This window comes from Streptomyces capparidis (assembly GCF_054782095.1).
In genome coordinates this window covers 1-55,918 of the sequence record NZ_BAAGTD010000002.1, presented here as the reverse complement: position 1 = coordinate 55,918, position 55,918 = coordinate 1, and the positions used below count along the sequence as shown (strand labels likewise).

General features: G+C 74.1%; 50 protein-coding genes and 1 tRNA gene (1 of these 51 cut by a window edge). 32 read left to right on the top strand and 19 right to left on the bottom strand.

Annotated features, from left to right (window positions below):
* Positions 1-6, top strand: partial view of a cold-shock protein gene (locus ACYVO2_RS02300; RefSeq protein ID WP_311297653.1) — the 3' portion only. Its footprint begins 198 nt before the window's first position; 6 of the gene's 204 nt are visible here — the last part of the coding sequence; its start codon lies beyond the left edge, outside the window; its stop codon occupies positions 4-6.
* Positions 7-342: 336 nt separating this feature from the next.
* Entirely contained in the window at positions 343-1,848 is a 1,506-nt protein-coding gene (locus ACYVO2_RS02295) for a DEAD/DEAH box helicase (RefSeq protein WP_461005826.1), read from the top strand.
* 25 nt (positions 1,849-1,873) lie between these two features.
* Here the strand turns inward: ACYVO2_RS02295 and ACYVO2_RS02290 are convergent, their stop codons facing one another.
* Together ACYVO2_RS02290 and ACYVO2_RS02285 are read right to left on the bottom strand one after the other, a co-directional pair.
* Positions 1,874-3,037 carry a sensor histidine kinase gene (locus ACYVO2_RS02290; protein ID WP_461005825.1) on the bottom strand — a complete coding sequence of 388 codons (1,164 nt, stop codon included), beginning with the start codon at positions 3,035-3,037 and terminating at the stop codon, positions 1,874-1,876.
* Positions 3,030-3,725: a response regulator transcription factor gene (locus tag ACYVO2_RS02285; RefSeq protein ID WP_461005824.1), complete on the bottom strand. Its 696-nt coding sequence runs from the start codon at positions 3,723-3,725 to the stop codon at positions 3,030-3,032. The genes ACYVO2_RS02290 and ACYVO2_RS02285 overlap by 8 nt, the downstream gene beginning before the upstream one ends.
* Before the next feature lie 87 nt (positions 3,726-3,812).
* Between ACYVO2_RS02285 and ACYVO2_RS02280 the strand changes: the two genes are divergently transcribed.
* From ACYVO2_RS02280 to ACYVO2_RS02270, 3 genes are all read left to right on the top strand, one after another.
* Positions 3,813-3,965 (top strand): hypothetical protein, encoded by a 153-nt coding sequence (locus tag ACYVO2_RS02280; protein ID WP_461005823.1) that lies wholly within the window; start codon positions 3,813-3,815, stop codon positions 3,963-3,965.
* A 23-nt stretch (positions 3,966-3,988) separates the two neighbouring features.
* Positions 3,989-5,056 (top strand): endonuclease/exonuclease/phosphatase family protein, encoded by a 1,068-nt coding sequence (locus ACYVO2_RS02275; RefSeq protein WP_461005822.1) that lies wholly within the window; start codon positions 3,989-3,991, stop codon positions 5,054-5,056.
* A gap of 199 nt (positions 5,057-5,255) precedes the next feature.
* A complete protein-coding gene (locus ACYVO2_RS02270; RefSeq protein ID WP_461005821.1) occupies positions 5,256-6,377 on the top strand; it encodes a lipid II:glycine glycyltransferase FemX in 1,122 nt (373 codons plus the stop codon).
* Between the two features lie 86 nt (positions 6,378-6,463).
* Here the strand turns inward: ACYVO2_RS02270 and ACYVO2_RS02265 are convergent, their stop codons facing one another.
* A complete protein-coding gene (locus ACYVO2_RS02265; protein WP_461005820.1) occupies positions 6,464-7,807 on the bottom strand; it encodes a UDP-N-acetylmuramoyl-tripeptide--D-alanyl-D-alanine ligase in 1,344 nt (447 codons plus the stop codon).
* Between the two features lie 300 nt (positions 7,808-8,107).
* Here ACYVO2_RS02265 and vanH point away from each other — a divergent pair, with 300 nt between their 5' ends.
* From vanH to vanX, 3 genes are read left to right on the top strand one after another with little or no spacing between them, the layout of a single operon-like run.
* On the top strand, positions 8,108-9,148 hold the full coding sequence (vanH, locus tag ACYVO2_RS02260; protein WP_461005819.1) for a D-lactate dehydrogenase VanH: 1,041 nt from the start codon (positions 8,108-8,110) through the stop codon (positions 9,146-9,148).
* Positions 9,141-10,181, top strand: a complete 1,041-nt coding sequence (gene vanA-Sc / locus ACYVO2_RS02255) for a D-alanine--(R)-lactate ligase VanA-Sc (RefSeq protein ID WP_461005818.1) — start codon at positions 9,141-9,143, stop codon at positions 10,179-10,181. The genes vanH and vanA-Sc overlap by 8 nt, the downstream gene beginning before the upstream one ends.
* Positions 10,178-10,786, top strand: a complete 609-nt coding sequence (vanX, locus tag ACYVO2_RS02250) for a D-Ala-D-Ala dipeptidase VanX (protein ID WP_461005817.1) — start codon at positions 10,178-10,180, stop codon at positions 10,784-10,786. The genes vanA-Sc and vanX overlap by 4 nt, the downstream gene beginning before the upstream one ends.
* Positions 10,787-10,863: 77 nt before the next feature.
* On the opposite strand, the gene ACYVO2_RS02245 is transcribed toward vanX, so the two are convergent.
* Positions 10,864-13,293 (bottom strand): hypothetical protein, encoded by a 2,430-nt coding sequence (locus tag ACYVO2_RS02245; protein WP_461005816.1) that lies wholly within the window; start codon positions 13,291-13,293, stop codon positions 10,864-10,866.
* A 317-nt stretch (positions 13,294-13,610) separates the two neighbouring features.
* On the opposite strand from ACYVO2_RS02245, the gene ACYVO2_RS02240 reads away from it, so the two are divergent.
* Complete coding sequence (locus tag ACYVO2_RS02240; protein WP_461005815.1) at positions 13,611-14,537, top strand: DMT family transporter; 927 nt, start codon at positions 13,611-13,613, stop codon at positions 14,535-14,537.
* 71 nt (positions 14,538-14,608) lie between these two features.
* Here the strand turns inward: ACYVO2_RS02240 and ACYVO2_RS02235 are convergent, their stop codons facing one another.
* Both ACYVO2_RS02235 and ACYVO2_RS02230 read right to left on the bottom strand, forming a co-directional pair.
* Positions 14,609-16,099, bottom strand: a complete 1,491-nt coding sequence (locus ACYVO2_RS02235; RefSeq protein WP_461005814.1) for a hypothetical protein — start codon at positions 16,097-16,099, stop codon at positions 14,609-14,611.
* A 191-nt stretch (positions 16,100-16,290) separates the two neighbouring features.
* Positions 16,291-16,980, bottom strand: coding sequence for a DUF5324 family protein (locus tag ACYVO2_RS02230; protein WP_461005813.1), 690 nt, complete (start codon positions 16,978-16,980; stop codon positions 16,291-16,293).
* Between the two features lie 188 nt (positions 16,981-17,168).
* On the opposite strand from ACYVO2_RS02230, the gene ACYVO2_RS02225 reads away from it, so the two are divergent.
* Together ACYVO2_RS02225 and ACYVO2_RS02220 are read left to right on the top strand one after the other, a co-directional pair.
* Positions 17,169-17,699 (top strand): peptidylprolyl isomerase, encoded by a 531-nt coding sequence (locus tag ACYVO2_RS02225; protein ID WP_461005812.1) that lies wholly within the window; start codon positions 17,169-17,171, stop codon positions 17,697-17,699.
* Between the two features lie 106 nt (positions 17,700-17,805).
* The gene (locus ACYVO2_RS02220; protein WP_461005811.1) at positions 17,806-18,669 is read left to right on the top strand and encodes a rhomboid family intramembrane serine protease; all 864 of its coding nucleotides are present in this window, start codon (positions 17,806-17,808) and stop codon (positions 18,667-18,669) included.
* Between the two features lie 383 nt (positions 18,670-19,052).
* On the opposite strand, the gene crgA is transcribed toward ACYVO2_RS02220, so the two are convergent.
* Positions 19,053-19,310, bottom strand: coding sequence for a cell division protein CrgA (gene crgA, locus ACYVO2_RS02215; protein ID WP_461005810.1), 258 nt, complete (start codon positions 19,308-19,310; stop codon positions 19,053-19,055).
* Between the two features lie 251 nt (positions 19,311-19,561).
* Here crgA and ACYVO2_RS02210 point away from each other — a divergent pair, with 251 nt between their 5' ends.
* The 6 genes from ACYVO2_RS02210 (at position 19,562) to ACYVO2_RS02185 (ending at position 24,259) form a co-directional block, all read left to right on the top strand.
* Positions 19,562-20,281, top strand: coding sequence for a DUF881 domain-containing protein (locus tag ACYVO2_RS02210; RefSeq protein WP_461006022.1), 720 nt, complete (start codon positions 19,562-19,564; stop codon positions 20,279-20,281).
* 42 nt (positions 20,282-20,323) lie between these two features.
* Positions 20,324-21,100: a class E sortase gene (locus tag ACYVO2_RS02205; RefSeq protein WP_461005809.1), complete on the top strand. Its 777-nt coding sequence runs from the start codon at positions 20,324-20,326 to the stop codon at positions 21,098-21,100.
* A 176-nt stretch (positions 21,101-21,276) separates the two neighbouring features.
* A complete protein-coding gene (locus ACYVO2_RS02200; RefSeq protein WP_461005808.1) occupies positions 21,277-21,486 on the top strand; it encodes a hypothetical protein in 210 nt (69 codons plus the stop codon).
* Entirely contained in the window at positions 21,483-22,142 is a 660-nt protein-coding gene (locus ACYVO2_RS02195; protein ID WP_461005807.1) for an aminodeoxychorismate/anthranilate synthase component II, read from the top strand. The genes ACYVO2_RS02200 and ACYVO2_RS02195 overlap by 4 nt, the downstream gene beginning before the upstream one ends.
* Positions 22,139-23,464 (top strand): class E sortase, encoded by a 1,326-nt coding sequence (locus ACYVO2_RS02190; protein ID WP_461005806.1) that lies wholly within the window; start codon positions 22,139-22,141, stop codon positions 23,462-23,464. The genes ACYVO2_RS02195 and ACYVO2_RS02190 overlap by 4 nt, the downstream gene beginning before the upstream one ends.
* 42 nt (positions 23,465-23,506) lie before the next feature.
* Positions 23,507-24,259, top strand: a complete 753-nt coding sequence (locus ACYVO2_RS02185; RefSeq protein ID WP_461005805.1) for a class E sortase — start codon at positions 23,507-23,509, stop codon at positions 24,257-24,259.
* Positions 24,260-24,359: 100 nt separating this feature from the next.
* On the opposite strand, the gene pknB is transcribed toward ACYVO2_RS02185, so the two are convergent.
* From pknB to ACYVO2_RS02155, 6 genes are all read right to left on the bottom strand, one after another.
* Positions 24,360-26,399 (bottom strand): Stk1 family PASTA domain-containing Ser/Thr kinase, encoded by a 2,040-nt coding sequence (pknB, locus tag ACYVO2_RS02180; protein WP_461005804.1) that lies wholly within the window; start codon positions 26,397-26,399, stop codon positions 24,360-24,362.
* A 169-nt stretch (positions 26,400-26,568) separates the two neighbouring features.
* Positions 26,569-28,029, bottom strand: a complete 1,461-nt coding sequence (locus tag ACYVO2_RS02175; protein ID WP_461005803.1) for a peptidoglycan D,D-transpeptidase FtsI family protein — start codon at positions 28,027-28,029, stop codon at positions 26,569-26,571.
* Between the two features lie 64 nt (positions 28,030-28,093).
* Positions 28,094-29,512: an FtsW/RodA/SpoVE family cell cycle protein gene (locus tag ACYVO2_RS02170; protein ID WP_461005802.1), complete on the bottom strand. Its 1,419-nt coding sequence runs from the start codon at positions 29,510-29,512 to the stop codon at positions 28,094-28,096.
* A 12-nt stretch (positions 29,513-29,524) separates the two neighbouring features.
* Complete coding sequence (locus ACYVO2_RS02165) at positions 29,525-31,153, bottom strand: PP2C family protein-serine/threonine phosphatase (protein ID WP_461005801.1); 1,629 nt, start codon at positions 31,151-31,153, stop codon at positions 29,525-29,527.
* Between the two features lie 84 nt (positions 31,154-31,237).
* Positions 31,238-31,750: an FHA domain-containing protein FhaB/FipA gene (locus tag ACYVO2_RS02160; protein ID WP_461005800.1), complete on the bottom strand. Its 513-nt coding sequence runs from the start codon at positions 31,748-31,750 to the stop codon at positions 31,238-31,240.
* A gap of 10 nt (positions 31,751-31,760) precedes the next feature.
* Positions 31,761-32,585 carry an FhaA domain-containing protein gene (locus tag ACYVO2_RS02155; RefSeq protein ID WP_461005799.1) on the bottom strand — a complete coding sequence of 275 codons (825 nt, stop codon included), beginning with the start codon at positions 32,583-32,585 and terminating at the stop codon, positions 31,761-31,763.
* A gap of 474 nt (positions 32,586-33,059) precedes the next feature.
* Here ACYVO2_RS02155 and ACYVO2_RS02150 point away from each other — a divergent pair.
* Positions 33,060-33,146: transfer RNA gene (locus tag ACYVO2_RS02150), tRNA-Leu, on the top strand.
* Between the two features lie 428 nt (positions 33,147-33,574).
* Here the strand turns inward: ACYVO2_RS02150 and ACYVO2_RS02145 are convergent.
* Positions 33,575-36,172 carry a SpoIIE family protein phosphatase gene (locus ACYVO2_RS02145; protein ID WP_461005798.1) on the bottom strand — a complete coding sequence of 866 codons (2,598 nt, stop codon included), beginning with the start codon at positions 36,170-36,172 and terminating at the stop codon, positions 33,575-33,577.
* Between the two features lie 410 nt (positions 36,173-36,582).
* On the opposite strand from ACYVO2_RS02145, the gene ACYVO2_RS02140 reads away from it, so the two are divergent.
* The 3 genes from ACYVO2_RS02140 to ACYVO2_RS02130 all read left to right on the top strand — a co-directional run bounded on the left by ACYVO2_RS02140 (position 36,583) and on the right by ACYVO2_RS02130 (position 39,550).
* Positions 36,583-38,046 (top strand): DUF2252 domain-containing protein, encoded by a 1,464-nt coding sequence (locus ACYVO2_RS02140; RefSeq protein ID WP_461005797.1) that lies wholly within the window; start codon positions 36,583-36,585, stop codon positions 38,044-38,046.
* Positions 38,047-38,181: 135 nt separating this feature from the next.
* The gene (locus ACYVO2_RS02135; RefSeq protein ID WP_461005796.1) at positions 38,182-39,057 is read left to right on the top strand and encodes a J domain-containing protein; all 876 of its coding nucleotides are present in this window, start codon (positions 38,182-38,184) and stop codon (positions 39,055-39,057) included.
* 160 nt (positions 39,058-39,217) lie between these two features.
* A complete protein-coding gene (locus ACYVO2_RS02130) occupies positions 39,218-39,550 on the top strand; it encodes a rhodanese-like domain-containing protein (RefSeq protein WP_461005795.1) in 333 nt (110 codons plus the stop codon).
* A gap of 32 nt (positions 39,551-39,582) precedes the next feature.
* Here ACYVO2_RS02130 and ACYVO2_RS02125 read toward each other — a convergent pair whose 3' ends face one another.
* Positions 39,583-40,755, bottom strand: a complete 1,173-nt coding sequence (locus tag ACYVO2_RS02125; protein ID WP_461005794.1) for an acyl-CoA dehydrogenase family protein — start codon at positions 40,753-40,755, stop codon at positions 39,583-39,585.
* A gap of 401 nt (positions 40,756-41,156) precedes the next feature.
* Here ACYVO2_RS02125 and ACYVO2_RS02120 point away from each other — a divergent pair, with 401 nt between their 5' ends.
* The 3 genes from ACYVO2_RS02120 to ACYVO2_RS02110 are packed head-to-tail and all read left to right on the top strand — an operon-like array spanning position 41,157 to position 43,977.
* Positions 41,157-41,837, top strand: coding sequence for a DUF5819 family protein (locus ACYVO2_RS02120; protein ID WP_461005793.1), 681 nt, complete (start codon positions 41,157-41,159; stop codon positions 41,835-41,837).
* Positions 41,834-43,201, top strand: coding sequence for an HTTM domain-containing protein (locus ACYVO2_RS02115; RefSeq protein ID WP_461005792.1), 1,368 nt, complete (start codon positions 41,834-41,836; stop codon positions 43,199-43,201). Before ACYVO2_RS02120 ends, ACYVO2_RS02115 begins: the two co-directional genes overlap by 4 nt.
* Positions 43,202-43,230: 29 nt before the next feature.
* Complete coding sequence (locus ACYVO2_RS02110; RefSeq protein ID WP_461005791.1) at positions 43,231-43,977, top strand: TrmH family RNA methyltransferase; 747 nt, start codon at positions 43,231-43,233, stop codon at positions 43,975-43,977.
* Here the strand turns inward: ACYVO2_RS02110 and ACYVO2_RS02105 are convergent.
* A complete protein-coding gene (locus ACYVO2_RS02105; protein WP_461005790.1) occupies positions 43,971-44,828 on the bottom strand; it encodes a pyridoxamine 5'-phosphate oxidase family protein in 858 nt (285 codons plus the stop codon). The two genes, ACYVO2_RS02110 and ACYVO2_RS02105, sit on opposite strands and share 7 nt — an antisense overlap.
* Positions 44,829-44,875: 47 nt before the next feature.
* Entirely contained in the window at positions 44,876-45,313 is a 438-nt protein-coding gene (locus ACYVO2_RS02100; RefSeq protein WP_461005789.1) for a VOC family protein, read from the bottom strand.
* 114 nt (positions 45,314-45,427) lie between these two features.
* Between ACYVO2_RS02100 and ACYVO2_RS02095 the strand changes: the two genes are divergently transcribed.
* The 3 genes from ACYVO2_RS02095 (at position 45,428) to ACYVO2_RS02085 (ending at position 47,810) form a co-directional block, all read left to right on the top strand.
* Complete coding sequence (locus ACYVO2_RS02095) at positions 45,428-45,964, top strand: CGNR zinc finger domain-containing protein (protein WP_461005788.1); 537 nt, start codon at positions 45,428-45,430, stop codon at positions 45,962-45,964.
* Positions 45,965-46,086: 122 nt separating this feature from the next.
* Positions 46,087-46,728, top strand: coding sequence for an RNA polymerase sigma factor (locus ACYVO2_RS02090; protein ID WP_461005787.1), 642 nt, complete (start codon positions 46,087-46,089; stop codon positions 46,726-46,728).
* A complete protein-coding gene (locus ACYVO2_RS02085) occupies positions 46,725-47,810 on the top strand; it encodes a CU044_5270 family protein (protein WP_461005786.1) in 1,086 nt (361 codons plus the stop codon). The genes ACYVO2_RS02090 and ACYVO2_RS02085 overlap by 4 nt, the downstream gene beginning before the upstream one ends.
* Positions 47,811-47,850: 40 nt before the next feature.
* Here ACYVO2_RS02085 and paaN read toward each other — a convergent pair whose 3' ends face one another.
* Positions 47,851-49,539, bottom strand: a complete 1,689-nt coding sequence (gene paaN / locus ACYVO2_RS02080) for a phenylacetic acid degradation protein PaaN (protein ID WP_461005785.1) — start codon at positions 49,537-49,539, stop codon at positions 47,851-47,853.
* 377 nt (positions 49,540-49,916) lie between these two features.
* On the opposite strand from paaN, the gene ACYVO2_RS02075 reads away from it, so the two are divergent.
* Together ACYVO2_RS02075 and ACYVO2_RS02070 are read left to right on the top strand one after the other, a co-directional pair.
* On the top strand, positions 49,917-51,434 hold the full coding sequence (locus ACYVO2_RS02075; RefSeq protein WP_461005784.1) for a 3-hydroxyacyl-CoA dehydrogenase: 1,518 nt from the start codon (positions 49,917-49,919) through the stop codon (positions 51,432-51,434).
* A gap of 157 nt (positions 51,435-51,591) precedes the next feature.
* On the top strand, positions 51,592-52,251 hold the full coding sequence (locus ACYVO2_RS02070) for a TetR/AcrR family transcriptional regulator (protein WP_461005783.1): 660 nt from the start codon (positions 51,592-51,594) through the stop codon (positions 52,249-52,251).
* 93 nt (positions 52,252-52,344) lie between these two features.
* Here ACYVO2_RS02070 and ACYVO2_RS02065 read toward each other — a convergent pair whose 3' ends face one another.
* Entirely contained in the window at positions 52,345-52,881 is a 537-nt protein-coding gene (locus ACYVO2_RS02065) for an Lrp/AsnC family transcriptional regulator (protein WP_461005782.1), read from the bottom strand.
* Between the two features lie 335 nt (positions 52,882-53,216).
* Here ACYVO2_RS02065 and pdhA point away from each other — a divergent pair, with 335 nt between their 5' ends.
* The 3 genes from pdhA to ACYVO2_RS02050 form a co-directional block, all read left to right on the top strand.
* On the top strand, positions 53,217-54,398 hold the full coding sequence (gene pdhA, locus ACYVO2_RS02060; protein WP_461005781.1) for a pyruvate dehydrogenase (acetyl-transferring) E1 component subunit alpha: 1,182 nt from the start codon (positions 53,217-53,219) through the stop codon (positions 54,396-54,398).
* Positions 54,395-55,459, top strand: a complete 1,065-nt coding sequence (locus ACYVO2_RS02055) for an alpha-ketoacid dehydrogenase subunit beta (RefSeq protein WP_461005780.1) — start codon at positions 54,395-54,397, stop codon at positions 55,457-55,459. Before pdhA ends, ACYVO2_RS02055 begins: the two co-directional genes overlap by 4 nt.
* Before the next feature lies 1 nt (position 55,460).
* A partial coding sequence (locus ACYVO2_RS02050; RefSeq protein WP_461005779.1) for a biotin/lipoyl-containing protein occupies positions 55,461-55,918 on the top strand: 458 nt, incomplete at its 3' end.

The window sequence follows — 55,918 nt, the reverse complement described above, 5'->3', positions numbered from 1 at the left end:
GCCTGACGCCGACGCGTATCCAGGCCGGGGCCCGCACCTTGGGGTGCGGGCTCCGGCCTACCGCGTTTTGCGCCACCGGCACCTCCCTCGGGCGCGCCTCGGCGCCGCAACGGCACCGAGGCCGCTCAGCCGCAGAACGCTCCGGCGAGCGTCATCCGCCGCCGGCGATCGGCGTGTCATCGCCCGCATGACCGCGGGCGGATGCCGGTCCCTTTTCCGTGGCGCTCCCGCGCCGCGTCCACGATCTCCGTGTTTCCATTTCCGCCGGTCCGTTCCTGTGATTTTCCGCGCGTGTTCGCCGCCGGGGAACTCCTCGACGTGCCGCATCGAGGAAGGTTCTCTGTGAACCGCGCTTTCCGCGTGAACGACCGCTCTTCTCGCGCCCGCTCCGGCACCTACTCCGGGAAGAGCGGCCGCGACGGCTACCGCGCTTCTGGCAGGTCCGGTGGCCATGGGCACCGGACCGCCACGCCGCAGGGTGAGTTCACCCTGCCCGTCACCGTCACCCCGGCGCTGCCGGCTGTCGGCGCTTTCGCCGAACTCGGCCTGCCCGCCCCGGTGCTGGCGGAGCTCGCCCGCCAGGGCGTCACGGTCCCGTTCCCGATCCAGGCCGCCACGCTGCCGAACTCCCTGGCCGGCCGGGACGTGCTGGGCCGCGGTCGTACCGGGTCGGGCAAGACGCTCGCCTTCGGGCTGGCTCTGCTGGCCCGCACCACCGGGCTGACCGCCGAGCCCCGCCGGCCGCTGGCCCTGGTGCTGGTCCCGACGCGGGAGTTGGCCCAGCAGGTCACCGACGCCCTCACCCCGTACGCGCGCACGCTGCGACTGCGGCTGGCCACGGTGGTCGGCGGTGTGTCGATCGGCCGTCAGGCCAGTGCGCTGCGCAGCGGCGCCGAGGTGGTCGTGGCGACGCCGGGACGCCTCAAGGACCTGATCGACCGAGGCGAGTGCCGTCTGGACCGGGTCGCGATCACCGTGTTGGACGAGGCCGACCAGATGGCCGACATGGGCTTCATGCCGCAGGTCACCGCACTGCTCGACCAGGTCCGCCCGGGGGGTCAGCGGATGCTGTTCTCCGCGACACTGGACCGCAACATCGACCTGCTCGTCCGGCGCTACCTGAACGACCCGGTGGTCCACTCGGTCGACCCCTCGGCCGGCGCGGTCACGGCGATGGAGCACCACGTGCTGCACGTCCGGGAGGCCGACAAGCACGCCGTCACCACGGAGATCGCCGCTCGCGACGGCCGGGTGATCATGTTCCTGGACACCAAGCACGCCGTCGACAGACTCACCAGGCACCTGCTCGGCAACGGGGTGCGCGCGGCGGCTCTGCACGGCGGCAAGTCGCAGCCGCAGCGCACCCGCACCCTCGCCCAGTTCAAGACCGGTCACGTCACGGTGCTGGTGGCCACGAACGTCGCGGCCCGCGGTATCCACGTCGACAACCTCGACCTGGTGGTGAACGTCGATCCGCCCGGCGACCACAAGGACTACCTGCACCGCGGCGGGCGGACCGCCCGCGCCGGTGAGTCCGGCAGCGTCGTCACCCTGGTCCTGCCCAACCAGCGCCGTGAGATGGCCCGGCTGATGGCCACGGCCGGCATCACCCCGAGGATCGCCCAGGTCAGCTCGGGCGAGGCCGAACTGAGTCGGATCACCGGCGCCCAGGCCCCTTCCGGTGTGCCCGTCACGATCGAGGCGCCGGCCGCGGATGTCCCTCAGCGCGGCGCGCCCGCCGGCCGCGGCCGGCGCGGCCGACCCATCGGGGCCCGCCGGTCCGCGGGAGCGTCCCGCGCCCAGGCCGCCGCGTCCGGTGGGCGGTCGCGCTTCAACCGGGCGGCGTGAGGCTCCCGCGCATCCTCGCCGCGGATCACCAGCCGCTCGGGCCGCGCCCGGGGGAAGTGCGCGGCGACCTCCCCGCCGCGCGTCGATTCCCCGGTTCCTGACCTGCCGGCGTGAGGGGATGCGCGGGTAGCCCCACGGTGACGCGGAGCCCGCCGGCGGGGCGCGGGGTGAGGGTGAGGGTTCCGCCGTGGGCCTCGGTGATGGTCTTGACGATGGCCAGGCCGAGGCCGACGCCCGCCTGGTCGGAGTGGACGCGCTCGGTGCCGCGCCGGAAGGGCTCGGTGAGGGTCGGGACGAGCTGCGGGGTGAGCCGCTCGCCGGTGTTCTCGACCGTGAGCACCACCGTCCCGGGGCCGAGGCTGGTGCGCACCCATACGCTGCCGCGTTCCGGCAGGTTGTGGACGATCGCGTTCTGCACGAGGTTCGTGGTCAGTTGCAGCAGCAGCGCCGGCGATCCCGTCGTCGGGGCGATGTCGCCGTCGGTGTCGAGGGTGACGCCCTGCTTCTCCGCCAGGGGGAGGAGTGTCTCGGCGGCCTCCTCCGCGATGAGGGACAGGTCGACGTGTTCCCGGGGGAAGGACCGCTGGTTGGCGCGGCTGAGCAGGAGCAGCGCCTCGGTGAGGTCGATGGCTCGGACGTTGACGGCGTGCAGGCGGTGGACGAGTTCGCCGGTGTCGTGGTTCGGATCGGTGCGGGCCACGTCGAGCAGCGCCTTCGAGATCGCCAGCGGGGTGCGCAGCTCGTGCGAGGCGTTGGCCGCGAACCTCCGCTGCTCGGCGACGTGCGCTTCGAGCTGCGCGAGCATGGCGTCGAAGGCGTCGGAGAGTTCGCGGAACTCGTCGCTGCGGCCCGGCAGCCGGATCCGGTGGGAGAGCGATCCGCGCGCGGCCACGCGGGTGGCGTGGGCGATGCGGGTCAGGGGGGCGAGCATGCGGCCGGCGAGGAGCCATCCGCCCAGGAGGCCGAACACCAGCAGTAACGTCAGCACCGCGGCCGTCGCCGGGGCGTAGGAGCGCAGGATGATCGAGCGTATGGGCACGAATTCGCCGGGGCGGCTGGAGACGACCCGCACGTCGCGCAGGACGAACACCCACACGGTGGCGAGCAGCAGGACACCCGCGACCATGAGGAATCCGGCGTAGCTGAGGGTGAGCTTCAGGCGGACGCTCAGCCCGGGCTGCCTATCCACGGTCCGCGCCGTCCCGGCCGGTGCCGGGTGCTGTGTCGATCCGGTAGCCGACGCCCGGCACGGTGGCGATGATCCAGGGTTCGCCGAGGCGTTTGCGCAGCGCGGAGACCGTGATGCGCACGGCGTTGGTGAACGGGTCGGCGTTCTCGTCCCACGCCCGTTCCAGGAGCTCTTCGGCGCTGACGACACCGCCCTCGGCGGCCACGAGGACTTCCAGCACCGCGAACTGCTTGCGGGTGAGCGCGACATAGCGGCCGTCGCGGTGGACCTCGCGGCGGAACGGATCCAGACGCAGACCCGCGATCTCCCGCACGGGCGGCCTGGTGTGCGCGCGCCTGCGGTCGAGTGCCCTGAGCCTGAGCACGAGCTCCTTCAGCTCGAAGGGCTTCGTGAGGTAGTCGTCGGCGCCCAGACCGAACCCGGAGGCCTTGTCGTCGAGACGGTCGGCGGCGGTGAGCATCAGGATCGGCATGCCGCTGCCGGAGGCCACGATCCGTTTGGCGATCTCGTCGCCGGAGGGTCCGGGGATGTCGCGGTCCAGGACGGCCATGTCGTAGGTGTTGACGCCGAGCATTTCCAGGGCGGTGTCACCGTCACCGGCTATGTCGGCCGCTATCGCCTCCAGGCGCAGACCGTCGCGGATGGCTTCCGCCAGGTAGGGCTCGTCCTCGACAACCAAGACACGCATGTTCTCAAGGCTACGAGTCGGCACATATCGCCGACGTATCGAAAACCGCATACGCGCCGGCAACACCGCGTCGCCTTCACTGGCGGCATGGCTCGGAACCCACCCTCGGCACGGACGACGGCCCGCCGGGTTCGCCGGCTGATCGTCGGCGGCCTGTCGGCCGTCACGGCGGTGATCACCCCGGTCCTCGCCCTTGCCGGGGCCGAGTACGGGCTGCGCCGGACGAGGATGCGGCAGTGAGCGCCACTGATCCAGGACGGACGATGACGCAGGCGGACACGGCGGACACGGCGGACACGGCCGACACGGCGGAGATCGGGCGGGGCGGCCCGGCGGAGTCCCGGGCGGCCCGGGACGGTGGGGCTCTGCGCGCGGGCGTGCGCCGGGCGGTGGGTGGCTGCCTCCGGCCGGGGCCCTGGAAGCGCGGCCCGGTGCTCGCGGCGCTGGCGCTGCTCCTCGGCCTGCTCCTGCTGCTGCACGCGCGGATCCCGAATCGGCCCGGTGGCCTCGGCAGCCTGGTGGAGACCTTCCTGCCGTGGTTCGGCCTGTTCGTCCCGGTGCTGCTGGCCGGGGCGCTGTGGCGCCGCTCCGCCTCCGCGGTGGTCGCGCTGCTGCTCCCGGTCACGGTGTGGCTGAACCTCTTCGGCGGGCTGCTCGGCGACAAGTCCCGACCGGGCGGCGACCTCACCGTGGTGAGCCACAACGTCGGCGCCGGCAACCCCGACCCGGCCGGCACCGCCCGCGACCTGGCCGCCTCCGGCGCGGACCTGCTGGCGCTGGAGGAGATCACCCCGCAGGCCAGGGGCACGTACGAGCGGGAGCTGGCCAAGGCGTACCCGCACCACGCGGTGCAGGGCACGGTCGGAGTGTGGAGCAAGCTGCCGCTGTCCGGCACCCGGCCGGTGGACATCGCGATGCCCTACACCCGGGCGCTGCGCACCACGGTGACCACCGACCACGGGCCGCTGGCGGTGTATGTGGCCCATCTGGGGTCGGTACGGGTCCATCCCGGGGCGGGCTTCCGGACGGACTCGCGGGACGCGGGCGCGCGGGCGCTCGGCAGGGCTGTCGCCGCCGAGCGGAACGAGCGGGTGGTGCTGCTCGGTGATCTGAACGGCACCATGGACGACCGCGCGTTCGCCGGCATCACCTCGCGGCTGCGCTCGGTCCACGACGAGGCCGGGAACGGCTTCGGCTTCAGTTGGCCGGCGGGGTTCCCGGTGGCGCGGATCGACCAGATCCTGGTGCGCGGCGTGGAGCCGAGGAGCTCGTGGCTGCTGCCGGCCACCGGCAGCGACCACCTGCCGGTGGCGGCCGGAATCGACTGGTGACCACCGCGCGGAGCCGGCGGAGGGGACCGGCGTCGCACGGCGCCGGCCCCCGGGACATATCGTCGGCGTATCGAAAACCGCATACGCGCCGGCAACACGGCGCTGCCTTGACTGACGGCATGTCCTACAGCAGCGAACCAGCACGCACGGCAGCCCGGTCCCCGGTGTCCTCGTCCTCCTCGGCCGGCGGGGGGCGGGTGTGCGGCTGACCGTCGTGGCGATCACCGCCGCCGAGCACTTGGCGTTCGTGCGGGCGCAGCGGTCGGTCAGCTTCCTCCAGACCCCGGCCTGGGGCCGCGTCAAGACCGAGTGGCGCAGCGAGTCCCTGGGCTGGTACGACCGCGGGCGGCTGGTCGGTGCCGGGCTCGTCCTGTACCGCCCGGTGCCGCGGCTGGACCGCTTCACGCTGGCCTATCTGCCCGAGGGCCCGGTCATCGACTGGACCGGCGACATCGACGCGTGGCTCGACCCGCTGGCGGCCCACCTCAGGGCGCGCGGCGCGTTCGCGGTCCGGCTCGGCCCGCCGGTGTGCACGAACACCTGGAGCGCCGCCCAGGTCAAGGAGGGCATCGCCGACCCGGCCGTCAAGCGGCTCACCGGGATGACGAGCCAGTGGACCGACCCGGTCGGCGCCCGCGTGACCAGCGGGCTCGAGGCCGCCGGCTGGCTGCCGCAGAGCCCTCAGGACGGCTTCGGGGTCGGGCACCCGCAGTACAGGTACGAGATCACGCTGACCGGCAGGACCGAGGACGACCTGCTCAGGGGCATGAACCAGCAGTGGCGCCGCAACATCAAGAAGGCGGCCAGGGAAGGAGTCGAGGTCACCGTCGGCGAGGTTCCGGAGGACCTGAAGGCCTTCCACGACCTGTACGTCCACACCGCCGAGCGGGACCGCTTCACGCCCCGGCCGCTGCGCTACTTCGAGACCATGTTCGCGGCGCTCAGCGCCGAGGACCCCGAGCGGATCAGGCTCTACCTGGCCCGCCACCGGGGCGACCTGGTCGCCGCCACCGTCATGGTCCGGGTCGGCGCCCACGCGTGGTACTCCTACGGCGCCTCCTCCACCGTCAAGCGCGAGGTGCGCGGCTCCAACGCCTGCCAGTGGGCGATGATCCGCGACTCGCTCGCGGCGGGCTGCGACGTCTACGACCTGCGCGGCATCACCCCGACCCTGGACGCCGACGACCCGCACGTCGGGCTGATCCAGTTCAAGGTCGGCACCGGCGGCCAGGCGGTGAGGTACGTCGGCGAGTGGGACCTGCCGCTGCGGCCGATGGTCTACCGGGCCTTCGACCTCTACATGAGGCGGCGCGGGCGATGAGCCCGGATCCCGTGCCAGCCGGTGGCCGTGTCCCCGGGGACGCGGCCACCGGCCGGGCGCCCGGCCGGTGGCCGTGCACGGGTGGTTCAGGTGAGCGCGGCGGCGACCTCGTCCAGGCGCGCCCCGCGGGAGGCCTTGACCAGCACCACGTCCCCGGCGGTGAGGTGGCCGCGCAGCCAGTCGGCGGCCGCGGCGTTGTCGGCCAGCACCACCGCCCGCCTGCCCGCGCCGTCGGCGATCGGCCGGGCGGCCTCGCCGACCGCGGCCACCACATCGGCCCGGGCGGCGGCGTACTCCCCGACGGCGCGGTGCTCGGCCTCGCTTTCGTCGCCGAGTTCCAGCATCGCGCCGAGGACGGCGATGCGGCGCCCGCCCTCGATCGCCGCCAGCGCGTCCAGGGCGGCGCGGGTCGAGTCGGGGTTGGCGTTGTAGGAGTCGTTGAGCAGCGTCGCGCCGTCGGCGAGGTCGCGCAGCTCCATGCGCCACCCCGACAGCGAAGCGGTGGCCAGGGCCGCCGTGGCCGTGCCGAGGGGCACGCCGGCCACCAGCCCCGCGGTCGTGGCAGCCGCCGCGTTGAGCGCCTGGTGGGCGCCGACGAGGGGCAGCGCGACGACGGCGGAGGCGTCCGCGGTCCGCACCGTGAAGGACGGCCGGCCGAGCCGGTCCAGGGCCAGGTCGAGCACCCGCACGTCGGCGTGCTCCGACCGGCCGAAGGTGAGCACCCGGCCGTCGGTGAGCGAGCGCATCGCGACCACCCGGGGGTCGTCTGCGTTGAGGACGGCGGTGCCGCCGGGCGCCAGCCCCCGCACCAGCTCGCCCTTGCCCTCGGCGATGGCCGCACGGGACCCGAACTCGCCGAGGTGGGCCTGGCCGACGTTGAGCACGACGGCGATGTCGGGCGGGACCAGGCCGGTGAGCTCGGCGATGTCGCCGACGCGGCGGGCTCCCATCTCCAGGACGAGGAACCGGGTGGCCGCGTCGGCGCGCAGCATGGTGAGCGGCACGCCGAGCTCGTTGTTGAGCGAGCCGATCGTGGCGACGGTCGGCGCGGTGCTTGACAGCACGGCCGCCAGTAGGTCCTTGGTGCTGGTCTTGCCCTGGGAGCCGGTCAGCCCGACGACGGTCAGCCCGTCGCGCAGCCGGGCCACGACGTGGGCGGCGAGCGCCTGTAGGGCGGCTTGGGCGTCCTCGACGACGACGGTGGGCAGCGGCGTGGGGCGGGAGCCGAGCACGGCCACCGCGCCGGCCAGGCCGGCCTGGCCGGCGTAGTCGTGGCCGTCGACTCGCTCGCCGGCGAAGGCGACGAAGAGGCCGCCCGGCTCGGCCTTCCGGCCGTCGAGCACGGCCGGCGCGGTCACCGTCACGGCGCTGTCGCCCTCGACCGTCCCGCCGACGACCGAGGCGATCTCGCCGACGCTGAGCGGTATCACGACCGGGCGGCGCGGGGGCCGGGGACCGGGAGCGGGGTGACGAGGCAGAGGGCGACGGAGGCCGGTTCGCTGTGGGTCATTCCTCCAGTCAAGGTGGCGGGGTGTTTCCGGCGCGTATGCGGATTTCGATATGCCGACGATAAGTTACCAGTCGGTAGTAACGAGGGTCGCGCACGACTCGGCGGTCAGACTCGGCGGCCAACTCGGGCGCGCGCCGCGGAGTTACCTGCCGGTAATATATCGTCGGCATATCCGAAACCGCATACGCGCTCGCAACACCGCGCCACCTTGACTGGGGGCATGACCTACAGCGAGCCAGCCCGAACAGCGGCGCGCCGCACCCGTTCTCCGGTGACCTCGTCCCCGTCGGCCGTCCCGACAACGGGAATCACGATTTATGGATGCGGGCAGGACGAGGCCGCCTTGTTCCGGGAGATGGCACCCCGTTTCGGCGTGCTGCCGACCATCACGGAGGCGGCGGTGTCCGAGGCCAATGCCGAGCTGGCCTTCGGGAACCGGTGCGTCAGTGTGGGTCACAAAACCCGGATCACGGAGTCCACTCTCGTCGCGCTCAGCCTGGCCGGGGTCGTGTACATCTCCACGAGGAGCGTCGGCTGCAACCACATCGACGTGGAATGCGCGAAGAGCATCGGCATCACCGTCGAGACCGTCGCCTACTCGCCCGACAGCGTGGCCGACTACACGCTGATGCTGATGCTGATGGCGATACGGAACGCCAAATCCACCGTCCTCCGCGCGGAGGCGCGCGACTACCGGCTGAACGCCGTGCGCGGGAAGGAACTGCGCGACCTGACCGTCGGGGTGGTCGGCACGGGGCGCATCGGCTCGGCGGTCGTGGACCGGCTGCGGGGTTTCGGCTGCCGAATACTGGCCCATGACATCCGCCCCAAGATCACTGCCGACCACGTCGCTCTCGACGAGCTGCTGCGGCTGAGCGACATCGTCACGCTCCACGCACCGCTCAACGCGGCCACGCACCATCTCCTGGACCGCCGGCGAATCGAGCGGATGAAGCACGGCGCATATGTCGTCAACACCGGACGCGGCCCACTGATCGACACCGCGGCCCTCGTTCCGGCGTTGGAGAGCGGCAGATTGGGCGGTGCCGCGCTGGACGTCGTCGAAGGCGAGGAAGGGATCTTCTACGCCGACTGCCGGGGCAGGCCCATCGGAAGCGAACCGCTGTCGCGGCTGCAAAATCTGCCGAACGTGCTCATCAGTCCGCACACCGCCTATTACACGGACCACGCCCTGAGCGACACGGTCGAGAAATCCATCACCAACTGCCTGAAATTCGAGAGCAGGAACCGGCATGGCTAGGTTGAAGACAGGCATCATATTCGGAGGCTGCTCCGAAGAGCATCCCGTCTCCGTCAAGTCCGCGCGGGAGATCGCGCGGAACCTCGATTCCGAGAAGTACGAACCGTTCTACATCGGGATCACGAGGAGCGGTGCCTGGAAGCTCTGCGACGGACCTGACGGGGACTGGGAGAACGGCAGGTGCCGTCCGGCAGTGCTGTCACCGGACAGGAGCGTCCGCGGACTGCTCGTCCTCGAGCAGGGACGATACGAGACGATCGGTCTGGACGTCGTGCTGCCCGTGCTGCACGGCAGGTTCGGCGAGGACGGCGCGATCCAGGGTCTGCTGGAGCTCTCCGGCATCCCCTACGTCGGCTGCGACGTCCAGAGCTCCGCCGTGTGCATGGACAAGTCCCTCGCCTACATCGTCGCCGCGGGCGCGGGAATCGCCACGCCGAACTTCTGGACCGTCACGGCGGACGAGGACATCGATCCCGACCGGCTCACCTATCCCGTCTTCGTGAAGCCGGCCCGCTCCGGGTCGTCCTTCGGCGTCGGCAAGGTGTCCCGGAAGGAGGAACTGCCGAGTGCGGTGGAGGCCGCGAGGCGGTACGACTCGAAGGTGCTGATCGAGGAGGCCGTCGTCGGCAGCGAGATCGGCTGCGCCGTCCTGGGGAACGGCCCGGAACTGGTCACGGGCGAGGTGGACCGGATCGCCCTCTCCCACGGCTTCTTCAGGATCCATCAGGAGGACGAGCCGGAAAGCGGTTCCGAGAACTCGACGGCCATCGTTCCCGCCGACATCCCGGAAGAGTCGCGAACGCTCGTCCAGGAGACGGCGAAGGCCGTGTACCGCGCCCTGGGATGCCGGGGGCTGTCGCGGGTGGACATGTTCCTGAAGGACGACGGAGAAGTGGTCCTCAACGAGGTCAACACCCTGCCCGGAATGACCTCGTACAGCCGTTACCCGAGGATGATGGCGGCCGCGAAGCTGCCGCTCACCGAAGTCATCGACGGCATGGTGTCGCTGGCGTTGCGGGGGGAGAGCCGATGAAGGACGACTTCGTCTTCGTGGACGAGCTCGTGCCGGGAATACGCTGGGACGCCAAGTACGCCACCTGGGACAACTTCACCGGAAAGCCGGTGGACGGATACCTGGCGAATCGCGTCGTCGGCACGAGGGCCCTGTGCGCGGCCCTGAAGAAGGCGCAGAAAGAGGCCGAATCCCTCGGCTTCGGGCTGCTCCTCTGGGACGGCTACCGCCCGCAGCGCGCCGTGGACTGCTTCGTGCGCTGGTCGCGGCAGCCGGAGGACGGCCGGACCAAGCCGCGGCACTACCCGAACATCGACCGGGCGGAGATGTTCGAGCTGGGATACGTGGCCGCCAGGTCGGGGCACAGCCGCGGCAGCACGGTCGACCTGACGCTTTACCACCTTTCCACCGGGGAACTCGCCCCCATGGGCGGTGACCACGACCTGATGGACCCGGTCTCCCACCACGGAGCACAAGGGATCACGCCGACCGAGGCAGAGAACCGGCGCCACCTGTGCTCCGTCATGGACGCCTGCGGTTTCGACTCCTACGCGTGCGAGTGGTGGCACTACACGCTGAGGGACGAACCGTACCCGGACACCTACTTCGATTTCCCCGTCGCATAGCCGAGCCGGCCGGAGGAACCGGGGACCCGCGGCTGTACGCGGCCGGCCGCGTACAGCCGCGGACAGCCGCGGACGGGTCAGCTCATGATGGCGGCCGCCGTGCGGACCAGTTCCGCCACTGTGCCGGTGAAGTCCGGCAGCAGGTGGGTGGCCACCGCCCATGTCTCGGGGTCGGCGCCCAGTTCGGCGCGGGCCAGTCCCCGTGCCGCGTCGAGGACCTCGGGGGTCTCGTCGGCCAGGAGCAGGGCGGTGCGGGCGGGGCGGGCTTCGGTGAGGAGGTCCTCGCAGGACAGGCGGCCGTCGCCGAGGGCCTTGACGATCACGGGCAGCCTGACCCCTTGCAGGGTGGCGGCCCGCACCAGGTCGAGCAGCAGCTCACGGGGCCAGTCCTCCTCGTGGCCCGCCAGGGCGCACAGCACCTCGGGCGGCAGCGGCTGCGCCTTGTGCAGGGCGGCCAGGCCGTCCAGGGGCACGGAGCCCAGCTCCTCCCGGGCCTGCACCAGCCGTGTGCCCACCGAAGTCGCGGGCCGCCTGACGATCCACGCGGCCACCGTCAGCGGGTCGGCCGCGCGGGCCAGTTCGCCGCGCAGCAGCGCGAGCCCCTCGTCGCCGGGCGCGGCCAGGGCCCGTTCGGCGATGCGGCGGGTGGTCGGCGGCAGCGGGTGCTTGGGGGACGGGCGCTGCGGGAACGTGCTCTCGTCCAGCAGCGCCCGCACCTCGTGCGGCCCGTGCCGCTCCCACAGCCGGACCAGCACCCGCAGCCGCGCGGCCAGCGTGTGCAGCTTGACCCGGCCCAGCAGCACCCGGACCACGCGCGGATCGCCGGAGGAGACGGCGGGCATGAGCCACTGGCGCGTGTCCACGCCGTCGTACCCGGCCACCGCGGCGGCCAGGTCGTCGCTCATGGGTGTGGTCCCGGTGCGGCCGGGGCGGTGCGGCACCCCGGCGAGGATGCGCTCCCGCGCGGCCCGGTCGAGGCCGGCGTGCCTGAGCAGCCTGGCGTTGACGTCGGGGTCGTCCATGTCCAGCAGGAAGTCGCGGTGCTCGGCGGGGAGCCTGCTGTGCGCCGCCCAGGCCAGGGCGGCGCTCCTGCCGTGCACGGACAGCAGGTGGTCCCGGACGCGCTCGGTCGGCCGGCCGTACCGGAGGAACTGCTGCACGGCGCGCGGGTCCAGGTGGGGCGCGAGCGCGATCGCGGCCTGCTCCGGAGCGGCGGACAGCAGCGCGACCAGCGCGAGACGGGCGCCCTCGGGTTCCCGGCCGGGGAGCGCCGCCTCCGTGCGCCGCGGCCAGACCGGTTCGGGGGCGCGCCGCGCCCGCTCGGCGGCCTCCGCCATCAGCTCGGCGCAGGAGCCCTTGAACCGCGCCATGTGCGCGTACGCCCACACCCAGGCGGCGGGGTCCGCGCCCAAGGGCTCCACCAGCGCCGCCAGCGCGTCGGCCGCCTCGGGCGGCGGCGCCTGCGCGACGGTCAGCTCGGTGAGGACCTGGAACGCCGGGGTGATCTCCTTGAACACCCGCTCCGCAGGGAACCAGCCGTCGCGCAGACCGGGTTGCAGCAGCGCGGTGCGCGCCGGCGGGCCGGTCAGGAACTCCCACAGCACCGCCCGCTCCTCGGGGGACGGGCCGCCCGCCGCCGCCCAGCCGGCGGCCGCCGTGAGCAGCGCGTGGTCCTGGAACGGCTTCCTGCGGTGCTCGCGCAGCACGGCGTGGCAGTCCAGCGGGGGCAGCCGACGCCCCGCCAGGTACTCGCGGCGCAGCACCGCGAACGGCGCGACCGGGGCACCGGACGGCGGCGGCGCGGCACCGAACCCGCGCCCGGCCTCGTCCAGTACGGCGCCGGGGTCGGGCGCCGCGGCGGCAGCGCGCAGGGTGCGGGCCAGTTCGGCGCCGAAGGCCGCCTCCGGGGGTGTGTGCGGGGCGTCGGCCCGCTCGGCCGGGCCGGCGAGGCGGGCGAGCCACTCGGGGCCGCCGTGCCGCAGTACGGTGCGGCACGCCTCCAGCCAGGCCCCCGCGTCCAGGTCGGAGCCCAGGTGGCGCAGCGCGTGCTCCACCACCTCGGGGAACGGTGCGCCCAGCAGGGGGACGAGCCGCCCGTGGGTGTCGTAGGCGCCGGACAGCAGCGACTCGACCAGGCCGCCCGGCGCCCGCCACCCGGGGTCCGCGGGGTCGGCGGCGGCGCAGATCGCCGCGAGGACGCGCCCGGGACCGCACCGGCGCAGCAGATGCCCGCCGACGACGGGGTCGCCCAGCGCGGTGAGCCACTCCAGCAGCTCGGCCTCCCCCTCGGGCCACGCCCGGCTGCACTCGGCGAGCGCGAGCACCGCGGCGCGGTCGCCGCGGGTCCGCAGCCAGTCCGCGAACGGCCCCGGCAGCGGGCCGCGGGCGCCGTGCTCCTCGCGCAGCCACTGGAGGGTCTCGCCGCGCATCCGCTCGTACAGCGCGTCGTACAGGGCCGGGTCGGCGAGCCGGTACACCAGCTCGGCGGGCGTCGGGGACGGGGTCACGGCGGCGGGTCCTCCACGGGCCGGGAGCGGGGAAAGGGGATGCGCCTCCGCGGCCGGGGCGGCGGCCGCGCGCCAGCCCAAGCTAGAGCACCCCGCCGACAGCCCGACCGGCCGCCTCGCGGCTCCGCCCCGGCACCGTCTCGCGGACCGCCTCGCGGCACCGTCTCGCGCCTCCGCCGCAGGGCCCGGCGGGTGGCGTCCGCACCCCGGGGACGGTGGAGCCAGCCCTACCCCTGATGCGGGAGGGCGCCCCATCGGAATTGTCAGTGGTGGAAGGGATCCTGGAGGAAGTACACCCCGCCTCGACCCGATCCCTGATGGGAGAGCCCGAGATGAACCTCACGGCCGCTGTGGCACTGGCGCTCGCCTCTGTCGCCGCCTACGCCGGCGCGGCCGCGATGCAGCACCGGGTCGCCTCCTCCGGATCCGCCCGCGGCGGCCTGCGCGCCCTGCTGACCAGCGGGGGCTGGTGGGTGTCCACGGGCCTGAACGCCACGGGCGCCGGCCTGCACGTCGCCGCCCTCAAGTACGGCACGCTGACCCTCGTGCAGTGCCTCGGCGCGCTCACCGTCGTCGCCGCCGTGCCGCTCGGCGCCCGGATCGCCGGACGGCGCGTCAGCCGCGCGGAGTGGCGGGGCGTCGGCCTCACCCTCGCCGGCTTCGGCGCCCTGCTCCCGCTCACCGCGACCGGCTCCGCGTCCGGCGCCGCCCTCGGCACCCCGGCCGTGCTCGCCGTGGCGCTCACCGCCGCCCTGTTCATCCCGCTGGCCCTGTCCGCCAGGCCCGGCTCCCCGCGCACCCTCGCCGTGGCCGCCGCCTCCGGCATCGCCTCGGGCACCGGCTCCGCCCTCACCCAGACCGTGCTGCACACCGACCAACTGCTCACCTGGACGACCGCGCTGGTGGTCCTGCCCACGGTGGGCCTGGCCGTGGCCGGTCTGCTGCTGTCGCAGTCCGCCTACACCGGCGGCCTGGGCGCCCCCCTCGCCACCCTCACCCTCGCCAACCCCCTCACGGCCACGGCCATCGGCCTGACCCTGCTCGGCGAGCAGATCCACGGCGGCCTCCCGGGCGCCGCCCTGGCGCTCACCGGCGCCGCCCTGGCGGCCCGCGGCATCCTCCTGCTCGCCCGCCCGGCCACCCCCGCCCCCGCCCCCGCCGTGGAGGCGCCGGTCCGCCTCCGCCCGGCTCCCCCGCAGGAGACCCGCATTCCCGGCACCGCCGCCATCGCCGCCGCGGCCTAGGGACGGCGTCCCCGCGCCCTGCCGGCCCGGCCCCGCGGCCGGAGCGGCGACCCCGGCCGGCGGGGCCGGGGTCAGCCCTGCTCTGCTTCCTTCTCCTCGTCCTCCAACTGCTCCCGGTACACGCCCTCGACGGCCTTCACCCCGTCCCGGGCGCGGTCGGCCAGGAAGCGGGGGCAGGACCACAGCTCGGGCCCGAACGACCGCTCGGGGGCCGGGAACTCCGCGGGGGCGTACAGGTGCCTCAGGTGCTCGGCGAGGCGGCGGTCCGGCTCGGGGTGCTCCGGGTGCGGGCAGGGCTCCCGCGGGCCGGTGTCCTCCACCGCCGTGAGCACCTGCCGGATCCCGCGGGCCACCCCGTACGGCACGTCCCCGCCGGCCACGGCGTGCGAGGCCACCAGCACCAGCACCGCCCGCTCCACCGGATCCCGCGAACCGGCGGCGAGCCGGCGGGCCGCCCACAGCCCCGCCTCCGCCGCCCTCTCCTCCGTGTCGGTGGACACCGGCGGCAGCAGCGCGGTGAGCCGGGCGATGTCGAGCCGCCCGTCCGGCCGCAGGAGCTCCGCGTCGAGGTGCGCGGTGTCCCGCTCACCGAACAGCCGCTGCCGGCCCGCGCGCACGCAGTCCAGCGCCTCCTGGCCGATCGTCCGCAGGAACACCGGGCACACCCACGGTCCGAGGTCCTCCTCGTACTCCTCCCACAGGTAGGCCCGCCCTCCGGGGGTCTCCAGGTGCATGGCGTACTCCACCAGGAACCCGGAGTCGAATTCCTCCAGCTCGGGGTGCTCGGCGTCCGGGTGGGCGCACTCCCCGTCCGCGAGCTGCGGCAGCAGCCCCTCCAGCGTCTCGATCATCTCGTCGAGCACGGACCTGCGCCTGATCCGCCCCGAGGCGGCGTGCCAGCAGGAGGCGTACAGCAGGACGATCTTCGCGGCGCAACTGGCCCGCGTCGGGTTCCCGAGGTGGGCGGCGACGATGGACAGCTCCCACTCCGGGTCCACTCCGGCCGCGGGGTAGTCCCACAGCACGGAGGAGAGGTCCTGCACCGACGACTCGACGTGCTCCGGCACCCGGACGGGCACGCCGGTCACGGTGCCGGGGGCGATGACATCGGCGGCGAGCCGCGCGAACCCGGCGACGTTGCGCGGGCACAGGTGGGCCCCCCGGGCGGCCGCCGCCTCCGTTTCTCCCCCGCCCGCCACGAGGGTGACCGGGTCCGGCGCATGGTCCCAGACGTCGTCGTCCACCATGTCGTCCAGCGCCTGCTCGAACGGGTGCTCCTCGTGGTCGCACTGCCGGTCGGCGAGCGCCCGGTCGGCGGACAGCAGCGCCTCCAGGGCCGCCTGCCGCACGTCCGGTGTCGGCCGCCACGCCAGGTAGGGCGTCATCCTCACCAGCCCGTACACCCACACGAAGGCGCCCGTGCCCCCGGGTTCTGCGGTGAGCCGCTGCGCGCAGGTGCGCACCAGCGGGTCCGCGTGGTCCGGGTCGGTGCCGCCGCGCACACCCGACCACTCCTGCACGAGTCGGGGCAGGGGCGAAGGAAGATCGAGAGCAAGGTCCATGCCCCCCTGACGCGGAAGCGGGCCCCCCGGGTTCCCGCCGCCCCCGGCCGGGCCGGCGCCGCGCCCTGGGTTTCACGTGAAACCGAGAGGCTCCCTGCCGAGGAGGCGGGAGGCCGGGGCGGGCCGGGTGGAAGGCTCAGGGCGGGAGACCCGTCACGGTCTCCCGCCCTGCCGGAAGGGGGCGTGGTCGCTCAATTGGAGGACTCGCCCTTCGGCTTGCCGGAGCGCTCCGCCTCCTCGGCCTCCGCCTGCTTGGCCTCGACCTCCGGGTCGACGAGCGGCTCGCTGCCGTCCACCGACTCCAGGGAGCCGCGGCCGCGGTCGGAGAGCTCGGTGGGCTCGGGGGCCTCGACCAGCCAGTCGGGGTTGGTCTGGCGGTTCCACCACGTCCACGCCGCGTAGCCGCCGGCGGCCAGCGCGCCCACGAGCAGCAGGCGCCCGGCGGTGCGGCGGGCGCGGGCGCGGCGCGTCCTGCGGCGGACGACGTGTTCGACGTCGGCGGGCGTGACCTGCCCGCGCAGGGCCGCGACCGCCGCGGCGCCGCGGGCCACGGCCTCCTCGCGGACCGGCTCCGCGGCGGTGCGGGCCGTCTCCACGGCCTGCTCGACGCGGGGCAGGGTGTAGTCCGCGGCGGTGCGGACCGACTCCCGGGTGCGCTGGACGGGCGTGGACTGGCCGAGCGCGGAGACCGTGGGGGCCAGGCGGTGCCGGGCGTCGTCCGCGGCGCGCGCCGCGGAGTGCCTGGCGCCTTCCGCGTAGGGCGCCACCGCGTCCGCGGCCTGCCGGACGCGCTCCTTGGCCTTGGGCGCGATCCGTTGGTACGTGTCCCCGGCGGCGGCGCGCAAGCCCGCGCTGTCCCGTTGAGTAGCGAAGCGGGTCACGAGAACCTCCTCCTCGGTGGCGTTCGGTCTATCGCCTTTCCACCCAGTAAAAGACCATGCCTTTCCCGGGCCTTCCCGGCACGCGGGACTGGGCCGTACGCGCGCGGCCGAGCGCCACCGGCGAGGGCGTGTCGCGGGCGTGCGAGGATTTGTCGTTGTTCACCGAAGACTCCAGGGAAGGTGCCACCGTGGCCGAGCAGCTCTACGCCACCATCAAGACCAACCAGGGCGACATCGACATCCGGCTGCTGCCGAACCATGCGCCGAAGACGGTGAAGAACTTCGTCGAGCTCGCCGAGGGCACCCGGGAGTGGACCGACCCCGCCACCGGCAAGCCCACCAACGCCCGCCTGTACGACGGCACGGTCTTCCACCGGGTGATCTCCGGCTTCATGATCCAGGGCGGCGACCCGCTGGGCAACGGCACCGGCGGCCCCGGCTACCAGTTCGCCGACGAGTTCCACCCGGACCTGGCGTTCAACCGCCCCTACCTGCTGGCCATGGCCAACGCCGGCCCGGGCACCAACGGCTCGCAGTTCTTCATCACCGTCGGCGCCACCACCTGGCTGACGGGCAAGCACACCATCTTCGGCGAGGTCGTGGACCCCCAGAGCCAGAAGGTCGTCGACAAGATCGCCGGCACCGAGACCAACCCGCGCACCGACCGCCCGGTGCAGGACGTGGTCATCGAGACGGTGGCCATCCGCCGCGAGGGCTGACCCGGCGCGGGCCCGCGCCCGCGCCCGCGGGAACATCCCCCGCTTCCCGTCCGTCCCCTATACGGAGGGGGCGGGCGGGGATGACGCCGCCACGGAAGGGACGGACATGGACGGCGCACCGGCCACCCAGCAGACCTGCTACCGGCACCCGGATCGCGAGGCGAACGTGCGCTGCACGCGCTGCGACCGGCCGGTCTGCCCCGAGTGCATGGTCAGCGCCTCCGTCGGCTTCCAGTGCCCGGAGTGCGTCCACCAGGGGCACCGGGGCACCCGGGAGCCGAGGACGCCCTTCGGCGGCAGGGCGGTCTCCGGGGCCGCGGTCGTCACCAAGAGCCTGATAGCCGTGAACGTGCTGGTGTGGCTGCTGGCGGTCAGCCTCGGCAACACCTTCGTCGAGGAGCTCCAGCTCGTCGGCCGGGCGCGGGACGGCGACTACGACATCGTGGGCGTGGCCGAGGGGCCCGACCAGTGGTACCGGCTGCTCACGGCCGTCTTCCTGCACCAGTCGGTGGGCCACATCGCGCTGAACATGCTGTCGCTGTGGTGGCTGGGGCCGACGCTGGAGTCGGCGCTGGGGCGGGCGAGGTTCCTGACCCTGTACCTGCTGGCGGGCCTGGGCGGCTCCGCGGCGTCGTTCCTGTTCGCCGAGGCGCCCAACGACGCCTCGCTCGGCGCCTCCGGCGCGATCTTCGGCCTGCTGGGCGCGATAGGGGTGCTGATCCGGCGGCTCGGCGGCGACATGCGGCCGTTCGGGGTGCTGCTGACCCTGAATCTGATCTTCACCTTCGCCATACCGGACATCGACTGGCGGGCCCATCTGGGCGGTCTGGTCTTCGGCGCGCTCATCGCCTTTGGTATGGTTCACGCCCCCCGGCGGCAGCGCACGCTGGTGCAGGTGCTCACCTGCGCCGCCGCCCTGGTGGCCATCGCGGTGATGGTGGGGATCGGCACGTCCCGCATCACCGGGTGACCCCTCGTCCGGCCCTCTGTGCACAGAGTTATCCACAGAGGCTGTGGGCTTGTCCCCGGCTGTACCGCCAAGGTGTGCACAACCGCTCGGCTGTGCGTTTTCCCAGCATGATCGGGGTGTGACGGGCGCGGGCCGGGCCTGGCGCGGGCCCGGTGCGGTCGTACCGCCGTCAACGGAGCGGGAAGTTATCCACAGATCTTCCGACCTTTTCAACACTGTGGATAACCATGTGGACAAACGATCGGACGCGTTGTCCACAGCCTGTGGACGGGCATGCCTCACCGGGCCCTCGGCATCGCCGGAGGCCCTCGGGACGACCATGTGCGGGACGGCAGGCGGGCGGGGACGGAGCGGGCCGTCCCGCCGGGTTCAGCGGCCCGGCGCTACTTCCACTGGGTGGAGACCACGAAGCCGCCGGCGATGAAGCCGAAGCCCGCCAGGATGTTCCAGTCCTCCCACGCCTGGACCGGGTACTTCGTCTCGGTGACGTAGTACACCACGATCCAGGCGAGACCGATCGCGAACAGCGCCAGCATCAGCGGGGCCACCCAGACACGCCCGCCGCCGCTCAGCTTGATCGTGGTCTGCTTCTCCGGCGGCGGAGTGAAGTCGGCCTTCTTGCGAATCCGTGACTTCGGCACGAGAGGGTCTCCTGTCGATGCGTGCGTTACCGCTCGGTCTGTTCTGTGGTCTGCTCGGTGGGGCTGTGGTCTGCTCGGTGGGGCTGGTGGGTCGGGCCGCCCGGCCGGGCCGTGCGGGCCGCTCGGGGTGCCGGACGCGCGGCCGCGGACCTCGGCGGCGTCCGTTAGCGTAGTGCCTTCTTGAGTCGTGAGGAGATAAGGGTACGGTGCGCTTCCCCCGAGTGAGTCCCTCCCGCCGCTCCCTTTCCACCATGGTGCCGCGGCTGCTCACCGGTGCCGTCTTCGCGCTCGCCGGACTGCTCTTCTGGGTCAGCTTCGACACCGCGCAGGGCACCAACCTGCGCACCGACAACTCCCTGCTGCGCCTGTCCGACCTGATCAGGGACCGCAGCGAGCGCAACGCCGAACTGGACGAGGACCTGTCCGCCCTGCACAAGCAGGTGGACGGCCGCGCCCACGAGGAGGCCGGCGACACCGGAGCGGGCCGCAGGCTTCAGGCGCTGCGCGACACCGCGGGCATCCGGCCCGTCACCGGCTCCGCCGTCACCGTCACCCTCACCGACGCCCCACCGGACGCGCGCGCCCTCATCCCCGGCGTCCCCGACCCCTCCCCCAACGACCTGGTCATCCACCAGCAGGACCTCCAGGCCGTGGTCAACGCGCTGTGGCGCGGCGGCGCCGAGGGCATCCGGGTCATGGACCAGCGGCTGATCTCCACCAGCGCCGTCCGCTGTGTCGGCAACACCCTCATCCTCCAGGGCCGCGTCTACTCCCCGCCGTACAAGGTCACCGCCGTGGGCGACCCGGACCGGCTGCGGGACGCGCTCGACACCGACCCGGCGATCGATTACTACCTCCAGTACGTGGAGGCGTACGGCCTCGGCTGGAAAGTCGAGGAGGACCGACGGGTGACTCTTCCCGGTTACTCGGGCACAGTGGATCTCCGGTACGCGCAGCCCGTGAGCCCCTGAGGCCCTCCCGCGCCGGCGGGGGGCACCCGCCCGGGAGGAACCGTGACCGCCCGCGTCGTCGTCCGCACCCTCAGCGAGCTGTGCGTCACCGCCGGGACGCTGATCCTGCTGTTCGTCGTCTACCTCCTGTACTGGACCGGCCTCGAGGCCGAGCGGGCGATGGACAGGGAGGTCGACCGGCTCCAGGACAACTGGTCCCAGGCGCGGGACCCCGGGACGGGGGGCGGTGGGGACGGCGCCCGGGGCGCGGAGGGCGCGGGCGGAGCGGCCGGCGGCGACCGCGACGGGGGCGCGCGGGAGGACCGGACCGGCGTGAGCCAGGCGCCGCGCCCCCGCGACGGCCGGGCGTTCGCCGTCATGCACATCCCCCGGTTCGGCGACGACTGGCGCAAGCCCGTGCTGGAGGGCACCTCCGCCGGGGTGCTGGGCCGCGGCCTCGGCCACTACCCGGGCACCGCGCGGCTCGGCGACAGGGGGAACTTCGCCGTCGCCGGACACCGCAGGACCCACGGCGACCCGTTCAAGGACTTCCCCCGGCTCCGCCCCGGCGACGCCGTCGTGATCAGCGACGGCACCACCTGGTACACCTACCGGATCGACCGGCGCCCCCACCGCACCCTGCCCCACGACACCGGCGTCATCGCCCCCGTCCCCGCCCCCCTGGACACCGCCGCCACCCCCTATCCCCGCCCCGGCCGCTACCTCACCCTCACCACCTGCGACCCGGAGTGGGGCAGCAGCCACCGGCTGATCGCCTGGGCCCACCTGGACTCCACCCACCCGGTGGCGGCCGGGGAGCCGGAGGCACTGAAGGGGTGACCCCACGGGGCACGCCACCCCCTCCTTGTCCAGCCGATCCGGAGAAGACCAACCGATGGGGTGGCGGGCGGGGCGACGGGTGGGCCGTGGGCGGGGAGACCGGCGGGAGTGAGGGCGGGGGGCGCCGCGGGCCCTTACTCTTGTGCCGACAGGGTGAGGAAGGGAACGGGAACGGGATGTACGGCTGGATCTGGCGGCATCTTCCGGGGAACGTGTGGGTGCGGGCGCTGATCTCGCTGGCGCTGATACTCGGGATCGTCTACGTCCTGTTCCAGCACGTCTTCCCATGGGCCGAGCCGCTGCTGCCGTTCGGCGACGTCACCGTCGACAGCGGGCACGGGGCCACCGGCGGCGCCGGTGCGAGCGGGGCGGGGGCGGCCCGATGAGCGCGGCCCGGATCCTCGTCGTCGACAACTACGACAGCTTCGTCTTCAACATCGTCCAGTACCTGTACCAGCTCGGCGCCGAGTGCGAGGTGCTGCGCAACGACGAGGTGACCACGGCGCACGCCACCGCCGGGGCCGCCGACGGCGGGGGGTTCGACGGCGTGCTGCTCTCGCCCGGGCCCGGCACCCCCGAGGAGGCCGGGGTGTGCGTGGACATGGTGCGCCACTGCGCCGCGTCGGGGCTGCCGGTGTTCGGGGTGTGCCTGGGGCTCCAGTCGATGGCCGTGGCGTACGGCGGCGTGGTCGGCCGGGCGCCCGAGCTGCTGCACGGCAAGACGTCACGGGTCTCCCACCACGGCACCGGGGTCTTCACCGGCCTGCCCTCGCCGTTCACCGCCACCCGCTACCACTCCCTCGCGGTCGAGCCCGGCACCGTTCCCCCCCAGCTCGAGGTCACCGCGTGGACGGGGGAGGGCGAGCACCTGGTGATCCAGGGCCTGCGCCACCGGGAGCTGCCCGTGGAGGGCGTCCAGTTCCACCCCGAGTCGGTGCTCACCGAGTGGGGGCACCGGATGCTGGCCAACTGGCTGGCGGTGTGCGGGGACGCCGGGGCGGTCGAGCGGTCGGCCGGCCTGGCGCCGGTGATCGGGAAGTGACAGCGGTCCCTCCGGAGCGGGAGGGCGAGGGGCTGCTCGACGACACCGGGCAGTTCGCGGCGGCGGTGGGACGGCTGGCCGACCCGCTGAACGACCCGCTCCCGGGCCGGCGCCCGCCGGCGCCCGGGTCCGAGGCGGGGAGCGGCTCGCCGTGGTTCCGCCCGCGCGGCACGCCGGGCCCGGCGCCCGCCACCCCGGCCGCCGGGCCCTGGACCGGGCCGGTCACCGTTCCTGCGTCCGCCGTGGACCCCGGCCCGGCCGCCGCCGCCGGACCCTTCCCCGGTCCCGGCCCCGTCGCCGGTCCCGGGTCGGCGCCCGCCCCGGAGCCCGTCACGCTACCGGTTCCCGGCCCGGAGCCCGCCCCGGCGGAGGAACCCGCCCCGGACCCCGTCCGGCCCCCGCAGGACCCGGGCGGGGGCCGCGCCGCACGCCGCAGGGCCGCCCAGGAGAAGGGCCGCAGGGGCCGGCGCCCTGCCCCCCACGGACGGCGCGCCAGACGGGCCGCCACGGCCTCCCCCGCCGCCGCGGCGCCCGCCGCCCCCGCCGCGGGCCCGCCGGCCCCCTCCGGCCCGGCGGGCACCCGCCCCGGCAGCCGCCTGGAGGCGCGCCGCGCGGCCCGCGCCGCCAAGGACAGCCCGCTGGTGGTGCTCAGCCGGGTGCTGGGCGAGCTGTTCATCACCTTCGGCGTGCTGATGCTGCTGTTCGTCGTCTACCAGTTGTGGTGGACGAACGTCCTCGCGCACAAGGCGGCCAACGGCACCGCGCGGGCGCTGGAGGAGAAGTGGAAGGACTCCGGCGGCGGCGAGGACGAGCGCGCCCCCGGCGCGTTCGAGCCCGGTGAGGGCTTCGCGATCCTGTACATCCCCAAGCTCGACGTGAAGACGCCCGTCGCCGAGGGCATCGACAAGCACAAGGTCCTCGACAAGGGCCTGGTCGGGCACTACGCGGGCCCGCAGCCCGCGCTGAAGACCGCCATGCCGTGGGACAAGCGGGGCAACTTCGCGGTCGCGGGCCACCGCAACACCCACGGCGAGCCGTTCCGCTACATCAACAAGCTCAAGCCCGGCGACCCGATCGTGGTCGAGACCCAGAACACCTACTACGTGTACGAGATGGCGAGCCTGCTGCCGCAGACGTCGCCGTCGAACATCGGGGTGATCGGCCCCGTGCCCCCGGAGTCGGGGTTCACCGAGCCGGGCCGCTACATCACACTCACCACCTGCACCCCGGAGTTCACCTCCAGGTACCGGATGATCGTCTGGGGGAAGCTGGTGGAGGAACGCCCGCGCGACGAGGGCAAGCCCGACGCGCTGCTCGACTAGGAGGCGGCGCGGGGCACGGTACGGCAAGGGGATGGGACAGCGGTGACGACGCGACAGGACTCCGGCGAGCGGGCGGCGGACACGGACGAGGGCGGGGCGCCGCCGGGCCGCCGCCGCAGAGGTCTGGTCGCGTCGGTCGTGGGCGTCTTCGGGGAGCTGCTGATCACCGGCGGCCTGGTGCTGGCGCTGTTCGTCGTCTACTCCCTGTGGTGGACGAACGTCGTCGCCAACCGGGAGGCGGCGAAGAAGGCCGACAAGGTGCGCGACCACTGGTCGCGGGAGGCCGGGCCCGAGGCGGCGGCGCCGTGGGACCCGAAGGACGGCATCGGGTTCCTGCACGCGCCGACGATGAGCGACGACGACGTGCTGATCGTCAAGGGCACGGCGACGAAGGAGCTCAACAAGGGCGTCGCCGGGTACTACACCGACCCGGTGAAGGCGGCGATGCCGTGGGACGAGAAGGGCAACTTCACGCTCGCGGCGCACCGGGACGGGCACGGGGCGAAGTTCCACGACCTGGACAAGGTGGACGAGGGTGACCCGCTGGTCGTGGAGACCAAGGACCACTGGTACGTCTACCGGGTGTTCGACACGCTCCCCTCGACGTCGAAGTACAACGTGGGCGTCATCCAGCCGGTCCCCGAGGGGACGGGGAAGAAGAAGCCCGGCCGGTACATCACCCTGACGACGTGCACCCCGAAGTACACCTCCCGGCACCGGCTGGTGGTGTGGGGCGAGCTGGTGCGGACGGAGAAGGTGGACGACCGGCGGTCGGTGCCGGAGGAGCTGCGGTGAGCCCCCGCGCCTGAGGGGCCCGGAGGAGCGCGAAGGGGGCCGCGGACATCAGTCCGCGGCCCCCTTCGCGTGGCGCCGTGTGGGCGAGGGCCCCGCCGCGCTAGCCGTCGCCGAAGCCGCCCGGCAGGCCGAAGTTCCCGCCGTCGCCGCCGTTGCCGCCGTTCTGGCCGCCGTTCTGTCCCCCGCCGTTCGGGCTGCCGGTGCCGCCGCCGATCTGGATGGTGTTGACGGTGACGGTGGTGCCCTTGTCCACCGGGGAGTTCTCGGTCGGGTTCTGGCTGGTGATGACGGCGTTGGGGTCCTGCGAGTTGCCCGGGGCGACGGCCAGGGTCAGGCCGAGGGCCTGGAGCTCCTGCGTGGCCTGCTGGACGTTCTTGCCGAACAGCCGGGGCACGGTGACCTGCTCCTTCTGCTTGGCCTTCGCCACCGTCAGCGTGATCTCCTCGCCCGGAGGCACCCGGCTGCCCGCCGACGGGTTCTGCTTGAGGACCGTGCCCTCGGGCTGGTCGGACTCCTCCTGCTCCTCCCGCACGTTCAGGCCGAGGTTCTGGAGGGACTGCTTGGCCGTCTCGAAGCTCTGCCCCTCGACATCGGGCACGTCCACCAGTTGCACGTCCGGCTCCGACGCGACGACCAGCGTCACCTCCGTGCCTGGCTTCGCCGAGGTGCCGCCGTTCGGGGTCTGGTCCAGGACGGTGCCCACGGGCTGGTCGCTGCTGTCATCGGTCTCCCGCTTGACCTCGAAGCCGGCGTCCTCCAGCTCCTGCTGGGCGTCGTCGTCCGACTTGCCGACGACGTTGGGGATCTCCACCTCGGAGGGTCCCGAGGAGAGCGTGACGGTGACGGTCTCGCCCTTGTCGATGGACTCGCCGACGGCCGGGGTGGTCTCGCAGACCTTGCCCTTCTCCTGGTCGCAGGTCTTCTCCGGGCCCTCCTTGTAGGTCAGGCCCAGGTTCTCGATCTGCTGCTGCGCCTGCTCCGCCGTCTGCCCCACGACATTGGGCACCTTGGTGCCGTCGTTGGGGTCGCTGGCGAACAGGGACTTGCCGATGAAGAACGCGCCCGCGAGCACCAGGATCGCCGCGACCACCAGCAGCACCGTGGAGGTGCTGCTGCGCCGGGGCTGCTGGCGGCGGCTGGCCCGCCCGCCGTACTCGTCGTCGTCGCCGCCCACCGGCGGCATCATGGAGGTGCGCGGGCCCTCCTGCTGCGGCATCGCCGTGGTCGCCGCGCCGTCGCCGTAACCGGGCCCGTAGTCGCCGTAGCCGGCCGCGCCCATCACCGCGGGGGCGGCCACCGGCACGCCGTCCAGGGCGCGCTCGATGTCGGCCCGCATCTCGTCCGCGGACTGGTACCGGTCGTCGGGGCTCTTGGCGAGGGCCTTCAGCACGATCGCGTCCATCGCCGGAGAGACCTCCGGGTCGAACACGGACGGCGGCTGCGGCTCCTCCCGCACATGCTGGTAGGCGACCGCGACGGGGGAGTCCCCGATGAAGGGCGGGCGCACGGTCAGCAGCTCGTACAGCAGGCAGCCGGTGGAGTACAGGTCGGAGCGGGCGTCCACCTGCTCGCCCTTGGCCTGCTCGGGGGAGAGGTACTGGGCGGTGCCGATGACGGCGGCGGTCTGCGTCATCGTCATGCCGGAGTCGGCCATCGCGCGGGCGATGCCGAAGTCCATGACCTTGACCTGGCCGGTGCGGGTCAGCATGACGTTGGCGGGCTTGATGTCGCGGTGCACGATGCCGTTGCGGTGGCTGTACTCCAGCGCCTGGAGGATGCCCGCGGTCATCTCCAGGGCCCGCTCGGGCAGCAGCTTGCGGCCGGAGTGCAGCAGCTCCCGCAGGGTCGAGCCGTCGACGTACTCCATCACGATGTACGGGATGGAGACCCCGTCCACGTAGTCCTCGCCGGTGTCGTACACGGCGACGATGGCCGGGTGGTTCAGCGACGCCGCGGACTGCGCCTCGCGGCGGAACCTGGCCTGGAACGACGGGTCGCGTGCGAGGTCGGCCCGGAGCGTTTTGACGGCGACGGTGCGGCCGAGCCGGGTGTCGTGGGCGAGGTAGACCTCGGCCATCCCGCCGCGGCCCAGAACCGCGCCCAGTTCGTACCGGCCGCCGAGGCGACGCGGCTCTTCCATAGCTCCAGCCCTCTCCCTCACCGAATCATCGGCTGTGTGCTGTTCGCGCATACGGTACCGGTCCCCGCACGCCCCGCCCGGCCCGGACCGCGAGCCGATATCCGACCGGTACCGGGGGTTCCACCGTCCAGGGCCGGGCCCGGGCGGGGCCCTGGACGCAGCCGCGGGCTCACTTGTCGAGGACGGCCTGCATGACGGCCTTGGCGACGGGGGCGGCGAGCCGGCCGCCCGCGATGTCGGTCCTGGCGGTGCCGGTGGCGTCCTCCACCACGACGGCCACGGCGACGGGGGAGCCGTCGTCGGTCTTGGCGTAGGAGATGAACCAGGCGTAGGGCTTGTCGCTGTTCTCGACGCCGCGCTGGGCGGTGCCGGTCTTGCCGCCCACGGTGACGCCGGAGATCTTGGCGTTCCTGCCCGTGCCCTTGTCGACGACGTTCTCCATCATCTGCTGGAGCTTCTGCGAGGTCTCCGGCGAGACGGCCCGGGACATCTCCGAGGGGCTGGTCTGCTCTATGACGTTGAGGTTCGGGGCGCGCAGCTCGGAGACCAGGTACGGCTTCATCAGCTTGCCGTCGTTGGCGATCGCGGCGGCGACCATGGCCATCTGGAGCGGGGTGGCCCGGTTGCTGCCCTGGCCGATGCCGTCCAGCGCGTTCTGCGGGCGGTTGTCCTCGGGGTAGACGCTGGCCTCGGTCCGCACCGGCATGAACAACTGCTCGCCGAAGCCGAACCGCTCCGCCTGCTGCTGCATCTTCTCGTTGCCGACCTTGTCCGCCATCGCCGCGAACACGGTGTTGCAGGACACCTCGAGCGCCTTCATCATCGTGGCGTCCTCGCAGGGCAGCGGGCCGTCGTTGCGCAGCGGGGTGGTGGTCTGCGGCAGGTTGTAGGGCAGCGGGGAGTCGGTCTTCTCGTTCGGGTCGGTGTAGACGCCGTTCTCCATGGCGGCGGCGGCGGTGACGACCTTGAACGTGGAGCCGGGCGGGTAGGTCTGGCGGATGGCCCGGTTGAGCATCGGGTCCTCCGCGTTGTTCTCCTTCTGGAGGGACTTCCAGGCCTCGCCGTCCTTCGCGGTGCCGCCCGCGATGGTGGACGGGTCGTAGGACGGCTTGGACACCAGGGCGAGGATGGCGCCGGTCTCGGGGTCGATCGCGGCGACGGCGCCCTTGTTGTCGCCGAGCCCGTCCCAGGCGGCCTTCTGCGCCTTGGGGTTGATGGTGGTGACGACGTCCCCGCCCTGCTTGGGCTTGCCGGTCAGGATGTCCAGGGTGCGGTTGAAGAACAGCCGGTCGTCGTCGCCGGTGAGGATGGAGTCCTCGACGCCCTCCAGCAGCGTGGTGCCGTACACCTGGGAGGCGAAGCCGGTGACGGGGGCGTACATCGGGCCGTTGGTGTAGGTCCGCTTGTACTTCAGGTCGCCGTTCTCGGCCTCGACGGAGCCGGTGATGGGCTTGCCGCCGACGATGATGTCGCCGCGCGGCTGGGCGTAGCGCTCGATCAGCACCCGGCGGTTGTTCTTGTCGTCGGCGAGCTCTTGGGCCTGCACGAACTGCACGTAGTTGCTGCGGATCAGCAGGGCGAGGATGAGCAGCCCGCAGAAGATCGCCACGCGGCGCAGTGGCTTGTTCATGTGGGGGCTCCTCCCTGGTTCTCGCGGTCGGCGTGCGGCGGCATCGACTCGGCTCTCACACAGGTCACAGTCGCACCACCTGTGTCGGTTCCGCGTCAGTGCTCGCGGCCGGCGCCGGGGCGGGCCTGCGGGCGGTGTCGCTGATCTTGAGCAGGATGGCGACCAGCGCCCAGTTGGTGATGACGGAGCTGCCGCCCTGCGCCAGGAACGGCATCGTCATACCGGTGAGCGGGATCAGGTTGAGCACACCGCCCGCCACGATGAACACCTGGAGGGCGAACGCGGCGGACAGGCCGACCGCGAGCAGCTTGCCGAACGGGTCGCGGGCGGCCAGCGCGGTGCGCATGCCCCGCTCCACCAGCAGCGCGTACAGCAGCAGGACGGCCATCATCCCGGCCAGGCCCAGCTCCTCGCCGATGGTGGCGAGGATGAAGTCGCTCTTGGCCGCGAACCCGATCAGGTCCGAGTGGCCCTGGCCGAGCCCGGTGCCGAACACCCCGCCGGAGCCGAAGGCGAACAGCGCCTGCGCGGACTGGTCCGAGATCAGTCCGGCGGGCCGCTCGGCCTCGGGCAGGAAGATGTCCATCGGGTGCAGCCACGCGGTGATGCGCTGCTGCACGTGGGACTCGAAGGAGGCCACGAACGCGGCGCCGGCCGCCGACATCAGCAGGCCGAAGACGATCCAGCTCGTGCGCTCGGTGGCGACGTAGAGCATCACCACGAACAGGCCGAAGAACAGCAGCGAGGTGCCGAGGTCGGTCTCGAAGACGAGGATGAGGATGCTGAGCACCCACACCGCGAAGATCGGGCCGAGGTCGCGGCCGCGCGGCAGGTACAGGCCCATGAAGCGGCGGCTGGCCAGCGCCAGCGCGTCCCGCTTGACCATGAGGTAGCCGGCGAAGAAGATCGCGATGATGATCTTGACGAACTCGCCGGGCTGGATGGAGAACGGCCCGATGTAGATCCAGATCTTGGCGCCGAAGTTCTCCTGCCGGGCGGGGAAGAACGCGGGGGCCGCGAGCAGCACCAGCGCCACCACCATGGAGATGTAGGTGTAGCGCTGGAGGATGCGGTGGTCCTTCAGGAAGATCAGCACACCGACGAAGAACACTATGCCCAGGCAGGACCACATGAGCTGGTTGGAGGCGGCCGGGGCCTGGCCCAGGTTCTCCAGGTGCTCGGACTTGTCCAGCCGCCAGATCAGCACCAGCCCGAGCCCGTTGAGCAGCGCCGCGATGGGCAGCAGCAGCGGGTCGGCGTACGGCGCGAACTTGCGGACCACCAGGTGGGCGACCAGCGCCATGGCGCCGAGGCCGAGCCCGTAGGCCAGCATGCCCGGCGGCAGCGAGCCGTCGATGGCCAGGCCGACGTTGGCGTAGGCGAAGACGGGGATGAGCACGGCGAACGCCAGCAGGATCAGCTCGGTGTTGCGCCGGTTGGGCGCCCCCTGCGGCGTGATGGTGGTCGTGTTGCTGCTACTCAAGACAGGTCGCCCTCACTGCTGCCCGCACTGCTGGGCGAGCTTCTGTTCCTCGGGCGTGAACGAGCTCGTCGGGGAGGGCTCCTCGGTGGCGCTCCCGCTGGGGTTCGGCGAGGGCGCGGCCGGGGACGTGAAGGCGGCCTGCTGCACACCGCCCGCGGTGAGGCCCTGGCCCTGGGTCGCGCCGGGCGGCGGGACCATGTCCTGGTCGCCCGCGCCGCCGTCCGCCGCTCCGCCGGACTGCGACGGGTCGGTCTGCTTGTCCTCGCCCTTGTCGGCCTCGGCCTCGGCCTTCTGCTTCTCCTTCTCCTTGGCGGCCTGCTCCGCCGCGGCGGCGACGGCCTTGCACACCTCGGCCTGCTGGCGCAGCGCGGTGACCCGGTCCTCCGCCTGGCCGAGCCCGCTGACCTCGATGTGGTCGCGGACCTGCTTGCGCTGGTAGCCCGGCAGGTCCTTCAACTGGATCTCCGGGTGCTCGCGGTGGACGTCCGACAGGTCGAACCCCGCCAGGTGCTGGTCGATGCCGCGGTAGACGGCGACGTGGTCGTCCACCACGCCCACGTAGTACTGGGTCTGCGTCCACCGGTACCCGGCATAGAGACCGCCCCCGACCAGGCCGAGGGCGACGACGATGACCAGGGACCGCTTCAGCCAGGGGTTGCGGCGGCGGCGCCTGCCCTTGGTGAACTCGCCGTCGCCGTCGAGGCCGCCGAAGCTGCCGGACGGGGACACCGCGGACGGGTCGGCGGGGCCGAAGGCGCCGTCGGGCGCGGCCTGCGCCGGGTTGGGGCGGCCCAGGCCGGCGGCGCGGCCCGCCGGGGTGTCGAGCGTCCTGTGGTCGGTGAGCGCGGGCGGGCTGTCGGCCACGGCGCCCACCACGACGGGGGTGTCGTTGAGCTGGCCGGAGAGGGTGTCGTTGTCGTCCACGTCCAGGACGTCGGCGACGATGCAGGTGATGTTGTCCGGGCCGCCGCCGCGCAGCGCGAGCTGGATCAGCTCCTGCACCGTCTCGTGCGGCGGGTGGTACCCGGCGAGGGTCTCCTCCAGCGTCTGGTGGCTGACCGGTCCGGACAGGCCGTCGGAGCAGATCAGGTAGCGGTCGCCCGCCCGCACCTCGCGGATGGACAGGTCCGGCTCGACCTGGCCCCGCCCGTCGAGGGCGCGCATCAGCAGCGAGCGCTGCGGATGCGTCTCCTTCTCCTCCTCGGTGATCCGGCCCTCGTCGACCAGCCGCTGCACCCAGGTGTGGTCCTGGGTGATCTGGGTGAGCACGCCGTCGCGCAGCAGGTACGCGCGCGAGTCGCCGACGTGCACCATGCCCAGGCGCTGGCCGGTCCACAGCAGGGCGGTGAGCGTGGTGCCCATGCCCTCGAGCTGCGGGTCCTCCTCGACCATCTGCCGCAACTGCTCGTTGGCCTGCTGCACGGCGCGGCCGAGCGCGGTGAGCAGGTCCGAGCCCGGGATGTCGTCGTCGAGCTGCACCAGGGTGGAGATGACCTCGGAGCTGGCCACCTCGCCCGCGGCCTGGCCGCCCATGCCGTCCGCGATGGCGAGCAGCCGGGGGCCGGCGTAGCCGGAGTCCTCGTTGCCCTCCCGGATCATGCCCTTGTGGGAACCGGCGGCGAAACGCAGGGACAGGGTCATGCGCACCTCCCCCGTCGGTTCCGGGTACATCCGCACGGTGCCCACCCTCCGTGTTTGAGCTCGCCTCGTTCGCTCATTGTGCGACTACTTCCGCAGCTCGATGACGGTCTTGCCGATGCGGATCGGAACGCCGAGTGGAATCGGCGTCGGAGCGGTGAGCCGCGACCGGTCCATGAAGGTGCCGTTCGTGGAGCCCAGGTCCTCGACGATCCACTGGCCGTCGTGGTCCGGGTAGATCCTGGCATGCCGGGAGGACGCGTAGTCGTCGTCGAGCACGATCGTCGAGTCGTGCGCCCGGCCGAGCGTGATCGTCTGTCCCTGGAGGGTGACGGTCGTGCCGGCGAGCGAGCCCTCGGTGACGATGAGCTTGGTCGGCGCGCCGCGGCGCTGCCGACCGGAGGAGCGGTTCTGCTGGCGCGGGGGCTGGGCCGGCTGCCTGGCCGGCGGGCGGTCCTGGCCGGCCCCGCGGCGGGCGGCCCGCTGGGTCACCCGCGTCCCGAACAGGTCACTGCGGATGACCTGCACCGCGACGATGACGAACAGCCACAGCACGGCGAGGAAACCCAACCGCATGACCGTCAGGGTCAGCTCTGACATTGCCCCCGCTTCACCCTTCGGCTTGCCGGTACACGATGGTGGTGCTCCCCACGACGATCCGGGAGCCGTCGCGGAGCGTAGCGCGCTGGGTGTGCTGCCCGTCCACCACGATGCCGTTGGTCGATCCCAGGTCCTGGATGGTCGAGGGCGAACCGGCCCGGATCTCCGCGTGCTTGCGGGAGACCCCGGGGTCGTCGATCCGCACGTCCGCCTCGGTGCTGCGCCCGAGGACCAGGACGGGGCGGGTGATCTGGTGGCGCACCCCGTTGATCTCCACCCACCTGCGCACCGGGGCGGCGGGGCCCGCGGGGCCCGGGAACCGGCTGACCTGGCCGGGTCCCGCCGGGCGCGGGCCGGGGGGCGGCCCGGCGGGCATCGGCGGCGGCGAGGCCGGCGGCATCGGGTAGTTCCCGGCCCGCGACGGGCCCTGCGGGCGCGGCGGAGCGGGGGCGCGGGACTCGCTGGCGGCCAGGGTCCTGCTGCGGACCCGGTACAGGCCCGTGTCGAGGTCCTCGGCGCGCTCCAGGTGGACCTTCACCGGACCCATGAAGGTGTACCGCTGCTGGCCCGCGTAGTCGGTCACCATCCCGGCGAGCTCCTCGCCGAGCGCCACCGAGTACGGGCTGAGCCGCTCGTAGTCGCCGGTGCTCAGCTCGACGACGAAGTCGTTGGGGACGACGGTGCGCTCGCGGTTCCAGATCGTCGCGTTGTTGTCGCACTCGCGCTGGAGGGCACCAGCGATCTCGACCGGCTGCACCTCGGACTTGAACACCTTGGCGAAGGTGCCGTTGACAATGCCCTCCAACCGCTGTTCGAAGCGTTTCAGGACTCCCATGGGGCACCTCCCTCCTCGTGTCCGTACCGGCTGCCTGCCCGTACTTGCCCTGTACTTGCCTGTACTGCCCTGGTGTACTGCCTGATACTGCTTACTGATCGTATCCACGCTCGGGGTAATCCGGTGGTTCCCCGTCCGGGCCCGGTCGGCGAGTGTCGCTCGCCACTCATCCGCCCTGCCCGCGTCCAAGTCCGCCACACGCATCGCGTCGGTGCCCCGGTGCCCTCGCCTGTGATGGTAGAGCGGCCCCGCTCCAGTGTCCCGCAGCCCCTGGTGAATCGGCCCCTCACGGGGAGCGCGCGGGCGGCGCCGGGGGCGGGGGTTTATCGATGTGATTCGGGGGGTGGCGACGTGCTAATGTCGTGGACGTCGGGAGGCGCTCCCGCGGGGAGCCGGAAGGGGCTCGGATCCACCGGTCAGGTGGGGTCCGGACCACCCGGTGACCTGTGAGAGAATCGAACGGCAACACCCAATGCGCGGGTGGCGGAATAGGCAGACGCGCTGGATTCAGGTTCCAGTGCCCGAAAGGGCGTGGGGGTTCAACTCCCCCCTCGCGCACCACACGGCAGGTGCCCCTCGCCGGTGACGAAAGTCGCTGGTGAGGGGCACCTTTCGTATATCCGCACAGATGACTGCGTACAGATGACTGCGTACCTGCGTACAGATGACCGCACGGATGACCGCGCGGGTGTCCGTTCGAGGCTGTGACGGGGGTCACCGTGCGCTTGGCCGGTTTCCGTCCTCGGTGGCCGGAAGGGCGCCGGGTGCGCTCCGGCGCGGACGGCGCCCGGGCCGCGGCTCCGCGCGCCCGGGCGGTGGCGCTCCGTGCGCGGGCGCGGACCGGGAGGGAGCACGGGCGCCACGGGCGGCTCCCGCCTCCGTCGCGCGTACCCGTCGCGCGTACCCGTCGGCCCGCCCCGCTCGGCCCGCCCCGCTCGGCCCGTCCGGGGCGGGGCCGGACGGGCCGAGCGGGGGGCCGGGGGCGGCGTCTAGTCGCGGTCGGCGCCGTGCGGCAGTGCGAGCTCGAACCAGACGACCTTCCCCACCGCCTGACGGCTCGTGCCCCAGCGGCGGGAGAGGTTGCTGACCAGGGCCAGCCCTCTGCCGTCCTCGTCGTCGGACTCGGCGCGGCGCAGCAGCGGCAGGTTGTGGTCGTCGTCGCTGACCTCCACCAGCAGCTTGCCCACCCGCATCAGGCGCAGCTCCACGTCACGGGTCGCCGCCTTCACCGCGTTGGTGACCAGCTCGCTGACCAGCAGCTCGGTCAGGTCGGCCAGGGCGTTCAGGCCCCAGTCGGCGAGCTGTTTGCGGGTGAGCGCGCGGGCCACCCGGACCTGGGAGAAGTCCAGCTCCAGCGGCCACTGGGCGACGTCCCTGGACGGGATGCCCTCGAACTTGGCGACCAGCAGCGCCACGTCGTCGCTGCGGTCCTCGGTGTGCAGCCGCCCCAGGATCGCGTCGCACACCTCCTCCGGGGTCTGGTCGGGCTCGATGACGTTCTCGCACAGGGCGGCGAGCCCGGCGCCTATTCCGCCCTCCTCCCTGACCTCCACCAGTCCGTCCGTGCACAGCACCAGCCAACTGCCGTCCGGCACCGGGATCTCCACCGTCTCGAACGGCACCCCGCCCACCCCGATCGGCGCGCCCTCGGGGACCTGGAGCAGCTCGCTCGGTCCGTCGGCGCGGTACAGCACGGGCGGCACATGCCCGGCGTTCGCCAGGGTGAGGGTGCGCTGCACCGGGTCGTAGACCGCGTACACGCAGGTGGCGAGGTGGTCCTCGCCGAGGCGGTGGGCGAGGTTGTCCAGGTGGCGCAGCAGTTGCGCGGGGGGCAGGTCGAGCGCGGCCATGGTCTGCACGGCGGTGCGGAGCTGGCCCATGACGGCGGCGGAGTGCAGCCCGTGGCCCATGACGTCGCCGACGATCAGCGCGACCCGGCCGCCGGGCAACTGCACCGCGTCGAACCAGTCGCCGCCGACCTGCGCCTGCCGGTCGCCGGGGCGGTAGTGGTGGGCGATCCGCACACCGGGGAGCTTGGGCGGGCTGGTCGGCAGCATGCTGCGTTGCAGGGCCGCGGCGGCCTGCGACTCCAGCAGATGGGTGCGGGCGTTGTGCAGCCGCAGCGCGCCCTCCGCGGCCACCTTGGTCGCGGTGCGCACGTCCTCGTGGTCGAACGGGCGGCGCCTGCCCCGTACGAACAGCATCCGGCCCAGCACCGTGCCGCGGGAGACCAGCGGGACGCTGAGCACCGAGCGGTTGGCCAGCAGCGGGGCGAGCTGGGGGGCGCCGAGGTCGGTGGCGGTGTCCTCGGCGAGGGCCGGGTCCACCAGGCGGGTGAGCATCAGCTCGCCGAACTGCCCCCACAGGGTGCCGCCGACGGGGTGCAGCAGCTCGCCCTGGGGGAGCAGCTCGGCCCGGTCGAGGGGCAGGTGGTGCGCCACCGCGACCCGGCGCAGCAGCGTGCCGTCCTCCGGCGGGTGGTCCTTGGCCGGCTCGGCGTGGTTGACCAGGGGATCGACGAGCTCCACCGCCACCAGGTCGGCGAACCTGGGCACCGCCGGGGTGCACAGCTCCTGGGCGGTGGCGTGCAGGTCCAGGGAGGTGCCGCTGCCCTTGGCCGCGTCCACCAGCCAGGCGTACCGCTCCTCGGTCTGCTGCCCGCTCCTGCGGGCGCGGCGGACCCGGGCGGAGGGGGTGTCCTCCACGGGGCGGGCGCCGCCCTCTGCCCTGCGGGGGCCGTCACCCTCGATGTTTCCCGTGAAACCGTGCGCTCCGGGCAGCTCCTGCTCCGGGCGCGCCCGGCCGGCCCGGACGCCCGCGGAGACCTCGCGTGGCAGCACGGCCAGCGGCGGCGCGCCGTCCACCTCCAGCACCGGGTACCCCAGGCGCACCACCTCCCGGGTGATCCACCGCAGGCGGGGCTGGCTGATCCGGGGCAGTATGGCGGCGAGCCGCCCGCCGAGGCGCTCGGCCAGCTCCGGGTCGTGGACCCCGGCGAACCCGGCCGCGATCCGCAGCTCGCCCAGGCCGGGGGTGCGGGCGCTGCTGTAGGCGCGCAACTGGTCGCCGAGGGCGAGGCGGGGGCCCGCGGCGCGCAGCGGCTTGGCGTTGGCGGCCAGGGCCAGCAGGCTGTGCCCGCCGTCCGGCTCGGTGAGCCGGTAGGACCACCACAGCACGTCCTTGGCCTTGCCGTCCCGGTCGGTGGCGGACATCGCGCCCGCCCACACCGGGGCGGTCCTGGCGGTCAGGTGCTCCAGCACGTCCCGCCAGCGGTGGGTGTCGCCGGGCTCGGGCCCGCCGGGACCGTCGGGGCCGTCGGGCCCACCGGTGCCGACGGTGCCGACGGGCACGGCGTTGGCGGGGCGCTGCCGGGGCGGGAGGGGCAGCGGCAGCGCGACGGCGGGCAGCAGCCCGTGCGCGCGCTGGCCGAACACGTCCTCCCAGCGGTGGCCGAACAGCTCCTCGGCGCCGCGGTTCCAGTGGGCGACGCGCCCCTCCGGATCCACGGACAGGACGGCGAGCCGCAGCAGGGCTACGACGCCCGCGGTGGTGAGGGCCGCCTTGAGGGGCCCGGGGGGATGGGTCATCTCCGGTTCGTCTCCGCTGTTCCAGGCGCGGGGCTGTTCCAGACGCGGGTCGGAGGGCCAGGGGCGCGCGATTCATGAGCCAGGGGATGGTTACTGCACGCACAGGGAAACACGAAACGTCTCGCGAAGACGGGGAATTGGCGAGAATGACCACCATGGGTGATGGGGGTGATATAGGTGATCTTGGCCTGCCTCCGGACCGCTCCCGCGGCGCGGCGCCGCCCGTCCCGCGGGGGTGCCCCCGGGAGGGTGCCGGGCCGCCGTCCCGTCGTCGCGCGATCCGCCGTGGAGCCGCCGCGGATCCGCCGTCGGTCCGCCGTCGATCCGGCGCCTGTTCGCTGTCGGCCGGGTCCGCCGGAACGTTCCTCCAGCGGGTAGCGTGCCCCCGAACGGCGAGCTGAGGGGGCAGGATGACGGGGAGTGCCGAGGGGGCCGTGGAGGGCGCGGCGGCGGCCGGGTCGGGTGCGGGGCGAGGGGCGAGGGTGTTCGCGGTGCCCGGGTTCCGCCCGGTGCACGGCGGAACCCCGGGGGAGGACCACCCGAAGCGGGCGGGCAAGGCCCTGCGGCGCCGGGTGCCGCGTTCGGCGCACGCGGCGCCGCCGCCCGGGCGGGAGGCGGGGAGCGCGGTCGAGGCGGTGCGGGAGTCCAATGAGGGGCGGCTGCCCGAGCTGGTGCCCATCCGGGTCGGCCGGATGTGCGCGAGCCCGTTCGCCTTCCTGCGCGGCAGCGCGGGACTGATGGCGGCCGACCTGGCGGGCACGCCCGTGACCGGGGTGGCGGCGCAGATCTGCGGGGACGCGCACGCCGCCAACTTCGGCCTGTACGGGGACGCCACCGGGCGCCTGGTCATCGACATAAACGACTTCGACGAGACCGTGCCCGGCCCGTGGGAGTGGGACCTCAAGCGCCTGGCGGTGTCGCTGGTGCTGGCCGGGCGCGAGGCGGGCGCGGCCGAGGACGACTGCCGGGCCGCGGCGGCCGACGCGGTGCGCGCGTACCGCAGGACCGCGCGGGCGCTGGCGCGGATGCCCGCCCAGGACGCCTGGAACGCCATCGCCGACGAGGAGCTGCTGCGGCACGCCGACGCCCACGACCTGGTGGGCACGCTGGAGGAGGTGTCGGCCAAGGCCCGCCGCAACACCAGCGCCAAGTTCGCGGCGAAGAGCACCGAGCCGCTCCCGGACGGCGGCCGCAGGTTCACCGCGTCCCCGCCGGTCTTGCGTGTGATACCGGACAAGGAGGCGGAGTCGGTCGCGGGCTCCCTGGCCGAGTACCTGGACACGGTGCCCGCCGAGCTGCACCCGCTGCTGGCCCGGCACACCGTGCAGGACGTGGCGTTCCGGCTGGTGGGGACCGGCAGCGTGGGCACCCGCTCCTATGTGGTGCTGCTGCTCGACCCGTACGGCAACCCGCTGGTGCTCCAGGTGAAGGAGGCCAGGCCCTCGGCGCTGCTGCCCCACCTGCGGGCCGCCGGGCTCCCGGTGCCGCCGCCGCCCGCGCACGAGGGCCGCCGGGTGGTGCTCGGCCAGCGGCGGATGCAACTGGTCAGCGACGTGCTGCTGGGCTGGACCACGGTGGAGGGCCGGCCCTGCCAGGTGCGGCAGTTCCGCAACCGCAAGGGCAGCGTGGACCCGGCCGCGCTCGCCCCGCGCCAGTTGGACGACTACGCGCGGATGACCGGGGCGCTGCTGGCCAGGGCGCACAGCCACAGCGTGGACCCGTGGCTGCTGGCCGGGTACTGCGGCAAGGGCGAGGCGCTGGACGGCGCCGTCGCCGCGTTCGCCGTCGCCTACGCGGACCGCACCGAGGCCGACCACGCCGAGCTGGTGGCGGCGGTGCGGGCCGGGCGCGTCCCGGCGGAGCTCGGAGTCTGAGGGGAACGGTCCGCCGGGGCAGGCGCGCCAGGGGTATGGCGAGCGAGCCCCGCGGGCCGATTCCGGGGGCCGGGTGTGCGGAGGTCGTTAGTCTGGTCCCCGGTGGGGCCACGACGACGACAGGCGGCACGGAACGTGACAGACGGGAGCGGAATCGGCGGCCACGGCGGTGTCCACGGCGGCCCGCGCCACGGCGCGCACCCCGATGACGAGGAGCTGCGCGCCGAGGAGGAGCAACTGGAGCGGGCCGTGCTCGCCGCCGAGCAGGCGCTGATCGAGTTCGAGGTCGCCGTGGAGACCTTCCGCATCGAGGTGGACAACCTCGCGCGGATCCACCACCAGCGGCTCGGCCCCATGTACGCGCGCCTGGACGAGCTGGACGCGCAGATCGCGGAGGCCGTCGCCGCGCGCACCGGCCACCCCGACGACCTCGCCAGGGCCGCGGCGGCGCGGGCCGCGGCGGCGCCCATGCCGGACGTGGACGAGCTGTTCGGCACCGGCACCGGCGCCCGCGACGGCGCGGACGGCGCGCGCAACCCCTGGGTCCCCGAGGAGCCGCCCCGCCGGGTGCGGCCCAGCCGCCGGGCGCAGCGGCTGTACCGGGAGCTGGCCAGGAAGGCCCACCCCGATCTGGCCCAGGACCCGGCGGAGCAGAGCCGCCGCAGCGCGTTCATCACGCGGGTCAACGAGGCGTACCGGGACGGGGACGAGGAGGCGCTGCGGGAGCTGTCCCGCCAGTGGGACGAGGGCCCGCCCCAGCCGCTGCCGCCGCCGACCGCCCGGGAGCGGATCGAGCTGCTCGGCGCCCGCCTGGAGTGGCTGGCCGAGCGCCGGGACGCCCTCTCCGCGCGCGCCGCCGAGCTGGAGCAGAGCGCGATGGGCGCGATGCTGAAGCTGGCGGAGCGGGACCCGGACGCGCTGCTGAACGAGATCGCCGAGCAACTGCTGGCGCAGGTGGCCGAGCGGGAGGCCCGGCTGGGGGAGCTGCTGCACCCGGCCGCGGAGCGCTGAGCGCCCCGGCCGGCGCCGCCCGGGGTCCGGTGAGACCGAGCCCCGAGCTGAAGCCCCAAGTCCCGGAACCCGAGCCCCAGAACCCGAGCCCCGGGCTGCAAGCCCGAAGCCCGAAGCACGAACCAGAAGCCCGAGCCCGAAGAAGGTCGAGAGGTCACCCATGTACGACACCCAGCTTCCCGCCGTGGCCGCCGCCGCGGTGTCCGCGGACGCCTATGTGCTGGACGTGCGCGAGCCGGACGAGTGGGCGGCAGGCCATGTGGAGGGCGCCGCGCACATCCCGATGAACCAGATCCCGGCGCGCCTGGACGAGGTGCCCGCCGACGCCACGGTGCATGTGATGTGCCGGGTCGGCGGCCGGTCCGCGCAGGTCGCCCGGTTCCTGCTCGCCCAGGGCCGCGACGCGGTGAACGTGGACGGCGGGATGCTGGCGTGGGCGTCGGCGGGCCGCCCCATGGTGGCGGACGACGGAGGCCCGGCGACGGTGCTCTGACCGGCGCCCGACGGGAGCGCGGCGGGGCGGGCTCAGCCGGGCGCGTGCGCCGCGAGCAGCTCGCCGAGCTCCTCCTCGTGCGCCGCCGGGGGCCCCAGGTACAGCTCCAGGTGCTTGGCCCACGCGTGGTAGCGGTGCAGCGCGTAGTCGGTGTCGGCGCCGAACCCGCCGTGCAGGTGCTGCGCGGTCTGCACCACCCGGCGTACGCCCTCCGCCGCCCAGATCTTGGCCACGGCCACGTCCGCGGCGACGGGCGGCACCCCGTCCTCGCCCCGCTCCCCCGCGCCCGGCCCGCCGTCCCCGTCCCCGCCGTCCCCCCCGCCCCGGCCGAGCCGCCAGGCCGCCTGCCACAGCGTGGCCTCCATGGCGCGCAGGTCGATGTACCGGTCGGCGGCCTGGCACGCCACGGCCTGGAAGGTGGCCAGCGGGTGCCCGAACTGCTCGCGCCGTCCGACGTAGTCGGCGGTCATCCGCAGCACCCGCTCCCCGAGCCCGAGCGCGAGGGCGCAGGTGCCCGTGGTCAGCAGCGCCCGCAGCCACGCCCACGCCCCGGGCGCGGTGACCGCGAGCGCGGCGGGCACCCGCGCGCCGTCGAACTCCAGGTGCGCCAGCTCCTCGCCGCTGGTGGACACCTGGCGCCGCGCGGTGACGCCGTCCGCGCCCGGGTCCACCAGGAACAGGCCCTCGTCCGCGGGCACGGCGACGAGGGCGGCGCCGCGCACCCACGGCACGGCCGTCTGCGCCCCGTCGAGCACCCAGTGCCCCTCGCCGCCCTTGCGCGCGGTGACGGCCAGCTCGGCGCCGTCGTGCCCGGTGCGCCCGGCGGACGCGGCGGTCAGGCGCAGCGAGCCGTCGGCGACCTTCGGCAGCAGCTCCGCGCGCGGCGCGCCGTCGCCGAACCGCTGCACGGCCAGCGCCACCGCGCAGGTCTCCAGCAGGGGGACGCGGGCCAGCACCCGGCCCGCCTCGCGCAGCACCAGGCAGAGCGCGACCGGGTCGAGCCCCGCCCCGCCGTACGCCGGGTCGAGCACCAGGCCGAGCAGGTCGGCGTCGGCGAGCCGCCGCCACAGCCGCTCGTCGCAGCCCTCGGCGACCGGGCCCCGGGTGAGGGCCGGGCTCGGCACGGCGCCGGGATCGACGCCGGAGAACACCGCCCCGGCCGCCTCGGCCGCGGCCTGCTGCTCCTCGCTGAAGGTGAAGTCCATCGCCGGTCCCGCCCCTTCCCGCGTCGCGTCCGGCGGCCGTCGCGCACCAGACTTTCTGACGGTACGTCAGAAAGGTGTCCCGGGCCAGCTCCGCGCCGCGGCTCCGGCCGGGCCCGCGCGGGCGGCCCCACCGGATCCGCCCCGGATCCCCGCGCGATCCCCGCGCCGTCCCTGCCGGGAAGGGGCCACGCTCCGCCATGGTTCCGCTACCGTTCCCCTGCGGTTCCCCGCCGCCCGGCCGGGGCGGGGAGCACCCGGGGAACCCACGCGCCCGCCGGCACCCCGTATCTTGTCCGGCGGCGCCGCATCAGCCGGCCGGGAGCGCCCGGCCGAGGGACCGGCGGCCGGGAAGCAGGCGGCCGGGGCAGCCGGCCGGTGGACCAGCGGTTCGGGCGGGGAACATGACGGAACCAGAAGCAGGCGGCGGGCGGGCTCCTTCCGAGCCGCTGCCCGAGCCACCGCACGGCGGGCAGTGGTCGCTCGGGGCGCGGGTCGCCATCGCCGTGGTGGTCGCGGCCGTGTGCGTGGCCGTCGCGGTCCACCTCGTCTTCGTGTTCCTGCACGTCGCGCCGTCGAACACGCTCTCCAAGGACAACCAGGAGACGATCGACGAGTACGTGCTCCCGGAGTTCGAGCAGAACTGGAAGCTGTTCGCCCCCAACCCGCTCCAGCAGAACGTCGAGGTGCACGCCCGCGCCCAGGTGGAACTGCCCGGCGGCCAGAGCCTCACCACCGGCTGGGTCAGCCTCACCGACGAGGACACCGCGGCGATCCGGCACAACCCGGCGCCCAGCCACGTCCACCAGAACCTGGTGCGGCGGGCCTACGACTTCTACAACAACACGCACGACGAGCAGAACCGGGCCACCGGCGAACGCGGCCGGATATCCGAGGAGTACATCCGCCGGGTCGTCGCCCACCGCCTCGGCCCCACCCTCAACGGCGGCCGGGTGGTCCGCGTCCAGGTCCGCTCCGTCGCCACCCCGGTCCCGCCGCCGAAGTGGAGCGGGGAAGCCGTGAACACCTCCCCCGCCACCCGGGAACTGCCGTGGTGGAAGGTCTCGCCGAAGGACTTCTCATGACCGCGCCGCCTCCATCCCCGTTCACGGGCGCCGGCGCCAAGCTGGACGCCGCCCTGTCCGGCGGGCTGCGCCGGATCACCGGGAGCGCGCTCGCCCCGTACCAGGCCGCGGTGGTGCGGATCGGCTTCTCGCTCACCTTCACCCTGTTCCTGCTGCGCGAGTGGCCGCACCGGCTGACGCTGTACGGCACCGAGAGCCCGTGGAACGGCGACCTGGCGCGGCGGCTGATCACGCTCAACGAGTCGTTCACGGTGCTGATCTGGTCCGACAGCAGGCTGTGGTTCGAGCTCGTCTACCACGGCGCGATCGTGGCCGGGGTGATGCTGCTGCTGGGCTGGCGGACCAGGACCGCGTCCGTGCTGTTCATGATCGGGGTGCTCGCGGTGCAGAACCGCAGCATCTTCATGGGCGACGGCGGCGACAACGTCGTGCACCTGATGGCGATCTACCTGGTGTTCACCCGCTGCGGGCAGGTGTGGTCGCTGGACGCGCGGCGCGCCGCCCGGCGGCGGCCGGACCGGGCCGGGGTGCCGCTGTGGGCGGGCCTGGGCGCGCTGCTGCTCACCGCGCAGGTCAGCGGGTTCGCCGAGCTGCCGTTCCGTGCCGACGGGCTGCTGCCGGGCGTGGGCTGGGGGCTGCTGCTGTGGGTGCTGTGGGCGCTGCACGGCGTGTGGTGGCTGCTGGGCCGCCGCGGGGGCGCCGAGGCCAGGGCGGTCGCGGACATCATGGCGAACGTGGTGCACAACGGCGCCATGCTGATCATCGTGGTGGAGGTGTGCTTCGTCTACGCCACGGCGGGCTGGTACAAGATCCAGGGCTCGCGCTGGCAGGACGGCACGGCGTCGTACTACCCGTTCAACCTGGACTACTTCACGCCCTGGCCGGAGCTGACCGGGCCGCTGTCGGACAGCGGGCTGCTGATCATGATGTTCTCCTACGGCACCGTGATCGTGCAGGTGGCGTTCCCGTTCACGCTGCTGAGCCGGCGGGTCAAGAACGTGCTGCTGGCGATCATGATGGCGGAGCACGCGGGGATCGCGGTGCTGATGGGGCTGCCGTTCTTCTCCCTGGCGATGATCGCCGCGGACGCGGTCTTCCTGCCCACGAACTTCCTGCGGTGGATCGGGTGGAAGGCGTCCGCCCCGGCCCGGTGGCTGCGCGGACGCGGCGGGGACGGCGGCGGGCGGGCGGAGGCCCTCGCGGCCGGGCCCGCGGGCGGCGCGGCGCGGGGTCCGTGGCAGGTCCCGCCCGCCCTCCCGCCCCAGGCCGCACCGGCGGACGGGCCGGAGCGGGGCGGCGGGCCGGACCCGGTGGCGCGGGATCACGCCGAGGAGCCGGAGGCCGACACGATGGGGCGGCCATGAGGCTGCGGGAGCCTGCCTACCCTGCCCGCATGACGGATGACGTGGTGCGGCGGTGGCGGGAGGCGGAGGCGGGGGCGGTGGTGCTGGACGGGTTCCACGCGCTGAAGCACGCGCTGCGGTTCGGGGCCGAGGTGCGGGTCGCGGTGTGCGTGGACCTGGACGCGGTGCTGGCGCTGGCCGGGGAGCTGGCCGCGGACGTGGCGGGGGCGGTCGGGGAGAGCGTCGTCCAGGTGCCGCGGGAGGTGCTGCGGGAGCTGGTGCCGCGGGTGCACCCCACGGGGGTGGCGGCGCTGGCGGAGCGGCCCCCGGTGGAGGGCAACCTGGCGGTGCTCGGCGCGCTGCCCCGGCGGGCCCCCGTGGTGGTGCTGGACAACCCGCGCAACCTCGGCAACGTGGGCGCCGTGGTGCGGCTGGCCGCGGGGTTCGGGGTGACGGGCGTGGTCACCACCGGGGACCTGGACCCGTGGCACCCCAACGCCGTGCGGGGCGGGGCGGGGCTGCACTTCGCCACCGCGGTGGAGCGGCTGGACGCGGGGCGGCTGCCGCCGGGGCCGCTGTACGTGCTGGACCCGGAGGGGGAGGACAGCCGGTCGGTGCGGATCCCCGACGGCGCGCTGCTGGTGCTCGGGTCGGAGCGGCACGGGGTGTCGCCCGAGCTGCGGGCGCGGGCGGAGCGCCTGGTGGCGCTGCCGATGCGGGAGCGGGTCTCCAGCTACAACCTGGCCACCAGCGCGGCGATGGCGCTGTACCACTGGTCGGCCAGGGTCGGTCAGTAGTCCGTCCAGCGCAGGGGGCTCCCGCCGGGCCGCTCCACCACGCCGGTGACGGTGAGGTGGACGTGCGGGGTGCCCTCCCCCTCCCACCGCACGGCCGCCTCGCCGGTGAGCTGGAGGGTGGTGCCCGTCGCCCAGTCCACCACCAGCAGCCCCGTGCGGGACGAGGTGTGCAGGTTGCCCAGCGTCATGAACATGTTGTTGCCGGGGTACTCCGGCCAGCGCAGGCGGCGGCCGTCCAGCACCTCGACGAAGCCGGGGGCGCCGCCGCGGTGGGAGGCGTCGGCCGCGCCGGTCGCGCCGTCCGCGGTGGAGATGAAGAAGGTGTCGGCGGTGGAGACCAGCAACTGCTGGGCGAGGGTCAGCTCGGTGCCGGTGCGGGGCGGCGCGGCGGCGGGCGCCTCCTCGCCGGTGATGTCGCGGCGCTGGATGTACTTGGGGCAGTTCGCGTAGACCTGCGCGGTCTCGATCCGAAGCCCGCCGCCGCGGGGGCGGGCGGTGCCGTTGAGCCGCATGCGGCGGCGCCTGGCCGGGTCGAGGGCGAGGGTGCCGACGGGGTGGGGGCCCGCGGCGAGGGCCGCGGCCAAGGGGTCGCCGGGCGGCGGGGCGGCGGCCACGTCGAGGGTGCGCTCTTCCCCGGCGTGCAGGAACCCGGGCGGGCCGGTGAGCAGGGACGCCCACACCCGGCCCGCCGGGTCGGCGGCGCCGACGACGAGGGTTCTGCGTTCGGCCAGGAAGGCCGCCGCGACCGCGGGGATCGTCTCCCGCACGCTGCGCCCGACGTGGTCGGCGGCCTCGGTGGCGCCCGCGCGGTGCTGCACGGCGCGCTCCCCGGGGTGGTAGACGCTGGTCACGGTGGCCTTCCTGGGGGGTCGGGGTGGTTGGCGGCGGGGCGGTCGTCCTAGAAGAAGCCGCAGGTGGGGGCGGTGGCGCTGGGCGCGGGGACGGACTCGGCGCCGGAGGTGGCGTAGATCTCCAGGCGGATGCCGTCGGGGTCGGTGAAGAACACCCCGCCGGAGGAGGCGCCCTCGCCGTGCGGGACGACGCCGTCGTGGTGGAAGTCCGCGCCGAGTTCGCGCAGGACGCGCTCGGCGGCCCGCACCTCGTCCATCGAGTCCACCTGGAAGGACAGGTGGTGCAGGCCGGGGTTGGCGGTGGGGAAGTCGCCGGTGCTCTGGTGCCACAGGGCGAGCACCAGTTCCCCGTCCCGGCCGAGGAACGCCCAGCGGTGGCCGTCGCCGTCGTCGCCCGTGGCCACGGAGAAGCCGAGAAGGCGCTCGTAGAAGGCGGCGGAGCGGTCGAGGTCGGTGACGTTGAGCCCGATGTGACCGGTTTTCATCCCTGGGTCCTCTCAAAACGGTGGCTCTAACTGGTACTCGGAACAGTAAGGGTTAGAATCGGCGTGCGCAACCGGTTGAGTGGGCCGTAGCGGTTAGAGCGGTAGGGTGGGGGTATGTCCGATCCCCGTCCGCTGCTCGGTGAGCCGCTCTCCCTCGACCTGGTCAACACCCGCTGGGTGGAGGGCGCCGCCGCCCGCGACCTCCTCGACGGCGTGCCCGGCCTCGCCGTGTGGCTGGAGTCGGCGGGGCTCACGGGCCGGTGCCGGGCCGACGGCGCGACGCTGCGCGAGGTGCGGGCGGCCCGGGAGGCGGTGCTGGCCGCGGTCCGGGAGCCGCGGGACCTGCGCGCCCTGGACGAGGTGCTGGCGTACGGCAGGATCCGCCGAGCCGCCACGCCGCACGGGCCCGCGGACGAGGTGGAGGTGGACGACCCCGCCCGGCTCGCCGGCTGGCTGGCCGCCGACGACCTGCTGCGGCTGTTCGCCCAGGGCCCGCACCGGGTCCGCAACTGCGCGGGGCCCCCCTGCGTGCTGTACTTCCACGACACCTCGCAGAACGGGCGGCGCCGCTGGTGCTCCATGGCCGCGTGCGGCAACCGGGCCAAGGCGGCGCGGCACTACGACCGCGTCCGGCGGCCCGACCGCGGCTGACCCCGCGCCGCGGGCCCGCCGGACACGGCGGGGACGGGGCGGCCGGGCGGACGGCCGCCGCGCCACCGGGCTGTGACGAGGGTCACGGGAACGCGGGGCGCCGCGCGGACAGGGCAGCGGGTGTGGAGACCAACTGGCGAGCACGGGTACGGTCCGGCGACCCCGACGCGTTCGGCGAGCTCTTCGACGCCTGCGCGCGCTCGGTGTACAACCACGCGTACCGGCTGACGGGGGACTGGGCGGCCGCCGAGGAGGTCGTCTCGCTGACGTTCCTCGAGGCCTGGCGGCTGCGGGAGCGGCTCGACCCCGAGGGGGGCTCCGCCCGCCCCTGGCTGCTCGGCATCGCCACCAACGTCGTGCGCAACACCCGGCGCGCCGCCCGCCGCCACGGCGCCGCCATGTCGCGGCTGCCCCCGCCCGAGGCCGTGCGCGACTTCGCCGACGAGGTCGCCGGCCGCATCGACGACGCGCAGACCCTGGACGCGGTGCGGCGCGCCCTGGACGGCCTGCGCCGCCCCGAGCGGGAGGTGCTGGCGCTGTGCGTGTGGGAGGGGCTCGACTACGCGTCCGCCGCCGAGGCACTCGGGGTGCGGATCGGGACGGTGCGGTCCCGGCTGTCCCGGGCTCGCCGGCGGCTCGCGGAGGCGGCGGAGCGCGAGGAGCGCCGGGGGCGGCGAAGAGACCGGGAACCCTCCTCGCGCCCAGGACAGGTGAGTTACGGCCGCACTTCCGCGGTCAGGCCCATTCAGGAGGGACAGCGATGAACGACATCCCGCCTCTGCCCAGCAGGGACCTTCCCCCGGGCCGCCACCGACTGCTCAGGGAGCATCTGATGGACGAGATCAGGGAGCACACGCCCGCACCGGCGGCACCGCCGCGCAGGCGCCGGCTGCGGCCCGCCGTCGCGGGACCGGCCCTCGCGGGCGTGCTCACGCTGGCCGTGGTCGGCGGGGTGGCGGTGGCGGGGGCGGACGGCTCCGGTGACCGGCCCGCGGCGCAGCAGACGCAGCAGAAGCGGCAGACGCAGCAGCCGCGGCAGTCCGGCGGGCACGCCGAGGCGACATATGCCTTCGCCCCCAACGCCGGCGAGGACACCAGGGGCGGCGCCCCGGAGCTGCTCGGCCGGATCGCGGCGGTCGCGGAGGCGAGGACCGCGGACAGCGCCGTCCGGGACGACCAGTTCGTCTACATCAGGAGCAAGGTGGCGTGGTCGAACGTGAGCGTCCGTGCGGACGGCCGGACGAGCGAGCCGGAGCTCCACCCGCTGCACCAGCGGGAGGTGTGGCTGTCCGTCGACGGCTCCCGTGAGGGCCTGCTGCGCGAGCCGGGCGGGGCCGTGGGGGAGGGGGACGTCTCCCTCGACGCCCCCCCGGCTCCCGGTACCCCCGGCCACGCGGGGTCCACCAGCTACCGCCACCTGTCCACCCTGCCCACCGACCCCGGCGCGATGCTCGCCTGGCTGCGCGACAACCGCGGCCACGAGGACGGCCACGACCGGGACGCGGACCAGGACGCCTGGGTCCTGGGCGGCGAGCTCGTCCACGAGTCGCTGATGCCGCCGGACGTCAGCGCCGCCCTGTACCGGGCGCTGGCGGAGATCCCCGGTGTGGTCGTGGTGCCGGACGCCGTGGACGCCGCGGGGCGGCACGGGATCGCGGTGGCCCGGGTGGACGCGTACAACCCCGGGGTGCGGGATGAGCTGATCTTCGACAAGGAGACGCTGGAGCTCCTCGGGTCGCGGTCCGTCGCGATCAAGGACGGGCAGAGCGGCAGGGCGGGGCAGGTGCTCGGCACCAGCGCCGTGCTGGAGCGCGCCGTGGTGGACCGGGCGGGCCAGGTGCCGTAGCCGGGACGGGCGCCCCCGGTCGTCCCGGGGGCGCCGCGCCTCACACGTGCCGCCGCACCTCGACCACGCGGAAGCGGTTGGCCACGAACGCGCCGTCGCACAGAGCCACGTTCGCCGCCGGGTTGCCGCCCGTGCCGTGGAAGTCGGAGAACGCGGCCGTCTGGTTGACGTACACGCCGCCGGTGAGGTTCAGCGACAGCGCGGCCGCGGTGTCCAGGCAGACCTCCTCCACGGCGGCCGCCACCTCGTCGGAGGTGGTGTACGCGCCGACGGTCATGGCGCCCTTCTCCCGCACGGTGCGGCGCAGCAGGGTGAGCGCGTCCGCGGTGGAGTCCACGGCCACGGCGAAGGCGACGGGCCCGAAGCACTCCGACAGCAGCACCCCGTCGTGCTCCGCCTTGCCCGCGTCCAGCTTCACCACGGCGGGGGTGCGTACGGTGGCCTCGGGGAACTCCGGGTGCGGGATCGCCCGGGAGGCCAGCGCCACCTCGCCGCCCAGGGTGCCCACGTGCTTGACCCGCTCCAGCACGTCGGGGTTGACGATCGCGCCGAGCAGGGCGTGGGCGCGGGCGTCGTCGCCGAGCAGCTTCTCCACCGCGGCGACCAGGTCGTCGACCACCTCGTCGTGGGACTTGCGCCCGGCGTCGGTGTCGATGCCGTCCCGCGGGATCAGCAGGTTCTGCGGGGTGGTGCACATCTGGCCGCTGTACAGGGACAGGGAGAACGCCAGGTTGCCCAGCATGCCCCGGTAGTCGTCCGTGGAGTCGATCACGACCGTGTTCACGCCGGACTTCTCCGCGTACACCTGCGCCTGGCGGGCGTTGGCCTCCAGCCAGTCGCCGAAGGAGGTGGAGCCGGTGTAGTCGATGATCCGCACCTCGGACCGGGTGGCCAGGGTCTTGGCGAGGCCGTCCCCGGCGTCCTCGGCGGCCAGGCACACCAGGTTCGGGTCGAAGCCCGCCTCCGCCAGCACCTCGCGGGCCTGCGCCACGGTGAGGGCGAGCGGGAGGACGGCGCGGGGGTGCGGCTTGACCAGGACGGGGTTGCCGGTGGCCAGGGAGGCGAAAAAGCCGGGGTAGCCGTTCCAGGTGGGGAAGGTGTTGCAGCCGATGACCAGGGCCAGGCCGCGCGGCACCGGCGTGAACGCCTTGCGCATCCGCAGCGGGTCCCGCTTGCCCTGCGGCTTGGTCCACTCCGCCTCGGTGGGGACGCGGGTCTGCTCCGCGTAGGCGTAGGCCACCGCCTCCAGGCCCCGGTCCTGCGCGTGCGGGCCGCCCGCCTGGAAGGCCATGGTGAACGCCTGGCCGGTGGTGTGCATGACCGCGTGCGCGAACTCGTGCGACCGGGCGTTGATCCGGGCCAGGATCTCCAGGCACACCGCGGCGCGCGCCCCCGGGCCCGCGTCCCGCCAGGCGGGCAGGGCCGCGCGCATGGCGGGGATCAGGGTGTCGGGGTCGATGCGCGGGTAGGTGACGCCGAGCTCGATGCCGTACGGGGAGACCTCAGCGCCGACCCGCCCGCCGTCGCCGCCCGGCTGCTCCAGCGGGAACGGGCGGCGCAGCAGGGCCTCGAAGGCGGCCTTGCCGTCGGCGGGCCCGGTCTCGCCGTACGCCTTGGGGTGCTCGGGGTACGGGGACCAGTACTCGCGGGTGCGGATCGCCTCCAGGGCCTTGTCGAGCGTCGCGCGGTGGCGTTCGATCAGCTCCGTGGTGACGTTGCCGGTGGCCATGCGGATCGACTCCTCGCCGTCGGGGTGTCGTTACGTGGGGTGCGTGGTGCTGGTGCTGCGGTCGGGCCGCCGCTTCGAAGGCGAATCCGGGTTTCCCGAGTCGTTCGGAGTGGGAGGGCCGGTGGGGCTAGATTAACCGAATGGTCGGTCGGTTCAAGGGGGGACGGGGCCATTCGGCGCCGGACCGCCGCGGACCTCCGGCGGCCCCGCCGTCACGCCACCCCCCACCGGGACCCCTCATCAGGGCCCCGGACCGAACCCCGCACCGGAACCGCCGCACCGGGAATTCCCGGACCGGATTTTCCCGGACCGGAATCCCTCACCGGAACACCGCAGCTCTCCGCGAAGCGGACCAACACGGATCGGACCCCACACGGATGGACGAGCTTTCCACCAGCACGCCGGTGGCCGTCGTCGGCGCCGGGACGATGGGGCGCGGCATCGCCCAGGTCGCGCTGGCCGCGGGCCACCCCGTCACACTGCACGACGCCGAGCCGGGACGGGCCGAGGAGGCCGCCGGGCTCATCGGCGAGCGGCTCGCCAGGCAGGTCGCCAAGGGCACCCTCGCGCCGCGGGACCACGCCGCCGCCCTGGCCGGGCTGACCCCGGCGAAGGATCTGGGCGCCCTGGCCGGGGCGGGCCTGGTCATCGAGGCGGTGGTGGAGGACCTGGCCGTCAAGCGGCGGCTGTTCGCCGAGCTGGAGGACGTCGTCGCGGAGGACTGCCTGCTGGCGACGAACACCTCCTCGCTGCCCGTCACCGCCGTCGGAGCCGCGCTGCGCCGCCCCGGGCGCCTGGTCGGCCTGCACTTCTTCAACCCCGCGCCGGTGCTGCCGCTGGTGGAGGTGGTCATTGGCGCGGCCACCGACGAGCGGGCCGCCGAGCTGGCCCGGGGCACCGTCGCGGCCTGGGGCAAGGCGCCGGTGCGCTGCGCGGACACCCCGGGCTTCCTCGTCAACCGCCTCGCCAGGCCGTTCTACGCCGAGGCGTTCGCCGTGCTGGAGCAGCGGGCGGCCGACCCGGCGACCGTCGACGCGGTGCTGCGCGAGTGCGGCGGCTTCCGGATGGGCCCGTTCGAGCTGACCGACCTGATCGGGCAGGACGTCAACGAGGCCGTGACCCGCTCGGTGTGGGCGGCGTTCCACCACGACCCGAAGTTCACCCCGTCCCTGGCGCAGCGGCGCCTGGTCGAGGCGGGGCTGCTCGGGCGCAAGAGCGGGCGGGGCTGGTACCCGTACGGGGACGGCGAGGCGCGGCCCGAGCCGCACACCGCCCCCGCGGCGGACCCGCCGCGGCGGGTGGAGGTGCTCGGGGACCTGGGGCCCGCGCGGGAGCTCGTCGCCCTGATCGAGGAGGCGGGCATCGAGGTCGGGCGCGGGGAGGCCGCGGCGGGCCGCCTCCTGCTGCCCGACGGGACCGCGCTCGCCCTGGCCGACGGCGGGCTGGCGACCGGCGAGCGCTTCCCCGGCGAACGGCTCGTCCACTTCGACCTCGCCCTCGACTACCGCGCCGCCACCCGCGTCGCCCTCGCCCCCGCCGACGAGGCGCCGCCGCGGTCCGTGGCCGCGGCGGCCGGGCTCTTCCAGGCGCTCGGCAAGCGGGTGAGCGTGATCCGGGACGTGCCCGGCATGATCGTCGCCCGTACCGTCGTGATGCTGGTGGACCTCGCGGTGGACGCGGTGGACCGGGGGGTGGCCTCGGCCGAGGACGTGGACACCGCGATGCGGCTCGGGGTGAACTACCCGCTCGGGCCGCTGGAGTGGGGGCAGCGGCTCGGCGTGGAGTGGGTGGCCGAGACGCTGGAGCGGTTGCACGACCACCACCCCGGGGGCCGCTACGCCCCCTCCCTGGCGCTGCGCCGCCGGTGGGCGGGGGGCCGGGAGCTGCTGGACTGAGCCGCCGGGCGGGGGCGCGGCGGGCCGTTCACGGCGGCCCGCTCGTGGCCTACCCGGCCGCGCATCCGCCGGAGTCCGCCGGAGTCCGCCGGTGCGCCGGATGTCCGCCAGATGGACGAGCCGTCTACCGAACGTACGGGCGGGAGATAATCGCGGCATGGCACAACGCGCTCCCCTCCAGCAGCCGCACGGCGCAGGCGACTCCCCCGGCGCGCCCGCCTCCTCCGTCCCGGCGGGGCGGCGCGAGGCGTACACCACCGAGTCGCTGCTCGCCGTGGCGGTCGGGGTGTTCATCGAGCGCGGCTACGACGGCACGTCCATGGAGCACCTTTCGAAGGCGGCCGGGATCTCCAAGTCCTCCATCTACCACCATGTGCGCGGCAAGGAGGAGCTGCTCGAACGGGCCGTCGGGCGGGCGCTCGACGGCCTGTTCGGCATCCTGGACGAGCCGGGCGCCACCGCGGGCCCGGCCGTGGAGCGACTGCGGCACGTGGTGCACCGCACCGCGGAGGTGCTGCTGGAGGAACTGCCCTATGTGACGCTGCTGCTGCGGGTGCGCGGCAACACCCGCACCGAGCGGTGGGCGCTGGAGCGGCGCCGCGAGTTCGACCACCGGGTGGCCGGGCTGCTGCGGGCGGCGGTGGCCGAGGGCGACCTGCGGGCCGACGTGGACGCGCGGCTCGCCACCCGGCTGCTGTTCGGGATGATCAACTCCATAGTGGAGTGGTACCGGCCCGCGGCCGGGGGCGCGGCCAGCGGGGAGCAGGTCGTGGACGTGGTGACGCGGCTGGCCTTCGAGGGGCTGCTGCGCCGGTAACCAGGCGCGGACGGCCGTGACGGGGAGGCGCCGTCACGCGGAGGCGGCTGTCGGGAGGCGGCTGTCGGGAGGCGGCTTCTCAGGAGGGGGCTGTCACGGGGAGACGGCCGGGGGCCGGTCGCTCGCCGACAGGTCGGTCTCCTCGAACACCAGCAGGGTGCGGCTGCTGAGCACCTCGGGCATGGAGTGGATGCGGGTGAGGACCAGCTCCCGCAGCGCCCGGTTGTCGGCGGTGTGCACCAGCAGCAGCACGTCGAAGTCGCCGCTGACCAGCGCGATGTGCGCGGCGCCCGGCAGCGCGAGCAGTTGGTCGCGCACGGTGCGCCAGGAGTTCTGGACGATCTTGAGGGTGATGTAGGCGGACGCACCCTGCCCGGCGCGCTCGTGGTCCACGCGGGCGGTGAAACCGCGGATCACGCCGTCCTCGATCAGCCGGTTGATGCGCGCGTAGGCGTTGGCCCGGGAGACGTGCACCCGCTCGGCGACCGACCGTATCGACGCCCGGCCGTCCGCCTGGAGCAGCCGCAGGATCGACCGGTCGATGGCGTCCAGCGGGCGCGGCGCGGGCGGTGGCGCCGCGGCCGCCGCCGGTGACGGTCTGCCGTTCGCGGCCATCTGTTCAGATGACATGCCCGCCTGCCTCCCCTGTGTGGACGTCCGGAGTCAAGGAGACGCCGCTCGGATCCGTTTGTCCACCGCCCGCCGTCAGGTGTGGCCAAAGTGACCCGGACAACCGAACAATCGGTAGGTAGAGGCGGCGGGCGGGAGCGCGGTGGCGCAGTCCCGCACCCCCGCCCGCCCCCCAGCCGGACCACCCCGGGCCCGGACGGACCACCCGCCCGGACCGGCAGGCCCGGACAACCGCATCAGGCCCCCACCGTCCGGCGGCACGCCCGCCGTGCCGCCCCACGCCAACCCCCCGCCTCTCGTCGTCCCCCTCGGATCCCTCGACCAGGAGGTGCACCATGACCGTCCTCGAGCAGCCCGGCACCGGACCGGGCACGGGCGGGGCCCCCGCCTGGCGGCCCCGGGTCGAGCCCGGGCCGCTGCTGCCGGACGCCGAGCCGCTGCGGATCCTGGGCACCCCGGCCGCGCGCGAGCTCGACCCCGGCCTGCTGCGCGAGCTGTACCGGCAGGTGGTGACCGGCCGCCGCTACAACCAGCAGGCCACCGCGCTGACCCGGCAGGGACGGCTCGCCGTGTACCCCTCCAGCACCGGCCAGGAGGCGTGCGAGGTCGCCGCGGCGCTCGCGCTGCGCCCGCAGGACTGGCTCTTCCCCAGCTACCGGGACACCCTCGCCGTCGTGGCGCGCGGCGTGGACCCGGTCGAGGCGCTCACCCTGCTGCGCGGCGACTGGCACAGCGGCTACGACCCGCTCCGCCACCGGGTGGCCCCGCTGAGCACCCCGCTCGCCACCCAACTGCCGCACGCGGTGGGCCTGGCCCACGCGGCGCGGCTGCGCGGCGACGACGTGGTGGCGCTGGCCATGGTCGGCGACGGCGGCACCAGCGAGGGCGACTTCCACGAGGCGCTGAACTTCGCCGCCGTGTGGCGGGCGCCGGTGGTGTTCCTGGTGCAGAACAACGGCTTCGCCATCTCGGTGCCCCTGGCCAAGCAGACCGCCGCCCCCTCGCTCGCCCACAAGGCCGTCGGCTACGGCGTGCCCGGTCGCCTGGTGGACGGCAACGACGCCGCCGCCGTGCACACCGTGCTCGCCGACGCCGTGCGCCGGGCCCGCGAGGGCGGCGGCCCCACCCTGGTGGAGGCCGTCACCTACCGCCTGGACGCGCACACCAACGCCGACGACGCCACCCGCTACCGGCAGGCCGACGAGGTCGAGGCGTGGCGCCGCCACGACCCGGTGGACCTGCTGGAGCGCGGCCTGCGCTCCCTCGGCCTGCTCGACGACGAGGGCGTGCGCCAGGCCGCGGCCGCCGCCGAGGCCCTGGCCGCCCGGCTGCGGGAGCGGATGAACGAGGACCCGGTGCTCGACCCCATGGAGCTGTTCGCCCACGTCTACGCCGAACCCACCCCGCAACTGCGCGAGCAGGCGGAGCTGCTGCGCGCCGAGCTCGCCGCCGAGGCCGAGACGGCGGACGCGGGCGCCCCGGCGGCCGGGCGCGGCGGCGAGGGGGCCGCGCGATGACCACCGCCACCCGCGCGCAGACCGAGCGGGCCGCGGCCAGGCCCGCCAGCATGGCCCAGGCCCTCAACACCGCGCTGCGCCACGCCCTGCGCGACGACCCCGCCGTCCACGTGCTCGGCGAGGACGTCGGCACCCTCGGCGGCGTCTTCCGCATCACCGACGGCCTGGCCGCCGAGTTCGGCGACGACCGCTGCACCGACACCCCGCTCGCCGAGGCGGGCATCCTCGGCACCGCCGTCGGCATGGCCATGTACGGGCTGCGGCCCGTGGTGGAGATGCAGTTCGACGCCTTCGCCTATCCGGCGTTCGAGCAACTGGTCAGCCACGTCGCACGCATGCGCAACCGCACCAGGGGCGCGCTGCCGATGCCGCTGACCGTCCGCGTCCCCTACGGCGGCGGCATCGGCGGGGTCGAGCACCACAGCGACTCCTCCGAGGCGTACTACCTGCACACCCCCGGACTGCACGTCGTCACCCCGGCGACCGTCGCCGACGCCTACGGGCTGCTGCGCGCCGCCATCGCCTCCGACGACCCGGTGATCTTCCTCGAACCCAAGCGCCTGTACTGGTCCAAGGCCGACTGGTCGGCCGAGGACCCCGCGCCGGTGGCCCCGATCGGCCGCGCCGAGGTACGCCGCCGCGGCACCTCGGCCACGCTGATCACCTACGGCCCCTCGGTGCCGGTGTGCCTGGAGGCCGCCGAGGCCGCGCGGGCGGAGGGCTGGGACCTGGAGGTGGTGGACCTGCGCAGCCTGGTCCCGTTCGACGACGAGACCGTGGCCGCGTCCGTGCGCCGCACCGGGCGCGCGGTGGTCGTCCACGAGTCCTCCGGCTTCGGCGGCGCGGGCGCCGAGATCGCCGCGCGGGTCACCGAGCGCTGCTTCCACCACCTGGAGGCCCCCGTGCTGCGGGTGGCCGGGTTCGACATCCCCTATCCGCCGCCGATGCTGGAGCGGCACCACCTCCCCTCCGTGGACCGGATCCTGGACACCGTCGCCCGCCTCCAGTGGGAGGCGCAGTACACCTCCGCCGGGGAGCCCGTGCGGGACGGGGGGCGCTGAGATGGCCGTGGTGCGCGAGTTCCTCCTTCCCGACCTCGGTGAAGGGCTCACCGAGGCGCAGATCGTCCGCTGGCTGGTCGAGGTCGGCGAGGTCGTGGCGGTGGACCAGCCCGTGGCGGAGGTGGAGACCGCCAAGGCCGTGGTGGAGGTGCCCTGCCCGTACGGCGGCGTGGTCACCGCCCGCTTCGGCGAGGAGGGCGACGAGGTCCCCGTCGGCAGCCCGCTGGTGACCGTCGCCGTCGGGACCAGCGAACCGCCGCAGGACCCCGGCGACCCCGGCCCCTCCGGGCAGGCCGCCTCCGGGGACACGGCCGCCCCGCGGGCCGCGGCCTCGCAGGCGCCCGCCCGGGACGAGGGCGGCTCGGGCAACGTCCTCGTCGGCTACGGCACCGCCGCGGCTGCCGCCCGCCGCCGCCGGGTCCGCCCCGCGTCACCCGCCCCGGCCCGCGCCGCAGCACC

Excerpts from the sequence above, each read along its gene's own strand:
- ACYVO2_RS02220 (WP_461005811.1), top strand. The coding sequence starts at position 17,806 with ATGGACGGCGCACCGGCCACCCAGCAGACCTGCTACCGGCACCCGGAT.
- ACYVO2_RS02070 (WP_461005783.1), top strand. The coding sequence starts at position 51,592 with ATGGCACAACGCGCTCCCCTCCAGCAGCCGCACGGCGCAGGCGACTCC.
- ACYVO2_RS02155 (WP_461005799.1), bottom strand. The coding sequence starts at position 32,585 with ATGGGAGTCCTGAAACGCTTCGAACAGCGGTTGGAGGGCATTGTCAAC.
- vanX (WP_461005817.1), top strand. The coding sequence starts at position 10,178 with ATGAAGGACGACTTCGTCTTCGTGGACGAGCTCGTGCCGGGAATACGC.
- ACYVO2_RS02115 (WP_461005792.1), top strand. The coding sequence starts at position 41,834 with ATGACCGCGCCGCCTCCATCCCCGTTCACGGGCGCCGGCGCCAAGCTG.
- paaN (WP_461005785.1), bottom strand. The coding sequence starts at position 49,539 with ATGGCCACCGGCAACGTCACCACGGAGCTGATCGAACGCCACCGCGCG.
- ACYVO2_RS02275 (WP_461005822.1), top strand. The coding sequence starts at position 3,989 with ATGACGCAGGCGGACACGGCGGACACGGCGGACACGGCCGACACGGCG.
- pdhA (WP_461005781.1), top strand. The coding sequence starts at position 53,217 with ATGACCGTCCTCGAGCAGCCCGGCACCGGACCGGGCACGGGCGGGGCC.
- ACYVO2_RS02160 (WP_461005800.1), bottom strand. The coding sequence starts at position 31,750 with ATGTCAGAGCTGACCCTGACGGTCATGCGGTTGGGTTTCCTCGCCGTG.
- ACYVO2_RS02095 (WP_461005788.1), top strand. The coding sequence starts at position 45,428 with ATGTCCGATCCCCGTCCGCTGCTCGGTGAGCCGCTCTCCCTCGACCTG.
- ACYVO2_RS02125 (WP_461005794.1), bottom strand. The coding sequence starts at position 40,755 with ATGGACTTCACCTTCAGCGAGGAGCAGCAGGCCGCGGCCGAGGCGGCC.
- ACYVO2_RS02235 (WP_461005814.1), bottom strand. The coding sequence starts at position 16,099 with ATGGACCTTGCTCTCGATCTTCCTTCGCCCCTGCCCCGACTCGTGCAG.
- ACYVO2_RS02175 (WP_461005803.1), bottom strand. The coding sequence starts at position 28,029 with ATGAACAAGCCACTGCGCCGCGTGGCGATCTTCTGCGGGCTGCTCATC.
- ACYVO2_RS02065 (WP_461005782.1), bottom strand. The coding sequence starts at position 52,881 with ATGTCATCTGAACAGATGGCCGCGAACGGCAGACCGTCACCGGCGGCG.
- ACYVO2_RS02195 (WP_461005807.1), top strand. The coding sequence starts at position 21,483 with ATGAGCGCGGCCCGGATCCTCGTCGTCGACAACTACGACAGCTTCGTC.
- ACYVO2_RS02285 (WP_461005824.1), bottom strand. The coding sequence starts at position 3,725 with ATGCGTGTCTTGGTTGTCGAGGACGAGCCCTACCTGGCGGAAGCCATC.
- ACYVO2_RS02145 (WP_461005798.1), bottom strand. The coding sequence starts at position 36,172 with ATGACCCATCCCCCCGGGCCCCTCAAGGCGGCCCTCACCACCGCGGGC.
- vanA-Sc (WP_461005818.1), top strand. The coding sequence starts at position 9,141 with ATGGCTAGGTTGAAGACAGGCATCATATTCGGAGGCTGCTCCGAAGAG.
- ACYVO2_RS02120 (WP_461005793.1), top strand. The coding sequence starts at position 41,157 with ATGACGGAACCAGAAGCAGGCGGCGGGCGGGCTCCTTCCGAGCCGCTG.
- ACYVO2_RS02140 (WP_461005797.1), top strand. The coding sequence starts at position 36,583 with ATGACGGGGAGTGCCGAGGGGGCCGTGGAGGGCGCGGCGGCGGCCGGG.
- ACYVO2_RS02130 (WP_461005795.1), top strand. The coding sequence starts at position 39,218 with ATGTACGACACCCAGCTTCCCGCCGTGGCCGCCGCCGCGGTGTCCGCG.
- ACYVO2_RS02055 (WP_461005780.1), top strand. The coding sequence starts at position 54,395 with ATGACCACCGCCACCCGCGCGCAGACCGAGCGGGCCGCGGCCAGGCCC.
- ACYVO2_RS02165 (WP_461005801.1), bottom strand. The coding sequence starts at position 31,153 with ATGACCCTGTCCCTGCGTTTCGCCGCCGGTTCCCACAAGGGCATGATC.
- ACYVO2_RS02110 (WP_461005791.1), top strand. The coding sequence starts at position 43,231 with ATGACGGATGACGTGGTGCGGCGGTGGCGGGAGGCGGAGGCGGGGGCG.
- ACYVO2_RS02210 (WP_461006022.1), top strand. The coding sequence starts at position 19,562 with ATGGTGCCGCGGCTGCTCACCGGTGCCGTCTTCGCGCTCGCCGGACTG.
- pknB (WP_461005804.1), bottom strand. The coding sequence starts at position 26,399 with ATGGAAGAGCCGCGTCGCCTCGGCGGCCGGTACGAACTGGGCGCGGTT.
- ACYVO2_RS02075 (WP_461005784.1), top strand. The coding sequence starts at position 49,917 with ATGGACGAGCTTTCCACCAGCACGCCGGTGGCCGTCGTCGGCGCCGGG.
- ACYVO2_RS02200 (WP_461005808.1), top strand. The coding sequence starts at position 21,277 with ATGTACGGCTGGATCTGGCGGCATCTTCCGGGGAACGTGTGGGTGCGG.
- ACYVO2_RS02240 (WP_461005815.1), top strand. The coding sequence starts at position 13,611 with ATGGGAGAGCCCGAGATGAACCTCACGGCCGCTGTGGCACTGGCGCTC.
- vanH (WP_461005819.1), top strand. The coding sequence starts at position 8,108 with ATGACCTACAGCGAGCCAGCCCGAACAGCGGCGCGCCGCACCCGTTCT.
- ACYVO2_RS02085 (WP_461005786.1), top strand. The coding sequence starts at position 46,725 with ATGAACGACATCCCGCCTCTGCCCAGCAGGGACCTTCCCCCGGGCCGC.
- ACYVO2_RS02280 (WP_461005823.1), top strand. The coding sequence starts at position 3,813 with ATGGCTCGGAACCCACCCTCGGCACGGACGACGGCCCGCCGGGTTCGC.
- ACYVO2_RS02100 (WP_461005789.1), bottom strand. The coding sequence starts at position 45,313 with ATGAAAACCGGTCACATCGGGCTCAACGTCACCGACCTCGACCGCTCC.